The 57,671-nt window shown below is 48.3% G+C and carries 44 protein-coding genes and 1 riboswitch (1 of these 45 running past the window's edge); of the genes, 15 read left to right on the top strand and 29 right to left on the bottom strand.

Annotated features, from left to right (window positions below; all coding sequences use genetic code 11):
* The 6 genes from FJD32_RS00980 to FJD32_RS00955 form a co-directional block, all read right to left on the bottom strand.
* A protein-coding gene (locus FJD32_RS00980; RefSeq protein ID WP_069453812.1) for an MFS transporter crosses the window boundary here: on the bottom strand, nucleotides 1–1,758 show its 5' portion. Its footprint begins 105 nt before the window's first position; only the first 1,758 of its 1,863 coding nucleotides appear in the window; the start codon lies at nucleotides 1,756–1,758; the stop codon falls past the left edge of the window.
* Nucleotides 1,749–2,360, bottom strand: a complete 612-nt coding sequence (locus FJD32_RS00975; protein WP_088586504.1) for a TetR/AcrR family transcriptional regulator — start codon at nucleotides 2,358–2,360, stop codon at nucleotides 1,749–1,751. The genes FJD32_RS00980 and FJD32_RS00975 overlap by 10 nt, the downstream gene beginning before the upstream one ends.
* Nucleotides 2,361–2,588: 228 nt before the next feature.
* The gene (locus FJD32_RS00970) at nucleotides 2,589–3,032 is read right to left on the bottom strand and encodes an N-acetyltransferase (RefSeq protein WP_088586503.1); all 444 of its coding nucleotides are present in this window, start codon (nucleotides 3,030–3,032) and stop codon (nucleotides 2,589–2,591) included.
* A 6-nt stretch (nucleotides 3,033–3,038) separates the two neighbouring features.
* On the bottom strand, nucleotides 3,039–3,851 hold the full coding sequence (gene cysQ / locus FJD32_RS00965; protein ID WP_037430525.1) for a 3'(2'),5'-bisphosphate nucleotidase CysQ: 813 nt from the start codon (nucleotides 3,849–3,851) through the stop codon (nucleotides 3,039–3,041).
* 70 nt (nucleotides 3,852–3,921) lie between these two features.
* Nucleotides 3,922–4,473: an ADP compounds hydrolase NudE gene (nudE, locus tag FJD32_RS00960; protein WP_037430523.1), complete on the bottom strand. Its 552-nt coding sequence runs from the start codon at nucleotides 4,471–4,473 to the stop codon at nucleotides 3,922–3,924.
* 238 nt (nucleotides 4,474–4,711) lie between these two features.
* On the bottom strand, nucleotides 4,712–14,098 hold the full coding sequence (locus FJD32_RS00955; protein ID WP_240199979.1) for a putative Ig domain-containing protein: 9,387 nt from the start codon (nucleotides 14,096–14,098) through the stop codon (nucleotides 4,712–4,714).
* 141 nt (nucleotides 14,099–14,239) lie between these two features.
* On the opposite strand from FJD32_RS00955, the gene FJD32_RS00950 reads away from it, so the two are divergent.
* Nucleotides 14,240–15,448 carry an IS4-like element IS10A family transposase gene (locus FJD32_RS00950; RefSeq protein ID WP_001206290.1) on the top strand — a complete coding sequence of 403 codons (1,209 nt, stop codon included), beginning with the start codon at nucleotides 14,240–14,242 and terminating at the stop codon, nucleotides 15,446–15,448.
* On the opposite strand, the gene FJD32_RS00945 is transcribed toward FJD32_RS00950, so the two are convergent.
* The 6 genes from FJD32_RS00945 to FJD32_RS00920 form a co-directional block, all read right to left on the bottom strand.
* A complete protein-coding gene (locus tag FJD32_RS00945; RefSeq protein ID WP_088586502.1) occupies nucleotides 15,427–16,392 on the bottom strand; it encodes a hypothetical protein in 966 nt (321 codons plus the stop codon). The genes FJD32_RS00950 and FJD32_RS00945 overlap by 22 nt on opposite strands.
* A gap of 122 nt (nucleotides 16,393–16,514) precedes the next feature.
* Nucleotides 16,515–17,150, bottom strand: coding sequence for a tail fiber protein (locus FJD32_RS00940; RefSeq protein WP_037427516.1), 636 nt, complete (start codon nucleotides 17,148–17,150; stop codon nucleotides 16,515–16,517).
* A gap of 233 nt (nucleotides 17,151–17,383) precedes the next feature.
* The gene (locus FJD32_RS00935) at nucleotides 17,384–17,872 is read right to left on the bottom strand and encodes a GNAT family N-acetyltransferase (protein ID WP_088586501.1); all 489 of its coding nucleotides are present in this window, start codon (nucleotides 17,870–17,872) and stop codon (nucleotides 17,384–17,386) included.
* The gene (locus FJD32_RS00930; RefSeq protein ID WP_088586500.1) at nucleotides 17,859–19,025 is read right to left on the bottom strand and encodes a hypothetical protein; all 1,167 of its coding nucleotides are present in this window, start codon (nucleotides 19,023–19,025) and stop codon (nucleotides 17,859–17,861) included. Before FJD32_RS00930 ends, FJD32_RS00935 begins: the two co-directional genes overlap by 14 nt.
* On the bottom strand, nucleotides 19,025–21,034 hold the full coding sequence (locus FJD32_RS00925; RefSeq protein WP_088586499.1) for a phytanoyl-CoA dioxygenase family protein: 2,010 nt from the start codon (nucleotides 21,032–21,034) through the stop codon (nucleotides 19,025–19,027). Before FJD32_RS00925 ends, FJD32_RS00930 begins: the two co-directional genes overlap by 1 nt.
* Complete coding sequence (locus FJD32_RS00920) at nucleotides 21,012–21,611, bottom strand: aspartyl/asparaginyl beta-hydroxylase domain-containing protein (protein WP_047535785.1); 600 nt, start codon at nucleotides 21,609–21,611, stop codon at nucleotides 21,012–21,014. The genes FJD32_RS00925 and FJD32_RS00920 overlap by 23 nt, the downstream gene beginning before the upstream one ends.
* Before the next feature lie 120 nt (nucleotides 21,612–21,731).
* On the opposite strand from FJD32_RS00920, the gene yrfG reads away from it, so the two are divergent.
* On the top strand, nucleotides 21,732–22,394 hold the full coding sequence (gene yrfG, locus FJD32_RS00915; RefSeq protein ID WP_037427521.1) for a GMP/IMP nucleotidase: 663 nt from the start codon (nucleotides 21,732–21,734) through the stop codon (nucleotides 22,392–22,394).
* A gap of 70 nt (nucleotides 22,395–22,464) precedes the next feature.
* Here the strand turns inward: yrfG and FJD32_RS00910 are convergent, their stop codons facing one another.
* The 12 genes from FJD32_RS00910 to gspC form a co-directional block, all read right to left on the bottom strand.
* A complete protein-coding gene (locus FJD32_RS00910) occupies nucleotides 22,465–23,226 on the bottom strand; it encodes a type II secretion system protein N (protein WP_037427523.1) in 762 nt (253 codons plus the stop codon).
* A gap of 14 nt (nucleotides 23,227–23,240) precedes the next feature.
* Nucleotides 23,241–23,717, bottom strand: coding sequence for a type II secretion system protein M (locus FJD32_RS00905; protein ID WP_037416438.1), 477 nt, complete (start codon nucleotides 23,715–23,717; stop codon nucleotides 23,241–23,243).
* Between the two features lies 1 nt (nucleotide 23,718).
* A complete protein-coding gene (gspL, locus tag FJD32_RS00900) occupies nucleotides 23,719–24,906 on the bottom strand; it encodes a type II secretion system protein GspL (RefSeq protein ID WP_088586496.1) in 1,188 nt (395 codons plus the stop codon).
* 48 nt (nucleotides 24,907–24,954) lie between these two features.
* Nucleotides 24,955–25,953, bottom strand: coding sequence for a type II secretion system minor pseudopilin GspK (gene gspK, locus FJD32_RS00895; protein ID WP_088586495.1), 999 nt, complete (start codon nucleotides 25,951–25,953; stop codon nucleotides 24,955–24,957).
* A complete protein-coding gene (gspJ, locus tag FJD32_RS00890; RefSeq protein WP_037416432.1) occupies nucleotides 25,950–26,717 on the bottom strand; it encodes a type II secretion system minor pseudopilin GspJ in 768 nt (255 codons plus the stop codon). The genes gspK and gspJ overlap by 4 nt, the downstream gene beginning before the upstream one ends.
* Nucleotides 26,698–27,066, bottom strand: coding sequence for a type II secretion system minor pseudopilin GspI (gspI, locus tag FJD32_RS00885; protein WP_037416429.1), 369 nt, complete (start codon nucleotides 27,064–27,066; stop codon nucleotides 26,698–26,700). The genes gspJ and gspI overlap by 20 nt, the downstream gene beginning before the upstream one ends.
* On the bottom strand, nucleotides 27,053–27,625 hold the full coding sequence (gene gspH / locus FJD32_RS00880) for a type II secretion system minor pseudopilin GspH (RefSeq protein ID WP_081990910.1): 573 nt from the start codon (nucleotides 27,623–27,625) through the stop codon (nucleotides 27,053–27,055). The genes gspI and gspH overlap by 14 nt, the downstream gene beginning before the upstream one ends.
* Nucleotide 27,626: 1 nt before the next feature.
* Nucleotides 27,627–28,061 (bottom strand): type II secretion system major pseudopilin GspG, encoded by a 435-nt coding sequence (gene gspG, locus FJD32_RS00875; RefSeq protein WP_011715426.1) that lies wholly within the window; start codon nucleotides 28,059–28,061, stop codon nucleotides 27,627–27,629.
* A gap of 74 nt (nucleotides 28,062–28,135) precedes the next feature.
* Nucleotides 28,136–29,359: a type II secretion system inner membrane protein GspF gene (gene gspF, locus FJD32_RS00870; protein ID WP_088586494.1), complete on the bottom strand. Its 1,224-nt coding sequence runs from the start codon at nucleotides 29,357–29,359 to the stop codon at nucleotides 28,136–28,138.
* Nucleotides 29,360–29,362: 3 nt separating this feature from the next.
* The gene (gspE, locus tag FJD32_RS00865) at nucleotides 29,363–30,928 is read right to left on the bottom strand and encodes a type II secretion system ATPase GspE (RefSeq protein ID WP_055647590.1); all 1,566 of its coding nucleotides are present in this window, start codon (nucleotides 30,926–30,928) and stop codon (nucleotides 29,363–29,365) included.
* The gene (gspD, locus tag FJD32_RS00860; protein WP_055647591.1) at nucleotides 30,925–33,039 is read right to left on the bottom strand and encodes a type II secretion system secretin GspD; all 2,115 of its coding nucleotides are present in this window, start codon (nucleotides 33,037–33,039) and stop codon (nucleotides 30,925–30,927) included. The genes gspE and gspD overlap by 4 nt, the downstream gene beginning before the upstream one ends.
* A 24-nt stretch (nucleotides 33,040–33,063) precedes the next feature.
* The gene (gspC, locus tag FJD32_RS00855) at nucleotides 33,064–33,990 is read right to left on the bottom strand and encodes a type II secretion system protein GspC (RefSeq protein WP_037427535.1); all 927 of its coding nucleotides are present in this window, start codon (nucleotides 33,988–33,990) and stop codon (nucleotides 33,064–33,066) included.
* Between the two features lie 251 nt (nucleotides 33,991–34,241).
* Here gspC and hslR point away from each other — a divergent pair, with 251 nt between their 5' ends.
* From hslR to FJD32_RS00835, 4 genes are all read left to right on the top strand, one after another.
* Nucleotides 34,242–34,640, top strand: coding sequence for a ribosome-associated heat shock protein Hsp15 (gene hslR / locus FJD32_RS00850; RefSeq protein WP_037416410.1), 399 nt, complete (start codon nucleotides 34,242–34,244; stop codon nucleotides 34,638–34,640).
* Between the two features lie 36 nt (nucleotides 34,641–34,676).
* Nucleotides 34,677–35,537, top strand: a complete 861-nt coding sequence (gene hslO, locus FJD32_RS00845; RefSeq protein WP_037416407.1) for an Hsp33 family molecular chaperone HslO — start codon at nucleotides 34,677–34,679, stop codon at nucleotides 35,535–35,537.
* A gap of 199 nt (nucleotides 35,538–35,736) precedes the next feature.
* On the top strand, nucleotides 35,737–37,278 hold the full coding sequence (locus tag FJD32_RS00840) for a phosphoenolpyruvate carboxykinase (protein ID WP_088586493.1): 1,542 nt from the start codon (nucleotides 35,737–35,739) through the stop codon (nucleotides 37,276–37,278).
* Between the two features lie 247 nt (nucleotides 37,279–37,525).
* Entirely contained in the window at nucleotides 37,526–39,085 is a 1,560-nt protein-coding gene (locus tag FJD32_RS00835; protein WP_055647593.1) for an AbgT family transporter, read from the top strand.
* A gap of 165 nt (nucleotides 39,086–39,250) precedes the next feature.
* On the opposite strand, the gene FJD32_RS00830 is transcribed toward FJD32_RS00835, so the two are convergent.
* Nucleotides 39,251–39,607 (bottom strand): hypothetical protein, encoded by a 357-nt coding sequence (locus tag FJD32_RS00830; RefSeq protein ID WP_055647594.1) that lies wholly within the window; start codon nucleotides 39,605–39,607, stop codon nucleotides 39,251–39,253.
* Between the two features lie 470 nt (nucleotides 39,608–40,077).
* Between FJD32_RS00830 and FJD32_RS00825 the strand changes: the two genes are divergently transcribed.
* The 3 genes from FJD32_RS00825 to FJD32_RS00815 all read left to right on the top strand — a co-directional run bounded on the left by FJD32_RS00825 (nucleotide 40,078) and on the right by FJD32_RS00815 (nucleotide 44,811).
* Nucleotides 40,078–41,313 carry a dicarboxylate/amino acid:cation symporter gene (locus FJD32_RS00825; RefSeq protein ID WP_140907358.1) on the top strand — a complete coding sequence of 412 codons (1,236 nt, stop codon included), beginning with the start codon at nucleotides 40,078–40,080 and terminating at the stop codon, nucleotides 41,311–41,313.
* A gap of 256 nt (nucleotides 41,314–41,569) precedes the next feature.
* Nucleotides 41,570–42,688: an FUSC family protein gene (locus FJD32_RS00820; RefSeq protein ID WP_055647596.1), complete on the top strand. Its 1,119-nt coding sequence runs from the start codon at nucleotides 41,570–41,572 to the stop codon at nucleotides 42,686–42,688.
* 131 nt (nucleotides 42,689–42,819) lie between these two features.
* A complete protein-coding gene (locus FJD32_RS00815; RefSeq protein WP_088586492.1) occupies nucleotides 42,820–44,811 on the top strand; it encodes a M14 family metallopeptidase in 1,992 nt (663 codons plus the stop codon).
* A gap of 25 nt (nucleotides 44,812–44,836) precedes the next feature.
* Here the strand turns inward: FJD32_RS00815 and FJD32_RS00810 are convergent, their stop codons facing one another.
* Complete coding sequence (locus FJD32_RS00810) at nucleotides 44,837–45,604, bottom strand: class I SAM-dependent methyltransferase (protein ID WP_088586491.1); 768 nt, start codon at nucleotides 45,602–45,604, stop codon at nucleotides 44,837–44,839.
* A 270-nt stretch (nucleotides 45,605–45,874) separates the two neighbouring features.
* Between FJD32_RS00810 and FJD32_RS00805 the strand changes: the two genes are divergently transcribed.
* From FJD32_RS00805 to FJD32_RS00790, 4 genes are all read left to right on the top strand, one after another.
* Nucleotides 45,875–46,651 carry a hypothetical protein gene (locus FJD32_RS00805; protein WP_088586490.1) on the top strand — a complete coding sequence of 259 codons (777 nt, stop codon included), beginning with the start codon at nucleotides 45,875–45,877 and terminating at the stop codon, nucleotides 46,649–46,651.
* A 764-nt stretch (nucleotides 46,652–47,415) separates the two neighbouring features.
* Nucleotides 47,416–48,108, top strand: a complete 693-nt coding sequence (locus FJD32_RS00800) for a hypothetical protein (RefSeq protein ID WP_055647600.1) — start codon at nucleotides 47,416–47,418, stop codon at nucleotides 48,106–48,108.
* A gap of 3 nt (nucleotides 48,109–48,111) precedes the next feature.
* Nucleotides 48,112–48,666 carry a hypothetical protein gene (locus tag FJD32_RS00795; RefSeq protein WP_055647601.1) on the top strand — a complete coding sequence of 185 codons (555 nt, stop codon included), beginning with the start codon at nucleotides 48,112–48,114 and terminating at the stop codon, nucleotides 48,664–48,666.
* A complete protein-coding gene (locus FJD32_RS00790; protein ID WP_055647602.1) occupies nucleotides 48,666–49,205 on the top strand; it encodes a hypothetical protein in 540 nt (179 codons plus the stop codon). Before FJD32_RS00795 ends, FJD32_RS00790 begins: the two co-directional genes overlap by 1 nt.
* Before the next feature lie 326 nt (nucleotides 49,206–49,531).
* Here FJD32_RS00790 and FJD32_RS00785 read toward each other — a convergent pair whose 3' ends face one another.
* Nucleotides 49,532–49,990: a GIY-YIG nuclease family protein gene (locus FJD32_RS00785; RefSeq protein ID WP_139122605.1), complete on the bottom strand. Its 459-nt coding sequence runs from the start codon at nucleotides 49,988–49,990 to the stop codon at nucleotides 49,532–49,534.
* Between the two features lie 10 nt (nucleotides 49,991–50,000).
* Nucleotides 50,001–52,136, bottom strand: coding sequence for a S9 family peptidase (locus tag FJD32_RS00780; RefSeq protein WP_069453833.1), 2,136 nt, complete (start codon nucleotides 52,134–52,136; stop codon nucleotides 50,001–50,003).
* Nucleotides 52,137–52,376: 240 nt separating this feature from the next.
* Nucleotides 52,377–52,606: riboswitch (FMN riboswitch) on the top strand.
* A 195-nt stretch (nucleotides 52,607–52,801) separates the two neighbouring features.
* On the opposite strand from FJD32_RS00780, the gene ribB reads away from it, so the two are divergent.
* Nucleotides 52,802–53,455: a 3,4-dihydroxy-2-butanone-4-phosphate synthase gene (gene ribB, locus FJD32_RS00775; RefSeq protein ID WP_037416362.1), complete on the top strand. Its 654-nt coding sequence runs from the start codon at nucleotides 52,802–52,804 to the stop codon at nucleotides 53,453–53,455.
* A 355-nt stretch (nucleotides 53,456–53,810) separates the two neighbouring features.
* Nucleotides 53,811–57,044 (top strand): EAL domain-containing protein, encoded by a 3,234-nt coding sequence (locus tag FJD32_RS00770; RefSeq protein ID WP_069453834.1) that lies wholly within the window; start codon nucleotides 53,811–53,813, stop codon nucleotides 57,042–57,044.
* A 75-nt stretch (nucleotides 57,045–57,119) separates the two neighbouring features.
* Here FJD32_RS00770 and ftnA read toward each other — a convergent pair whose 3' ends face one another.
* Nucleotides 57,120–57,656, bottom strand: a complete 537-nt coding sequence (gene ftnA, locus FJD32_RS00765) for a non-heme ferritin (protein ID WP_037416358.1) — start codon at nucleotides 57,654–57,656, stop codon at nucleotides 57,120–57,122.
* Nucleotides 57,657–57,671: the final 15 nt, after the last annotated feature.

The raw sequence follows: 57,671 nt of genomic DNA, 5'->3' as shown, positions 1-57,671 counted from the left end.
GCGTTTAGGCATTGTAGTCAATGCATGGCCATCTTTATGACTAAAGTAAGAGCCCCACAGACCATTGAGCGCCATAGGGATTACGGGCACGGGATCGCGGGCCAAGATTTTATCGATACCAGGGCGAAACTCACCGAGTTCACCATCCGGCGTTAAACGACCTTCAGGGAAGATACACACCAACTCGCCATTCGCTAACGCTTCATGAATTGATTCAAAGGCTTGATTGTAAGTCGTCTCACTCTGGCGCGGCGAACAAATCGGAATCACTCCTGCATGGCGGAACAGGTATTTCAGCACCGGAATTTCACTGATCGATTTATCCATCACAAAGCGAATCGGCCGGGTCGACGCCCCCATAATGATCAACGCATCCACATAGCTCACATGGTTACAGACTATGATACCCGCGCCTTCTTTGGGGATCTTTTCCCGCCCAGTCACAGTCACTCGATACATCACATGGCTGAGTAAGTAACTGATAAATCGTTGGGTAAACTCAGGCACTTGTGAATACACATAGAGAGCAACAACGAAATTCATCACGGCTAGCAGTAAGAACAACTGTGGAATACTCCAGCCAGCCACACCGAGTAACAGCATAGACAACAACGCTGACGCCACCATAAAGAGCGAGTTCATAATGTTATTCGCGGCAATCGCTTGCGCACATTCTCCCTTCGCAGAACGCGCTTGAATAAAGGCGTACAGAGGCACGATAAACAGACCACCGCTGACCCCAATCATAAAGAAGTCCAACATCACTCGATAATGCTTCTGCTCAGCAATAAAGCTTTGTAAGCCATAAACAAAACTAGCATCCGCAGGTGCAGGCGGAATCGCCCACAGCAAGTCCACACCAAACACGGTTAACCCGAGCACCCCAAAGGGCAACAAGCCTAACTCCACATGGCCAAAGGAAAAACGCTCACAGACAAAGGAGCCCACCGCAATCCCAATAGAGAACATTCCCAGTAGCAGCGACACCACTGTCGCACCAGAGTGCAAATGCAGCTTGGCAAAGTTAGGGAATTGGGTCAGATATGTCGCCCCCAAAAACCAGAACCAGCTAATGGCGAGGATGGCCATCCAAATCGAAGGCGTTTGGCGTGCCTTCTTAATGGTGCGCCAAGTGCCTGATAATGGCCGAAATTGGATTTTCTGTACCGTGCCCTGCGGCGGTAAAGCAGGGATCGCACGGCTAGACAAATACCCCGCCAAGGCAAGGGCTGCGACCGTGATGGCCGACCACAAGGTGGCGTTGTTTTCAGACACTAAGATCCCGGCACTCAAGGTACCGATCAAGATAGACAAAAACGTCCCCATCTCAACCCAGGCATTGCCCGTCACTAACTCATCCTCTTTTAAGGCTTGAGGCAAGAGGGAATATTTGACCGGTCCAAAATAGGCTGACTGGCTACCGGTTAAAAACAGCAGTAATAACATCATCATATAATTCTCACTCACAATGGCGAGTGCGGCGCTGAACATAATGATGACTTCGAGCAATTTTAATCGACGGATAAGTTTGGCTTTATCCATATTGTCGGCCACGACGCCAGCATGGGCAGAGAACAGGAAAAACGGCAGGATAAAGACCCCCGCAGCCAAATTAACAAACATGTCGACGCTAATGGGTAAATCATTGACTTGGCTGAAGGTGACGAGCAACAGCAACACATTTTTATAGATATTGTCGTTAAGTGCGCCCAGACATTGGGTTGCGAAATACGGTAAAAAACGTTTTGTTAGCAGCATGATGCTTCCCTCTGATAACCCATTCCCTGTAAATACCCTGTCACATGACTCTCTAGTAAAGCGGGTAAAGATGCCGTATCGGCAAACAATTTATTATCCAGTGATAAGGCGGTGAGTCCGTGGATGCCGCCCCAAAGCACTCGGCTCATTTGAAGTTGCTGCTCAGCAGTCTTATTGGGGAACAATAGGGCTAACTCACGCTCAATTAAACTGAATAAACCCGCAATAAGTTGGCCTTGGGATTCGGGCAAAGGTTCGGAGTCGAGTAGCTGCAGTTCAAATACCAACTTAAAACATTGGCGCTGCGCATGGGCAAACTCAGCGTATTTTTGCGCCATACTGATGATCTGATTGCGACTATTATCTGCATTTACCTCGGAGAGCTCATGCATCAGCGCCTGCAGCGTTGCCTCAGAAACGGCTAACAAAAGGTAGTTATAGCTACCAAAGATATTGATTAAGGTACTCGGCACATAGCCAATCTGGCTTGCAATCTTGCGTAAACTCAGTTCTTGTGTCCCTTGCTGTTGCAGCAGTGCCATTGCTGCTTCTATTGCCATAGCACGAATCTCATCATGACTATGTTCTTTGCGTCTCGCCATAGGTCTCACTCCCTGTTGAATGGTGTGAGATTAACAGCCTAAAAAATAAAAAACAACGTTCAAAATAAGTTTATTTTGCGTACAGCATGAAGTAAAAGGCATAAAAATGAGGGAAGAAAGTCTAACTCTGGGCAATCGCTCGATGCGAACCTTGGAGGGAATTTAACTTTTAACGCATAAAAAATGACGCCCTCAATTGAGGGCACCATTTCGAGATTGAACTTTTACCTAGCGGCAGTGATAACTCATCACGACTCTGTCGGCCCCAGCGCCAAAATAGTCCGCTTCGAAGGCAGTATCGACAAACCCTAAACGCTGATATAAACCATGGGCAGGATTATGGGGATCGACAGTTAAATCCACCCGCTTAACCAGAGGTGGTATTTGGCTTAAACATTGTTGTATTAATTGTTTACCAATGCCTCGTCCGCGGGCTTGCTCACTCACCGCCACGGACAGGATCCACATACAGGTAGGGTCGCCACTTTGAGCGCAGAGCACATAACCTAACAGCTTACCGCCATCATCTATGGCAACAAGAAAATACTCAGGCCAACAATCAAACCCTTGGCGGAAGAAAAAATCGGGATAACAATGATCGCCAAAGATAACCTGTTCAAGTTGAAAAACGTCGGCTAACTCTGACTTTAATACTGGACGAATCGACTGCATGTAAACCTATTCACCAATTAAAATTTTATCCCACTCTAAATTTGGCGCACCAACAACAATAAAGTTAGGATTCTCAAGCGTCTCACGCTCGTTATAAGTCAAAGGTTGCAGCTCGGTATCCATGAGCTGACCACCCGCTTCCTCAATAATGATCTGCGCGGCGCCGGTATCCCATTCACCTGTCGGCCCTACTCGCACATAACAATCGGCGCGTCCTTCGGCGACCAGACAACTCTTCAAGGCCGCACCGCCCATGACCACAAGCTCACAATGCTTAGGATGATTGAAGAGGGTCAACACGGATTGAGGATCCTGACGACGACTCACCGCTAACCTAAGGGAAACTTGCTCACGGTGCTGAATTTGCCGACTACTGATGCGCACTTCCTGCTTATCGGTGCGTTTATAGGCACCTAATCCCGCGATGGCGTAGTAACACACCTGCGTCATCGGCACATAGACCACACCCATTACTGGACGATTGTGCTCCACCAACGCAATGATCACCGAAAAATCACCACTACCGGCAATAAACTCTCCCGTGCCATCGAGAGGGTCGACTAACCAATAACGTTTCCAGCCTTCACGCTCACTCAGGGGAATATCGGCAGCCTCTTCAGACAGGATAGGAATATCGGGCGTCAATGCGGCCAAACGTTCACATATCAGCTTATTCGCCGCTAAGTCCGCCGAGGTGACAGGGGTATTATCAGACTTAGTCTCTCGCTCAAAATTACCCTTGAGGTAAATCTCACGAATAGTGCGACCCGCATCCGTTGCTATCGCAATCACCTCGTCGATTAACTCTTCTGGCTTCATAACTACTCCAATCGCTAACATCGCGAATGATCCACAAGCACTCAATTGCTGAATGCTATAACAAAAAAGATTATTTAAGTTGTAGATGTTTCTGCGCTAAAAACAATGCGCTTACACTACGGGATTCTGAAAAATCGCTATTTTCGAGTAACGCTTCCCACTCGGCCAACGCCCAAGGCACCACATCTATGGGTTCAGGCTCATCGCCTTCGAGGCGGCTTTCATATAAATCTTCTGCTATGAAAATTTGCATCTTGCTAGAGAAATAACCCGGCGCAAGGCTAAGTTCTTTCAACAGGGTCAGCTTACGGGCCCCAAAACCGATTTCTTCCTGCAATTCTCGATTGGCCGCTTCGATAGCTTGCTCACCAGGGTCTATTAATCCCTTAGGAAAACCTAGCTCGTAATTGTCAGTACCAGCGGCATATTCACGGGCTAACAGCATGTTACCTTGATGAATGGGTACAACCATCACAGCGCCACGGCTTCCGCCCTTCATCCGCTCATACTGGCGCTCGACACCGTTAGAGAATTTAAGATGGACTTGTTCAATTTGAAACAAACGGCTCTTAGCGACAACTTCAGTATGCAAGATTTCCGGCTTGTGGTGCCGCTGTGACATAACTGCCCCTGGATAAAAATAGCAACAAACTAACTAGGATAAGTGACAATCTTACTATCCTGTCTTTAATCTACAACCTGAATTTAGTGCGGCTATTCCAAAGAACACGACCCAAGTAATGGGATTTAAGTCACGCACTAAGCAATAACAAAGGAGAAGCGGCTAAAACTATCCCGCTTTTTATCGCGAAAATTCACCCACAAAAAAGGGGCTAAGCCCCTTTTGATGTCAATATCATCTAAAACTGATAACGCAGATTGAGTTGATAACTCAATAGGTCATTCGGCTCGATAGCTAGGTATTGATAACCTAAACCCACAGACCAAGCATCACTAAATTGGTAACTAAAACGCACTCCCGCATACCAATCTGTGCCATCTAAATCAGTCGTTATCGTGGTATTGCCCATGGTACTACTAATATCCGCTTGCCAATGGAACAAGCCAACGGGTACTTCAAAGCGCCAACCCTCATGTTCAAGCAAGGTAAGCCTCAGGCCAAGCATAACCCCATCGGCAAGCACTGGGGTGACGGTTTTCACCAACTCATGGTATTGTTCCGGCGTTAACGTCGCGCCCTTAATCCTCGCTGTTCCTTCACCAAAATCGGCATAGCCCAGTTCCAACGCTACAATCGGTGTCCATTGATAACCTAGGCTCACCCCAAATGCGGTATCCGAGTCATCGACGTTGAGGAGTTGTCCCTCTCCGACTTGGGCGTTTAACTCAGGCAGGGTTTTATCGGCCTGCGCTTGGCCGATAAAACCCTCAACATACCAGTCTGTTGCCTGTGCCTGTTGCATCACACTGAGCAATAACAGGCAGCCTAAGGCCAATCGCTGTAATTCTCGGCGACGCAATATCGCGCATGCCAAGATAAATGCCAACGCCCATAAGGTCATACTGCCTCCTCCTGACTTATTATCGATAATCACCTCTTGATAGGCTTTCACTGTGATAAGCACTTGCCCCGTCGCTTCACCACCTTGGCCATCGCTAATCCTATAGGTCACGGTATCCACACCATCGAATCCTGTTTTAGGGATATAGCGCAGTTTATTGGCTTCGATAGCCACAGTGCCCTGTTGAGCCGTCGCACTTAACAAGGTTAACGTATTACCATCCACATCGGTGTCATTACTCAGCACATCGATAAGCAAGCTGGTGCGGTCATCGGTAGCGGCGCTGTCATCGACAGTCACAGGTGCCGTGTTGCCATTTACCACGATCGTCAGCTCACTACTTGCCGTACCGCCTTTGCCATCGGTAATGCTATACACCAACACATCGGTGCCGATAAAGTCTGCCGCCGACGTGTAGCTGAGCTGCTGATTGGCCAGCACGGTGACTGTGCCAAACTCACTAATCACTTGCGTGACGCTCAAACTATCGCCATCGCTATCCGTATCGTTGGCAAGCACATTGACATCGATACTTTGGTTCCAAGCAATCGCAGCAGAGTCGGGATTGGCGACAGGCAAGTGGTTACCATTGAGCATCACCGCCACGCCACTTGGGTCGACGATAGTACGGTTAGCCACACCATCATCATCGTTAGGACCGCCGTCTTCGATAGTCAACTGCACACACCAATGGCCTTCGGTTAATCCCGGCGTCCAACGGCTATCCCCGGGTGGCGGGCAGAAACCACGTTCCCCCTCAGTACTGGCAACAGTGTTGTTTGCATCAATCACAAAGTCTCGCCAGCCCGCTTGCGCATTAAACTTGCGGTAGACGGCATTCGCTGGAACGGGCGAGCGTTGTGGCAATACCAAGCTATAGCTTTGGCCCTGTTGTGGCAGACCCGTCGCGATAAAGTCGAAAATACCACCCACATTGGCGGCTAAAGCATCTTCAGCCACGGCTTCAGGCTGTAGTTGCACGCCGCTCTGTCCACGGCTTAGGGCAATATTTCCCAAACGTAAACAGACGCCCGCTTGCCCTTCGGCCAAGAAGTACACTGGCTGCAATTCACCTTCAGGCATCACATTACAGTCATTGTTCGCATCCAAATAATCTGGGATGCCATCACTATCGCTGTCGCTATAGCCTTCTTGAACATCAGGGATTAAATCGCCATCCGTATCAGCACTCGTCAATGCGGCTAAACTTGGACGCACTACGATGTACACCGTTTCGGTACTCGACAGCACAGGCGAACCATCATCGGTCGCTGTTAAGCTCACGGGATAAATCCCCGGCGTTACCGCGGCTGGAGAGAACATCATCCCCGTCGCATCCGCTTGCAAGCTTAACGCGCCGCTTGCCCACGTCAACGTCAATGTATCTTGCTCATTGGCATCGGAGGCGGTGGCACGAATATGCACGTCGCCGCCATTTTGCGCGACTATCACCTGCTGTTGGCCAGCTTGAGTCACCGCCAAACTAACCTGTGGTGCAATATTGGCTTCGGTAATCACCACTTGGGTCTGCTGCTTACTACCAAGATTCAGGCTTGGGTCAAGGCTGATTAGCACCTCTTCATTCCCTTCACTCACACCATCGTTCAAGGTAGTAAAGTGGATTTCTGCCATTTGTCCTGAGGCGATCTCCACTACGCCATCAACCAAATCATGGTCGCTGCTGTCTGCCGTTCCTGACACTGTGTAAGGAATGCTCAGCGGATAACTCGGCGCCTCACCATTGAGGTGAACACTCACGGTCACTTGATTCCCTTCAGCAACAACTTGATCTTTGCTCAGCGAAATCAATGGATTGACTTTGACCTTCTGCGCTTTAATCGCCTTATTGCCCTCGCTGTCTACAGCCTGCCAATAGGCTAAGTAGTTGCCAGGAGCGAAGAACAAGCTCTTATTCACCAGCGACACGGGTAATGGATGTCCATTACGGTCAACCGCCTTGGCAAAACCGAGTTTCACCCGCGTAAACAGGCCAGTCGCATTCACTTCCACATCATCAGGGAGGGTGATCACGGGTTGACTCGCTGAGTCAGCGCCTTCAATCAGCACATTCACTTTAGCGGTTGCTCGGCCTTTGTTGCCATCGCTAATGGTATAACGCAGTGCAACAGGCCCCACATAAGCCTTGGGCGCGGTAAAGCTGAGTCCATCAGCAGTGATTTGTACACTGCCAATATCCGCAGCAGCACCATCAATGCTTAAGGTGTTGCCATCGACATCCACATCGTTTGCCAGCACCGCCAGCGAATAGGTGTCATTTGCAGTACTGGTTAAGGTATAGCTGTCATCGATAGCTTGAGGATCGTCGTTCACTGGCGTAACCGTAACAGTGACTGTGGCAGGCTCTGAGCTCAGCTCTGCATCTTTAGCGATAAAGCCAATAGAGTCAGTACCATTAAAATCCTTCTCAGGCGTGTAGAGCCAGACACTACCGTGCTGCTCTAAGGTACCAGAGGCAGGTTGGGCGCTGATCTCATAGGTCAGAGGATCATTATCGGCATCCTCACCCGCAAGCGTGATCATCACCGAACTGTCTTCCTCAAGAGTTACAGACTGATTGGAAGCGACAGGCGCATCGTTGACGTTTGCCACCACAATCGTAAAGCTCTGGTCAATCGTCAGACCATCCACATCCGTAGCACGTAGCACCACCGCATGACTGCCGACATTAGCATTAGTTGGGGTACCGCTTAACACGCCCGTGGCCGCATTAAAGCTCAGCCAACTTGGCAGTGTCACGGCGCTTAAGGTGACACTGTCGCCCACATCGCTGTCGGTCGCCACCACGGTATAGCTATAGGCCGCATCTTGGGTGGCGCTGGTTAACGCCGTTGAACTGATGGTTGGTGCATCGTTGACGTTTGCCACCACAATGCTGAAGCTTTGCTCTGCGGTTAAGCCATCTACATCGGTGGCGCGAAGCACCACGGCATGACTGCCAACGTTAGCATTAGTTGGGGTACCGCTTAACACGCCAGTCGCGGCATTAAAGCTCAACCAACTTGGCAGAGTGACTGCGCTTAAGGTGAGGCTATCGCCGACATCGCTGTCGGTCGCCACCAAGGTATAGCTATAGGCCGCATCTTGGGTGGCGCTAGTCTGTGCACTAGAGGTGATGGTCGGCGCATCGTTAACGTTCGCTACCACAATGCTGAAGCTCTGCTCTGCGGTTAAGCCATCGACATCGGTGGCGCGTAGCACCACGGCATGACTGCCAACATTGGCGTTAGTTGGGGTACCGCTTAACACGCCCGTCGCGGCATTAAAGCTCAGCCAGCTTGGCAGTGTAACCGCGCTTAAGGTGACACTGTCGCCCACATCGCTATCGGTCGCCACCAAGGTGTAGCTATAGGCTGCATCTTGGGTAGCACTGGTTAACGCCGTTGAACTGATGGTCGGTGCGTCGTTGACGTTTGCCACTGCAATGCTGAAGCTCTGCTCTGCGGTTAAACCATCCACATCGGTGGCGCGAAGCACCACCGCATGACTGCCGACATTAGCGTTAGCTGGGGTACCACTCAGCACGCCCGTGGCTGCATTAAAGCTCAGCCAGCTTGGCAGTGTCACGGCGCTTAAGGTGACACTGTCGCCCACATCGCTGTCGGTCGCCACCAAGGTGTAGCTATAGGCTGCATCTTGGGTGGCACTGGTTAACGCCGTCGAACTGATAGTCGGTGCATCATTAACGTTTGCCACCACAATCGTAAAGCTTTGCTCTGCCGTCAGACCATCCACATCGGTAGCGCGAAGCACCACGGCATGACTGCCCACGTTAGCATTAGTTGGGGTACCACTTAACACGCCCGTGGCGGCATTAAAGCTCAACCAACTTGGCAGAGTGACTGCGCTTAAGGTGAGGCTGTCGCCGACATCGCTATCCGTCGCCACCAAGGTATAGCTATAGGCTGCATCTTGGGTAGCACTGGTTAACGCCGTTGAACTGATAGTCGGTGCATCATTAACGTTTGCCACCACAATCGTAAAGCTCTGGTCTGCGGTTAAACCATCCACATCGGTGGCGCGAAGCACCACCGCATGGCTGCCGACATTGGCATTAGTTGGGGTACCACTCAGTACGCCTGTCGCCGGATTGAAGTTCAGCCAGCTTGGTAAGGTCTCTGCGCTTAAGGTGACACTGTCGCCGACATCGCTGTCGGTCGCCACCAAGGTGTAGCTATAGGCCGCATCTTGGGTGGCACTGGTTAACGCCGTTGAACTGATGGTCGGTGCATCGTTGACGTTTGCCACCACAATCGTAAAGCTCTGGTCAATCGTCAGACCATCCACATCCGTAGCACGTAGCACCACCGCATGGCTGCCCACGTTAGCATTAGTTGGGGTACCACTTAACACGCCACTGGCTGCATTAAAGCTCAGCCAACTTGGCAGTGTCACGGCACTTAAGGTGACACTGTCGCCCACGTCGCTGTCGGTCGCCACCAAGGTGTAGCTATAGGCCGCATCTTGGGTAGCACTGGTTAACGCCATTGAACTGATGGTTGGTGCATCGTTGACGTTTGCCACCACAATGCTGAAGCTCTGCTCTGCGGTTAAGCCATCGACATCCGTAGCACGTAGCACCACCGCATGGCTGCCCACGTTAGCATTAGTTGGGGTACCACTCAGCACGCCCGTGGCTGCATTAAAGCTCAGCCAACTTGGCAGTGTAACCGCGCTTAAGGTGAGACTGTCGCCCACGTCGCTGTCGGTCGCCACCACGGTGTAGCTATAGGCCGCATCTTGGGTGGCGCTGGTTAACGCCATTGAACTGATGGTCGGTGCGTCGTTGACGTTCGCCACCACAATCGTAAAGCTCTGGTCAATCGTCAGGCCATCCACATCGGTAGCGCGAAGCACCACGGCATGACTGCCCACGTTAGCATTAGTTGGGGTACCACTGAGCACGCCCGTCGCCGGATTGAAGCTCAGCCAGCTTGGCAGTGTGACGGCGCTTAAGGTGACACTGTCGCCCACATCGCTGTCGCTTGCGACCAAGGTGTAGCTATAGGCTGCATCTTGAGTGGCACTGGTCACAGCAGTTGAACTGATGGTCGGTGCGTCGTTGACGTTTGCCACCACAATGCTGAAGCTTTGCTCTGCGGTTAAGCCATCCACATCGGTGGCGCGTAGCACCACCGCATGGCTGCCGACATTGGCATTAGTTGGGGTACCACTCAGCACGCCCGTGGCTGCATTAAAGCTCAGCCAGCTTGGCAGTGTAACCGCGCTTAAGGTGAGACTGTCGCCCACGTCGCTGTCGGTCGCCACCACGGTGTAGCTATAGGCTGCATCTTGGGTAGCACTGGTTAACGCCGTCGAGCTGATGGTCGGTGCATCGTTGACGTTTGCCACCACAATGGTAAAGCTCTGGTCAATCGTTAGACCATCCACATCGGTGGCGCGTAGCACCACCGCATGACTGCCGACATTGGCATTAGTTGGGGTACCACTCAGCACGCCCGTGGCTGCATTAAAGCTCAGCCAACTTGGCAGAGTGACTGCACTTAAGGTGACACTGTCGCCCACGTCGCTGTCGGTCGCCACCAAGGTGTAGCTATAGGCCGCATCTTGGGTAGCACTGGTTAACGCCATTGAACTGATGGTTGGTGCATCGTTGACGTTTGCCACCACAATGCTGAAGCTCTGCTCTGCGGTTAAGCCATCGACATCCGTAGCACGTAGCACCACCGCATGGCTGCCCACGTTAGCATTAGTTGGGGTACCACTCAGCACGCCCGTGGCTGCATTAAAGCTCAGCCAGCTTGGCAGTGTCACGGTACTTAAGGTGACACTGTCGCCCACATCGCTATCCGTCGCTACCAAGGTGTAGCTATAGGCCGCATCTTGGGTGGCGCTGGTTAACGCCATTGAACTGATGGTCGGTGCGTCGTTGACGTTCGCCACCACAATCGTAAAGCTCTGGTCAATCGTCAGGCCATCCACATCGGTAGCGCGAAGCACCACGGCATGACTGCCCACGTTAGCATTAGTTGGGGTACCACTGAGCACGCCCGTCGCCGGATTGAAGCTCAGCCAGCTTGGCAGTGTGACGGCGCTTAAGGTGACACTGTCGCCCACATCGCTGTCGCTTGCGACCAAGGTGTAGCTATAGGCTGCATCTTGAGTGGCACTGGTTAACGCCGTCGAACTGATAACGGGAGCACCATTAGGCTTCACTGCGTTACTCGCCGTGGAAGCGCTACCGGTTCCGGCTGAGTTTATAGCTGCAACCGTAAATGAATAGGAAGTCCCATTGGTTAATCCCATTATCGTGATGGGTGAAGAAGTGCCCGATGCCGTAATACCGCCTGGAGTCGATACTAAGGAATAGCCCGTAATGGCATCACCACCAGTGAATGCCGGAGCACTAAAACTCACCGTTGCTTGAGCATTCCCCGCAGTGGCAGTGCCGATTGTTGGCGCGCCGGGTACAACGGCATTGACACTGAATGAACGACTAACTTGGGTCGCCGCCAAATAACTCGCATTGCCCACCTGGTCTGCGTTGATGGTACAAGTGCCTACAGTGACAAAGCTCAATAAGCCCCCACTGGTGATGGTACAGACACTCGGAGTGGATGAGGTAAAGGTTGGCGCCAAACCTGAATCAGACGTTGCAGTCAAAGTCGGTGAAGTACCAAAGTTTTGCGATCCCGGATTGAGGAAGGTAAGCGTTTGGATCGCTTTGGGCGTAATTGGGTTAGATGCGCTGGAGGCAGGGCTGAAACCCACGGCATTCTCAGCTTCCACCGTAAAGGTATAGGTCACACCATTAGTTAGACCACTCACCACAATCGGTGAGCCTGCTCCACTGACAGGTAAAACGTCATTTGGCGTCACCGATACAACATAGCCGAGGATATTCGAACCCCCGTTATTGGCAGGAGGTGCAAACGCCACGCTCGCCTGGGTATCGCCTGCCGTCGCAACAATAGTGGTGGGCGCGCCGGGAACAATCGCACTTACCGCAAACGAGCGGCTGACTTGGGGAGCGGCCAAGTAGGATGAATCGCCCGCTTGATTCGCATTAATAGTACAGGTGCCAGCGGTCACGAATGTTAGCGTAGTGCCGCTCACCGTACAGACACCAGGGGTGGACGAGGTGAAAGTGACAACATAACCACCGCCTGCAGACGAACTGGCTGTCAGCGTTGGTGTAGTCCCAAAGGTCTGTGCTCCAGGGTTGTTAAAGGTGATGGTTTGTGGTGATGCCGGGGTAATGGAATTCGATGCTGCCGAAGCCGCCCCCGTGCCCGCCGAGTTAGTCGCTGTCACCGTGAAGGTGTAGGAAACACCATTGGTCAAGCCGGTCACTGTAACCGGCGAACCGGAGCCAGTACCAGTTGCACCACCTGGGCTAGCAGTGACGGTGTAACCACCAGCAAGGATCGATGCACCACCGGTACTGGCAGGTGCAGTAAATGTTACCGTTGCCTCGGCATCGCCTGCGGTTGCCGTACCGATGGTTGGCGCATCAGGAACTACCGCATTCACCGTAAAGCTTTGGGTTACTGTAGTCGCCGCATTGGTTGCGCTATTACCAGCCTGATCGGCATCAATCGTACAGGTACCTGCGCTTACAAAGGTCAGAGCAACGCCACTCACCGTACATACACCAGTGGTAGACGACGAGAAGGTGACTGTGAGACCGGAGTCTGAAGTTGCAGACAAGTTCGGTGTGGTACCAAAGTTATAGTTGCTCGGCTGGGCAAAGGTAATTGTCTGGTCGGCTTTAGGGGTTGCCGAGTTGGATGCGGCCGAGGCAGTGCCTGTACCTATACCGTTGGTCGCCGTCACAGTAAAGGTATAGGCAGTGCCGTTGGTGAGACCGGTGATGAGAATCGGTGAACTGGCACCCGTATTTGTAAAACCTCCGGGGTTAGAGGTCACGGTATAACCAGTGATAGCAGAACCACCGTTATTGCCGGGAGCGCTGAAAGCAACTGATACCTGGCCATCACCTGCAGTTGCAGTGCCTATGGTTGGCGCATCAGGCACTGTCGGAATGGCCACAGTATGGGCGGAACCACTCGTATAGGCGGCTGGACCTACGTTGCCAGCAGCATCGCTGATATTCGTTGCGCCATTCAGGTTCAGCTTGATAGTACCGTTGCCGGTGATACCACTGACGGTCACCGTCACACTTGAGCCAGAGGTCGCGGAGACACTGGCGACAGTGCCGGTCGCGCCACCGGTAGTACCAAGCGCAAAGTCATCGGTAGAAATGTTGTTGACGGATTCGCTGAAGTTAACCGTGAAATCGACGCTGGTATCAGTCGATACTGCGCCACCAACAGGAGCAGTGCTAGTTACAGACGGTGTAACGCCATCCACAACCAGCGCTTTATTGGCGCCCAATGAGTTGGCAGCACCCGGTGTTGCCAATGTCAGCGTTGCGTTGTTGCTAGCGGCGTCACGAATGGTGCCACTGTTTAACGCCAGTGCACTGGTTGATACGTAGTCCAAATCGCTGCTATTGTCACCCGCCTGAACCGTATAGCTGAAGGTCAAGCTACTGGTTCCACTGCCACTGGTATAATTAACTGCACGATCTGTTGTGCCTGTTTCAAGGGTTAATTGCGGCGTACCAGTGACATTGACCACTTCGCTAAAGTTAACTTGGATACTGATGCTATCGCCCACTTTATAAGTGCCATTGGCTGTACTGGCTGTCACAGAAGAAACGGTGGGTGCTGTACTATCCACAAGAACACTGCTTGTGGAGCCGACAGAATTTAGCGCTGAAGAATCCCCTGATGATTTACAAATAAATCATCAAATTAGAGTGGAAGCGCATCTTGTTGCATGATCAAATGGTTTCGCTAAAAACTACACTTGGACAACAAGATGCGCGAAGCCAATATCCTACAACATTCTTTACACCAATACTGCCCAGAACTTCACCTAAAACGATTAAACAGCTTGATGCTGGCCTCTAAGGCACTGATTGAATGTAAGACACTGACCTTGACTGAGTTAGGTCGAAATTTACCAACCACGGCCCGAACCAAGCACAACATCAAGCGCATTGATCGTTTGCTCGGCAACACGCATCTGCATCAAGAACGGTTAGCTGTCTACCAATGGCATGCCAGCCTCATCTGTTCTGGTAACCCTATGCCGATTGTGCTCGTCGATTGGTCAGACATCCGAGAGCATAAACGCATCATGGCTCTGCGCGCCTCAATAGCCTTCAATGGCCGCTCTATTACCCTGTATGAGAAGTCCTATCCCCTATCAGAACAATGCTCTAAGGCCTCCCACAACGGTTTTTTAGCGGACTTAGCCAAGATTTTACCTTTGCATGTTACCCCTCTCATCGTGACTGACGCGGGGTTCAAAGTGCCTTGGTACAAAGAGGTTGAGGCGCATGGTTGGTTTTGGCTAAGCCGTATTCGCGGTACAGTTCAATTTGCAGATATTGGCGCTGAAAATTGGCGTGCAGTTCGCAGTACACATGACTTGGCCAACGGTCAAGCGAAGAGCCTGGGTTGTAAGACCTTGACCAAAACTAACCCTATCAATTGCCATCTCACGCTTTATCGTAGCAAACCTAAGGGGCGTACAAATCAGCGTTCAACGAGGACTAATTGCCACCATCCATCGGCAAAAACGTACTCAACATCGGCGAAAGAGCCTTGGGTGTTAGCCAGCAATTTACCACCAGAATCTCGGAGCCCAAAGCAGCTGGTAAACCTGTACGCCAAACGTATGCAAATAGAGGAAACCTTTCGTGACCTCAAAAGCCCGGCATACGGCTTTGGCTTACGCCAAAGTCGTACCAACAGTCCAGAGCGATTCGACATCATCCTACTGATAGCGTTGATGGTTCAATGCCTGTTGTGGCTAGTTGGTTTACACGCACAGCAACAGGGCTGGGATAAGCATTTTCAGGCCAATACCATTGGGCATCGAACGGTACTCTCAACGATTCGCTTGGGATTGGAGGTGCTCAGGCGGCCTGATTATCAAATCACGGAGAAAGAATTGCTGGCGGCCTGGGTATTATTCGCCAATCAGTTGCTCAAATATGGCTATGCTATGGCTGATTTATGAGGGGATCCTTCAGAATTTAGCGTCAGCGTCATGTCATTATTGGCAGCATCTTTCAAGGTTCCGCCGTTCAAACCAAGCGCACCTACGGTAATACCATCAGAATCAACCAAACCACTCTCAACCGTGTAACTGAAGACAAGCGCAGAGGTTCCAGATCCCGACGAGTAGGTTGCGTATTTGGTTGTGCCACCAATAGTCAATGCAATGCGAGGGGTACCTCCACTAATATTCACGATCACGTTTTCGCTGGTGTTAACCGTGAAACTCAGTGATTGCCCAGTGATATAAGTTGCGCTGAAAGGAACGCTTACACTGGTGACTGTTGGAGGGGTGACATCAGGAACCGTATTAAATACAAAGCTATCAAATACATCAAAATAACCGCCGCCATTTGAAGTAATAACTACCTTGTCAACATTATCAAAGGGATTGTTGTTTAACGTTACAGTAAATGAGCCATTAGCCTGACCAAAGCCAGACCCAGTACTTTGAGTCCCCACAGATGATCCGTCTCTAAAGCCCTCAACCGAGGCAAAACCACCACCAAATGCATTGATGTAAAAACTAACGAAGTCAAATTCATTGCCCGAGGTGGTTTCGACAGTAATTGTTTCAACTCCAGAATACATACCTGCAAATAACCCGGCAGAATTACTCTGACCATCATCCGTATCCTGAAACCAGTTAGCGGCGCTGTAAGTTATTTTAAAGTCACCCTGTGTAAAAACATTTGATCCATGGTCTGCACTCTCAACAAAACCAGAAGCATTGAAATCGACAATGACATTAGAAGGAATTGAAGCCGCATTGACACTCATACTTAGCAACACTACTGCTGCAAAACCCAGTTGAACGATCCACTTAATGCCTGTATTTATATTTACGAATCCACAAGCCGGAGTTTGATATCGCTCATCGGGATGATCTGTTTTGCAGCATGACATATTAAGCCCCTTAATAGCTGTGTACGAAAATTTTTGATTTAGCTAAAGTAGCTAAAACCAGCAATCCAGAAGATTTAACTCCCTCTGGATTACTGAATTAATTTAATAGCAATTATCCAACGTTAATTACGCGACGGATAAATACCCTCTAACGCGATAATAAAATTCATCCCCAGATAGGGATTGCGAATTCCGACAGGCTGTCCTCCACCAACAGGATTGACGGTTACGGTGCCAGCAGGTGTAACGCTACCATGCACTCCACCGAGGCTGCTCTTGGTAGAATCTGGCGCCGTACTGGTAAACAATCCATTAAACGCAACACTGGTAGGCCCCGCCTTAGCTGTCGTAGCAGAGAGGTAGGTAGTCGCGCCTGCTGCCGGAGGAACCATTGCAGTGGCCGTGGTGGTAGCAACATCAACCGTTGCTGTTACGCTACTTGCATTACCAATGAAAGTAGCTGTTGGTGCATGAATGGGTAGCTGATTGGTAGTGAGGTTAACGTTTTCAACACCGGCAACTTGTCCCAAAACAACATTACTTAACCCTGCACCAGTTCCGGTACCCACAGGAGTACGACTTTGCAAGTTAGGCAACCCAAAGGTTGTGGTGCCATTGCCACCATAGGTTGTACCCAGAAGAGAGAAAAGCGCGCTGTTGGTGGAAATGGCCAATAACTGTCCATTGCAAAGCGCCCAGCCACGCGGAGCGAAAGTACCAGCGAACATGCGGATTTCTCCAATAAATGGATCTGACATTGTATTTCTCCTTAAATAACGATTTTGTCTATGTAACGTCTTGCAATGACTTAATTACTCACGACAATTAATCGACAGCGAGTCCTTTTGCTGATGACAACATCATTCACATCACACAATCGAAGGCCTATTGTGAAACATAATGAAAACAATTTAGCTACAACTAAACATATCTGAAAAATCGGCAAACACAATTAAGCAGAAATAATTTTGTGTAAATTATCAGCCGACGTTTAAGGCCACAGCATTGACTCATAGGTTTCGGAACGGCTTTGAAACTGAAATCCATGCCGTAAATAAAGTGATTTAGCTTGAGTATTTTCACTCTCTACTGATAAATGAACAGGCAACTGACGTTGCCTCGCCTCAAACTTGACCGCCTCTAATACCGCTGAACCTAAACCGCGACCTCGCATACTTGGCGCAATAATAAAATCAACAAGATGAACCCTATGCTCATTGGTATCGAGCATCAGTTTGCCGACCGCTTGTTGCTGATAAAACAATATATAGGTAATGGCATGTGGATATTGCTCCCGATAGGAGACTTGTTGCAGCCGATATTGTTGCTCCAACATGTTCTGTACGACATCAAGGGGTAAACCAAGCTCATAGAAGAAGGTTTTAGTTGAATAAAAAAGTTCTGCCATAAATAGGTTATCGCTTGCATTGGCAGGCTTAATACTCAAGCCAGTGAATGGATTTAACTCAGCTAGCATCATGGTTTTTATCTCGAACTAAAGGTTGCAACAGTTGCTCATAAGCATTCAATAACAGTTGCCATGAGAGAGTTTTTGATTCATTTAATGGGGTAGATTGGGCGGGTACCATGGGTACAAACAATTGCCCTTGTCGCTTTACATCAAAGCGCCAGTGGCCTTGCCAATGCTCAATATCTTCTGCGGCTAACGGCCATTCTAAAATGGCCGAAAGTGCACTGGGTTTAAGCGCATTTAATTGTTGATAATCCATTAAGATGCAACGACTTGATTGATAAAGTGCAGCAGTTTGCTGGGCAAAACCATGTAACACGCCCATTCGAAATGCATCTACACTAGGCTCAGCATGTGTGTTTTCACTAAGCGGCAATGTATGGCGAAATACAGCCTTCACCCGCCCCGCCATATGCATCCCAGCCTCTCGTTGATGCGAAGCCAAAATATCTCTGGGATGGCGCATCAGACATAGCACTCGACTATTAGGGTAGAGTTCTAGCAACATGGGCCAACAAGCTAAATCCCACGCATTCCACTTGATCACTAGCTCACGCTCATCAGGCCTCAACCGCCCTTGTAGCCTTAAACATAAATCCACCAGCAGTGGTGTTAAGGCCGAAGGCCAAGCATCATGGTGCATCACATCGCTGCAGAGCATAGATTCGGATAACACTCGGCAAGTTTTGAGTAGAGAAAAACTACTAGAAACGAGTGTTGACCCACAACGAGACCAATGGAAAATCATCAAGTTAGGATTGATAGCGGGCAAACTTTCGCGTTGGGATAATAAGGGTTCGAGCAAGGTTTGAGGCTGGATAAAACTGGCCAGTAAGCCACGACGAGCATCGCTGATATCGTCCTCCAAAAAAGGTTTTGATAACCGCTTAAAAACCGGAACCCAACTGATTGTTTTGGTTTGAGCATGATAACGAGCAGGAAACCACACTTGGCTGAAGCGTGCTAAATCCGGAATGAACCCTTGTTGCTGTAAGGCAATAAATGCCAGCATCTGCTCTAAATTTAGCTCGGGCCAATTGAGGAAGTCGGCCATCAGAACAATAAAATGCTCAACATCCTGCGCTTGATGCAGTAAAAACAATGATTCAGGCTGATGCAGCAATTGCCAATAGTGTTGCTGCTGTTCATGAATATCAATCATTAGCTGGCCATTGGATAGAAGTTAATGTACTGCACCATGCGTGGTAACACGCCTCGATTTGGCGTCGGTCCATGGAGCAAGGCATGGTGCCAAATAATTAAATCCCCTGCGTTTGCGGCAATGGGGTTAATAGGCCACTCTTCCCAACGCTGTTGCTGCAACTCAATATCAGTCTTGTTTTGTTCCTGTAGCCAAGCTTCTATTTTGAGGTGAAAACCGGGAACACAGCAAAATGCCCCTTGCTCGGCAGGGGTATCCGTAAGATAAATCAATCCTTGAGTTCCAAATGGCACGGGTAGTTGCAGTGGCATATCCCAATGCATATTTGGGCCAGGAAACTGCCAAGTGGGCGTTTCAGGGGGATTAAAACTCACTCTATCAGTCGTCATCACTAAATCGGTTCGCTGCCATAATTGTTCAAAGGCTTGACGGATTAGAGGTGCTTGCCGATTGGCATCGAGGATAGGATGACGAAATAACTGCAGCATGATTTTCTGCATCAACTCATGGGACTGATACCAAGTTGATGGATCATTTTCATTCGCGCCAAGCTGTTGCCAAATCACGGCTCGACTGGCCGCGCATTGGGCTTTTGACAACACTTGCGGGATGACTAAATAACCTTCCCGTTGCCAAAAGGCGAGTTGGGCATCGGTAAGCACTTGAGGTAAAGCGTTACCATAAGCTAACTCGGTATTGCCGCTTTCTGGCTCAGCTTGGGATAAGGCACGCAATCGCTGATTAATACCGACAATATCCGCGGTGGTCAGTTTAGTTTGTCTTTGAACGAAGGCGATAAAATCAGTTTGTTTATCAAATTGATAGAGCGCCTTGATCCCAGGTTCTAATCCAATACCGCACAGATCCAGCAGCGCTTTATCTAGGCTCCATTCTCCCTCTGCCACCTCATTGGTTTGTCCACGCTTTTGCAACTGAATTTTTTGCCATAGTCGCTGCAAGTGATAAATGCCCAAACAACTCAAATCCTCACTGCCAACAAGCGCCAATTTATGCTGCTGATATTGGAAGATAAAATCGGGATATGCTCCCAGCTCGTAACGGAAGTCCACTCTGCTAAGAGGTTTAAGCCACAAGGATTTTTTATATTGGGAGAGGGTTAATTGTGATTGGTTTTCAAGTAATTGATGTTCGCCATAAACCCTGATTTTTGTCGTCAGTTTTAGGCTTATGGGTTGGGGTTCATAATCGGGTAACAATAAGCTCCCCACTAGCCCACTTCTGTCATCTTGAGCGAGCAAGCGGGCATGAGCTAAATCGAGACAGAATAAAGGACCCAAATAAATTGGCAGCCGATCTTTTAGCTCGAGCCATGCATCCAACTCAATCGACTCAGGGATTAAACATCCATCCTCTGCTAAAAAATGCTGTAGATGGCTAAAAATCTGTACCTGCGGTTCCTGTTGCAGCAGGTGTTTCATGGTTTCAGAAATTATCAGATCAAAGGTTTGTGTTGATGCTGGCCGCCAAAGCGTAGCGTCAGCACAAATAATCGCATCGACACGATCCGCTACATCGAAATATGCCAGCAGCTTTTCAACACTCTCCAATGACGCTCGATGAATGTCGAGTAAGGTTACTCGCACTTGCTTCGCCGTAAATAGCGGTAATAAGGCTAAGATTAACCAAGCAAAAGGCCCGGTTCCGGCATAGAGTATGTGCACAGGATGGTTCGAGTTAGCTTTAAGTTTGTCCTGTATCGCTTGATAAATTCCTTGAATAAACACTCTGCTACGTTCGGGATCTTCTGCACATTGCGCCGCAGTTGTCGGTGATACCGCCTTGCCAAAAGCCGTAATACTCGCCTCTGTATCGAGAAACAACGCCGGGTGCAGTTCCAACCCAGTCAATTGGCATAACTGCGCCAGCATTGGATCGATAAGCCGCTTTGCCTCCCCCGCTGAATGGGATTGCAACAGCGCCTGAGCAAACAGCTTTAATCTTAGAAACGCCTCGCGCTGCCCTGCATTAGGCTTTGATCTTGGCATCATGGATAAGCTCCTTTAACCACGAGTTGACTTCACAATCGATCACCAAATTAATTCTGGCATCCACGCCTTTATTCGCGACCCAATGGGTTTGGTCAGCATTGATATACCAAAGCTCTCCGGCCCGCATAGGTACACGTTTCTCATCCACATAAAAATAAAGCTGATCATGGGTTTGTAGGGGCAAATGTAATCTAGCCTCACCCTGTTCAAGTGATAATCCTTGATCCCTATGGGGCTTGATTTCAGCACCAGCGTGTAAGCGCATTAAGCGCACCGATTTAACTGGGCAAGCAAGGGATTGAATAAACTGCAGCAGCGCGGGGCTCGATTCCAGTGAAGGCAAATTATCCCAATCTGTCGCGGCACTAATGGAAAAGGCTTGTAAAATGGGGTGCGCGACTCGATATTCCTCGGCGCAGCGTAGAGCCAACACATCCCAACCGCCCTGAGAGCCCGCGTGATAATCACGTTGGTTAATGTGTGGCAACCACTCATGCTGCAACAAAGTCGTGAGTTCTTGCTGTAAACTAGTGATATTCGGAGCTTGGGTGAGTAAGGCGAATGAGCAGATATCCATATCCAAGTGTCTCATTTTTAGACAAAAACGAATTAATCAAGCCTAGCACAAAGTGTCATGCTGGCAAGATAGGCTACTGTAAACCTCACGCTGAGCTGAGTTAACCACACAGGATATCCCATGTTTGACTGGAAGAAGATTGATACTGTACTGCTCGATATGGATGGCACCCTGCTCGATTTGCACTTTGATAACCATTTTTGGCTGAGTCTGGTGCCACAGGAGCTGAGCAAGCAGCGGGGATTAAGCCAGAGCCAGGCACAACAACTGGTGGAAGAAGCCTACGGCAGAGTCGCAGGCACGTTAGATTGGTATTGCCTCGATTATTGGCAGTCCGAGCTGCAGCTCGACATTATGGGGCTTCACCGCGACTTAGTTGACCGTATTCAACTGCGCCAAGACAGTATGCCTTTTCTCGATGCCCTCGCCGCCGCGGGCAAAAAACGCATCTTAGTCACCAATGCCCACCCTAAGAGTCTTGCTCTTAAGCTGGAGCATACTGAACTGGGGAGTGGTTTAGATGCGATGATCTCAAGCCATGAAACGGGTTATCCCAAGGAACACCCACAATTTTGGCAAACGCTATTCGAAAAATTCGCCCTAGTGCCTGAGCGCTGCCTGTTTATCGATGATAGTGAACCTATTTTAAATGCAGCGCGCTTAGCGGGCGTGGGGCATCAGCTCGGGATCAGCAATCCCGATAGCCAGAAACCTGCCAAAACCTTCAATGATTTTCCGGCCATTAGCGACTATCGTTTATTGCTTAACGATCTCGCGAGTTAACCCCTCGAAATAGAAAAGGCACCCAAGGTGCCTTTATCAAATCATGCATTAGGTTACATTACTGGCTAGATTAAAGCCCAGGAATACGCCCCTGATAAACAATAGGGAAGTAACCGTCATCTCCACGCTTGCCGAGGATATTAAGAGATTTACGCATATCTTCCGGCTGTTCGTTGGTCTCTTTGATCTTAGCGGCAACCTTGACCATATTCCCCTCGTCTAACTGTAAGGTACCGATAATTCCCAACTGGTTTTTACTCTCATCGGTAGCAAGCTGGGCTTTCCCCTCAACACAGCTAAGGCCCAACTCGATATTACCCAGTGGATAATCGCCGAATTGATTCTTCACATTGGTTTGGTTTAAGAATAATTTACCCGATAACTGCTCGCACCAAGGTTTACCTTGTTCTAGGGTTTCAACCAGCAGGCTGACTTCACCATTAATTTCGGTTCTAAAGGGCAGCTTAGTATTACCAATTAAGAAGCTATCGGGCGCTTCAAAGCGTAATCCCTGCGCACTAATGCCAGCCATTGACCAAGTGATTAACCCTTTAGCACTTACGGGTGTTGCTCGGCTACCTACTTGAAAATCCAGCTTCACTTTGCCTAAAAACAAAGACCAAGGGCTGAGTTCCCAACGCACTTGCTCCAATTGGCGCTGCTGAATATTCAAAGTTTCAATGCTACCCGCCCAAATACTGCCACTCACTCCAGAAATTCCCACATTCGCTGGGAGTGGTGCGAGGCGCACGGCCACACTGGCAGGAAACAACGCCACTAAAAACACGATATAAATTAGTACACCAATAATAATCTTTTTTATCAGACTCACAGCTACACCTTAACCTATTGCGCTAGTTGGATCCGTCTTACTTTGACATAGCCAGGCGCGTCAGCCTCCGCCAAATCAACACTCTCAAGGGATAAGCCCTTTTGCTGCACTAAATCATTCAAATAACTGAGTAAGGCATCGAATGGCACATCATCCATCCACACTTGGATTTTATCGCCCTGGGGCTGCATGCGAGTAATCACTAAGCCATAACTACCCGCTGTTTGGTTGACGACTGAACTTAAACTGCCGCTCATCGTCGGCTTAGCGCCGCTTTGTTTTAAGCCAGCGATTTTATTCGCCGTCTGCTTTACATAGGTCAAGGTTTGCTGCTGAGCCGTTAAGTTGCGCAGTGCATTGGCCTCAGCATTGGCGATTGGCGTCCAAATCCCCCAGTAAAATAGACCGATCACTAAAAATACGGCGCCAAAACCTACGATCTGCTGCTCGCGCGACGCAAGCCCTTGCCACCAAGTCCGCAAATTATCCATCTTATTTGCTCCTCAAGGTTAAGGTGCTGGTGACCTGATCTTCACCGCTATTCATAGTGCCACCATCCATTTGGAAACGACGGCCGACAATCTCTTTAAACTTCTCAATTTGCGCGTAATTTTTAGCAGTGACCTGCATGCGGATTTCATTACGGGCACTTTCAAATCTCAAGCTATTGGGTTTTAGCTCAGGTACTTGTTTAAAGGCGTCTTGTAACCCCGCCAGCATAGCAAAAAACTCTGCACCACTGCCTTGGCCTTGGAGTGCGCGCAGTTGGCTCTCCATCTGCGAGCGTAAATTCACGATGCGTGAATTGCCTGGTATCACTTGTTGATAAATGGCTTCACTTTGCGCCTTCAAATCGGCGATTTGGCCATTTACCTGATGAATGGTTAAGCCTTTATTTACCAGAGACAACACAATAGCAATGGCTAGTACAATTGCCGCATTTTTCCATTGCAACAGATGCTTACTGTATTCGCGCTTAGGCGTATAGACACCCGTCAGTAAGTTAATCGGCGCATGTAAAATGCCGCGCGCCAGCACCAACATAGGTAAGTCGAGTGGCTGTGGCTTAAGCTCGACACCGTCCAACTCCATCTCGGTGTAACTGGCGACCGACACCTCGTCTGTCTGAGCCGTCAGTTGCTTCATAGCTACTGGCAGCCAAGGTAAAGGCAGGCTATGGCCGGTTCCTAATCCTGTACGCAGTAATAACTCGTTACCGAAACGCATGGCCGCCCATTGGCATTCCTGTAATGGCAAGGCGAGGCAATCGGGCACGATACGCTTCACTTTTAAACCCGCTTCAGCCAAGCAGCTAAGCCAAGTTTGCATTTGCTCATGGGCAACGGCTACCACGCTGAGGGCATCGCCATTGCGTGGGCCAACGGTAAAGTGCATCGCATCCACATCATCGGCGATGGTTTCTTCCAGCATAAAAGGCAGGGCTTTTAAGGCTTGGCGTTGGCCTTTTTCGGGCAGATTCACGCTGGTGAGCGTCATGGCGGAGGCTGGCACCAATACATCGATAGGCCGATTTCCCGCGCGCTCGGTTAAGGTTGATAAACCTTGGGCGTTGGCAAGTTCACCAGAGGCGATAATTTCTTGTTCTTGTTCGGACCAAACCAGCCAAGAGCATGCCTGCTCTGCGGTTCTGCCTAAGCGAATAAATAGCCGTTCACTCACAGTTTTTCTCCACCAGCTTCCATCTTAAAAGATTGAGCTTGTTTGCTATTATTTTTGTCCACCAAACTGACGGGTGAGCACATCCATTTTGTTACCGCTGCTCTTTTTGAGCACGCTCTCCATTCTAAAAATGGCGTTATCGACCTTAGCGCCCGAGGCGAGGAGGAAGTACTGACTGTCCACCACAAAACTGGACTTCATCGCATCTTCCCACTTAATCGACCCCATTGAGGAGGATTCATAAAAATCATCGATCTTGGCAAAACCATCGCCAGGGCGTTGGTTGATAATGCTTTCGGCCTCACCGACGGAAATCTGATTATCGAGCATGGCCGCCAGCAGCGCTGCTTGTTCGACATCAATGGTATTCACATTCAACAATTGCCTGTCATTCCCCGGGATAACACAAATATAAGGCAATAATTTCAAATAAATATCCTGTGTGTATCCCATCACTGCCCGCAGCTCACTCCGATGATTCATCAGAGTGTTGGCGGCACGGTATGGCACATGGCGAGCTTCATACTCGGCATCTTCAGCGCCATAGGGGCTGGTGATCGTGTCTTCGTCGATATAATCCTTTAGGGTTTGAGTGAGATGATCAGCGGTAAAATCATCCATACCTAAACTCACTAATAACGCCTTGTATTGCTTAGCCGCCAAGGGCAATTTAGGTTGACCGTTTTCCACATCTTTTGTGGTGACAGACAAGGCATTTAAGTTAAAACACGAACGCATATCGGTGATCTTGCCTGCAATCTCGCCATATTCTGCCGGAAATACCACATCGCTCATGGCCCAATATTGTTGCTTATGGACACGCCCCTCTGAATCGTCTAAGTCCTGCTTGAGGATCTTCTTCGCCAGCTCTTCGGCGGAAATCGCATACCAATAGGCCTGATCGTACTGAGCTAAGTTTAAGGTGCGGCGCATCGACAACTGATTACGACTGGTAATATTGGTGGCAATAATCACCACCATGGCCACGATCAGTAATACGACGATCAGCGCGACACCACGCTGTTTAGTAGGAGTTCGCCTTATCATGCGCCATCCTCATTTTCTGGCTCACCGGTGCCGGGATCTTCTTCCCCGTTACCGGAACCATCGCCGTTATTATCTTTGTCACCGTTGTCTTCTTTATTGTCTTCGGTGTTTTCGTCTTTGTTGTCTTCATCACTAGACTTTTCTGGCGCCGCCGCGCCCAGAGGCAGCATAAACTTACGCTGAATCTTACCTAGACCTTCAATCTCAATTTCGATTGCAATGGCTTTGGGTAACTTAGTCGCCTCAACCTTGCGCTCCCACTTATCCTCCATAAAGAAGGAATACTCGACCGAAAGCACCTTATCGATAATCACCGTCTTGATTGGCTCGGCGCCAAATTCCGGCTCAGGGTAAGGAAAATACCAGCGTTCTAATTTTCCTTCTCGTACAACATAGGCGACTGACTGCAAACTGCCACGGGGCAATAAGCCGTCTGGATTGAGCCAGCCCAAGCGGTAAAAGACTAAAGCCTCGGACTCCGAATCTAAAAGGTCATTCCCCGTCTGAAATACCGTTGTTCCGCGGCCACCTTCGAGGAGTCTAGGTGTGCGGGCAACCATCTGTCCCAAGTCGCGCTCAATCGCCCCAAAGCCCTGTTGCAACGCTTTTAAACGGGTTGAGAAATTCTTTGTCACTTCATCATTGGTCAGAACTGTGCTGAGTACCGCATTGGCCGCTAAGCCCAACATGGCAAAAATCGCAATCGCGATCAGCATTTCCAGCAGGGTAAACCCCCGATGAGCATTAGTTTGTTTTAAGGACATAACTGCTCACTTGTGCTGCAATACGCTGATAACGCTCATCTTCACTGACACTAATACGGATCATGCGAAAATTATCATCGGTGGTTTTCACCACTTCTTTTCGCCAGTACCAATCCTTACCCGCCAGTTCTACTTGGCCCTCTTTTTTACCGATTTCCGGAAATTGAGGCTCGAGTCTGGCATCGACCATTTGATTGTCGGCAACCCACTGAGCAAGGGTGCGCGACTCCAAAATCGGCATATTCGCCATTTGCTCACCCAAGCTTTTGGTGATTGAAACGGCGGCAATCGCAAACACCGCCAAGGCGACGATCACTTCGAGTAACGTCATGCCCTTAGCGTATTTCATCGGGGCGCCCTAGGGTTAAACGGCCAAGGGCATCGCCCACCACCAATACGTCGAGGGGGCCTTTATCTGTCTTGGTAATAAAACTCAACTCAAAGGCGCTCATTTCGCCGCTGGGAAATAGCAAAATCTGTGGTTCAGGGTGCTTTTTCTTATCTTCCGCAGAGGGCTCGATTAAAGGTTCTTTAAACCAAGAGTCATCTTGTTCGTCCTCTTGTGCGAGCGGTAAACCATCGAGCACCAAATTAATCACCACACCAGGTTCCATTTGTTTTTCAGACAGAATTCTGTCCTTTTCCAATGGATTCCATTTACCATCTTTATAAAAAACAAACTGATAACTGGTTTTTTCCACCACAATACCGATAAATTGGCCGCTTAATACGGTTTCATCCAGCACTAACTCTGTAGCGGCTATAAATTGCTGCGCGGTTTTTTCCAGCGCCTGTTGTGGCCCCGAATTGCCAATAGACATGGTCACCGCCGCGGCGGTGAGTCCCATTAGCAAAATCACCAGCATCACCTCCATCAAGGTGAAGCCAGCGTGGCGCAGCGTTAACATCTTATTGGAAATTCTGTAAGTTCCAGTTACCGATATCATCTTCGGTACCTGGTTGACCGTCTGGGCCTGCACTAAAGATATCTAACTTGCTGTTTTCGCCAGGGCTTAACAGTAAGTAGTTATTACGCCATGGGTCCTGTGGTAAACGCTTTACATAACCTTCTTCGCGGTAGTTACGAGGCTCAGGTGAAATCGTTGGTTTTTGCACTAAGGCTTCTAAACCTTGCTCAGTCGTTGGATAAACACCGTTATCTAACTTGTACATATCTAAAGCGTTTTCGAGCGCGACTATGTCAGATACCGCTTTTTGTTGGTCGGCTTTATCTTTGTTGCCCATCAGATTTGGCACCACCATAGACGCCAAAATACCGAGGATAACGATTACCACCATCACTTCAAGTAAGGTAAAACCCTTGTGCTTTTTATTCATTTGCATCGATTACATCTCCTAAAAAACCTGTGCCATTCTCAGCACTATGACTGAAAGGCAATATTCCATAATGTCAAAAACTAGCCACTAATCAAATTGTTCAGCGCCAATATCGGTTGCAGAATGGCCATCACGATAAAGAGTACAACCCCCGCCATACTCACCACTAACATGGGTTCGAATACGCCGAGGGCGAGCGTCACATTACTCTCAAACTCGCGATCTTGGTTATCCGCAGCACGCTCAAGCATATCTTCGAGCAGACCACTCTTCTCCCCCGAGGCGATCATATATAGCATCATCGCCGGGAATAGCTTAGTGTTAGTCAACGCGGTACTGAGGCTAGTTCCTTCCCGTACGCGCGCCGTTGCATCATCCACCGCCGCCCGTACCCGCATATTTTGCAATACCTCGCTGGCAATGCGCATCCCGTCCAACAAAGGCACCGAACTGGCGGATAAAATACTCAAGGTACGCGCAAAACGCGCAGTATTAAGCCCTTTACTCACTCGGCCAATCACCGGCATTTTCAGCAAAAATGTATGGTATTTCATCTTGAAAATCGGTGATTTGAGTAGACGCTGGAACACTACCAACAGAATACCAATCGCTAAAACAACAAACAGACCATAGTGTTGGACAAAATCCGAGGCAGCAATTAAGAAACGGGTCGTCGCCGGTAACTCGGCGCCCATATGCTCAAACTGACCAACGACCTTTGGTACCACAGCCGCAAGTAACACTGAGACCACCCCAATGGCGACAATCGTCAGCATGATGGGATAAATCATCGCCTGTTGCAGTTTAGATTTAAGCTGCTGGCGACGTTCGGTGTAATCGGCTAAGCGATTTAGCACCACTTCCAAGTGGCCTGATTTTTCCCCCGAGGCCACCATAGCGCGGTATAAGTCATCGAAAATATGCGGAAATTCAGCCAAGGAATCGGCCAGACTATAACCCTCAACGACCCGGGAGCGCACCGCCATGATCATACTGGCAAGTCGCGCCTTCTCACATTGCTGGCCTACCGCCTTAAGACATTCCTCGATCGGTAAGCCCGCCGCCACCAGTGTCGCGATTTGACGGGTGATCAGCGCTAATTCCGCCACTGAAATCCCGCGCTTAAAGGGCGAAAATCCCGCACCTTTCGCCTTGGCTTCTTTTTCAGTGACCGGCAGAATATCCAGCGGCATCAAGCGTTGATCGCGCAATTGGCTACGTGCGTGTCTGGCGGTATCCGCTTCGATCACGCCCTTAAGCTGCTTCCCCTTGGCGTCCAGCGCCTTATATTCAAATGCAGGCATAGCTTACTCCTCGCGGGTCACCCTTAGGACTTCTTCCAGAGTGGTGATACCTGAGAGCACCTTGCTCATGCCATCGTGGCGAATGCTTGGTACCGACTGGCGGATATATTTCTCAATCGCCAGTTCGCCACGTCCACCGTGAATAAGCTCGCGCACATTATCGTCGACCAACAATAGTTCGTGAATGCCCGTACGACCACGGTAGCCACTGTTACCACAGGCCTTACAGCCGTTAGCACGATAAATATGGCGTGGATCATCGGCAGTAATACCCAACAGCTCACGTTCACGCTCATCGGGCACATGCTCTGTCTTACATTTTGGACAGAGGGTACGGATCAAGCGCTGAGCCAATACCCCGAGCAAACTTGATGAGACTAAGAAAGGCTCTACGCCCATATCCTGCAAACGGGTAATCGCGCCCGAAGCGGTGTTGGTGTGGAGAGTCGAAATCACTAAGTGACCCGTCAAGGATGCCTGCACCGCAATTTGGGCGGTTTCAAGGTCACGGATTTCCCCGATCATCACTACATCGGGGTCTTGACGCAGAATCGCCCGTAGACCACGGGCAAAGGTCATGTCCGCCTTAGTGTTAACTTGAGTTTGGCCTATGCCTTCTAATTCGTATTCGATGGGGTCTTCAACGGTTAAGATATTGGTATCTTTAGAGTTAATCTCAGTAAGTCCAGCATACAGCGTGGTACTCTTACCCGAACCCGTAGGACCCGTTACCAAGATAATGCCGTGGGGACGACGAATAAGCTCATCGAACTTGGCTCGGATGCTGTCCGTCATACCCAGCTGTTTTAAATCCAGATTACCAGCGTTCTTATCCAGCAAACGCAGCACCACACGCTCACCGTGGCTCGATGGCATGGTCGATACCCGCACGTCCACCGCGCGGCCCGCAATCCGCAGCGAAATACGGCCATCTTGTGGTACACGTTTCTCGGCGATATCGAGGCGCGCCATAACCTTAATCCGCGACACCAATAAAGATGACAGTTTACGGTTTGGCTTGAGCACTTCTTTGAGTACACCGTCGATACGGAAACGCACGACCAATTGCTTCTCGTAGGTTTCGATATGGATATCCGAGGCTTCTTCTTTAATCGCTTCTGATAACAGGGCGTTAATGAGCTTAATGATCGGCGCATCATCATCGCCTTCGAGCAAATCTTCGGTTTGTGGCAACTCTTCTGCAAGAGTAAATAAATCCATTTCGTTACCAATGTCTTCCATCAGCTGCTGCGCTTCGGAGGAATTGGCTTGATAGGCCTGAGTCAGTTTGACCTCAAACTTACTCGGCTCGAGCTGTACCAAAGGTAAATCCACGCCCGAGTAGCGACGCGCTTCAAGCATCGCCGCTAACGGGGTTTTGGCGGTATAAAACAGGTTCAAGGCGCCATCATCGCCATAGGCTAAAATCACCTCATGGCGGTGGGCAAAGGCAAAGGGTAAACGCTCTTTGCTGCTGGAGCGAAATACCTCATCACCTTCGGCTTCAATACCTAGTTCATTGGAAACTAAGCTTAAATCCTCGACTTGGGATACTTGTATTTCACTCATTGTGTTTTATCTTTGTTTTTGTTTTCATCCAGCGACTTGAGAGTCGGGTCAGTTTTACGCATCTGAGTCTCTAGCCCTTTGCCTTCTTTATAACGATCTAAAATATCGTTCACTTCTGGCGGCACATACTCAGACTGGTTCCACTCATCTAATACCGGCACTTTAGTCTCAGGCATTAGATTGACACCACGCTCCTGCTGTTCAAGCTGCAATGCTCTGAAATAGTTGTATTTACGACCTGCGATACCTTCCATCGTCACACCATCACGGATAATGGTGGGTTTGATAAAGATCATCAGGTTCTTCTTGGTCTTCTTACTGGAAGAAGATTTGAATAGATGGCCAAGTACTGGAATATCGCCGAGGAATGGCACTTTCTGCACGCTTTCTTGCACTTCTTCGTTAATCAAACCACCGAGTACCACGATTTGGCCTGAATCAGCCATAACAGTAGTGGTTAAACGGCGAGTCGCGAAGGAAATATCCACACCCGTGTTACCGTTTACGCCGGAGACTTCTTGCTCAATCGCAAGCTTAACCGCGTTACCTTCGTTGATCTGAGGCACCACTTTTAACTTCACCCCAACCTCTTTACGTTCAACGGTTTGGAATGGGTTGCTGTTGTTTGAGCTGGCGGTAGAACCAGTCAGAATAGGCACTTCATCACCGACGATGAAAGATGCTTCTTGGTTATCTAAGGTAGTAATAGAAGGTGTTGCCAGTACGTTTGAGTTAGTGTCACTCGATACGGCTTGTACTAGGGCACCAAAGTCACCCATGGCAACGCCCCATGCCATGCCATTCACTTTACCTAAGGCTTGAGCAAGTAAGGTAACATCGCCCTTTGTATCTGGGTTTTTACCAATCACGTCACCTGTGTTTGGATTGGTAATATAGGTTCCTTCTTTATCCTGCGCCTGCCATACACCCGCGCCAATCTCACCTATGGTTGGGCCTAAGTTATTGAACTGAGTGCCACCATCCGCTTTCGCGGCCCATTGCACCCCAAAGCCGACGTTATCGCCTTCGGCAACTTCCACGATAATGGCTTCGACTAATACTTGGGCGCGGCGAATATCGAGTTGGTTGATCACGCTTTCAATAGTGCGCATTTGATCTGGCTCAGCGCTGATCACTAATGCGTTAGTATCAGTGTGGGCCATAATATTGATTTCATTACGACGTTTGCCACCACCCGCTGCCTGAGCGCTAGGATCTTTTTCACCTTCCAACTTTTGGGCAAAACCAGTTAGCACTTCAACTAAGTCTTCGGCCTTGGCATACCGTAAATAACGTACTTTCGTATTGCCCGTGCTGGCTTGCTCGGCATCGAGACGGTGGATCAGCTCCACCACCCGTTGACGACTCTTTTCATCACCACTAACCACTACGGCGTTAATCCGCTCGTCGGCCACCACTTTGGGTGCTTGTCCGGGAAGCTGCGCTTGGTTAGCTGTCGCGCGGTACAGGGTATCGATAATTCGCACCATTTCGCCAGCAGAAGCATATTCAAGTGGCACGACTTGAACAGAGGTATCACCCTGTTTATCTACACGGCGAATGATTTCAACTAACTTATTAACCACCGCAGCGCGGCCAGAGAGCATCAGCACGTTTGATGGATCGTAGTTCACTACGTTACCACCACCAGCGTTATCGTTTAACTGACGTAATAATGGTGCTAATTGCTTGGCTTCGGTGTTATACAACGCCACGATGCGGGTAACCATTTCATCGCCTAGGCCAGGATCGTTGTCATTAGCAACACGAATCGCCGCGGTTTTCGCATCTTTGTCTTTGATCACTTTGATAACGTTATTTTCCATCTCGACGATGGCATAACCGTATACTTGCAGCACGTTGAGGAAGAACTGGTAATACTGCTCGTCATTGAGCAGATCATAGCTGCGAACGTTGATCTTGCCGCGAATCGTCGGGTCAACAATGATGGTTTTGTTCAAGTTTTTACCAACAATATTGATAAACTCTTGAATATCAGTGCCTTTAAAGTTGGCCGCATATTGTTCAGACCAAACAAATTGCGAGGTCAGCATAGTGGCGCCCGCCACAACTCCAGCAATCAGTTTGCGTCGAATCCGTTTGTTATTCATTATTTTACTTTCCCCTAACGCGTGTTATTGCGGCAAACTAAACATGATTTCAACCAACTGCCCTTCCCGTTCAACCATAACAGAAACTTCAGTTAATTCAGACAATTGGCTCATCATTTCTAACGCCTGACTCATTACGGTCAGGTCGTATCCATTAATCGATTTAGCAAGGTCATTGGGTTTAAAGCCTGCTTGCTTAAATAGGTTCACATCTTTGCCAGGATTGAGGCGATAGCCAACAACGTTTTCTCCCTGTCTCACGGGCGAAATCGCAATATAGTCAGTAATTTTACTGGGATCGGCTAAGAGTTCACTGCGAGATTCGGCCAGCTCTTGAGAGATTTCAGCATTCTTGCGCTGATCCACTCGGCTAACGACTTCAGCTTTTCCGCTCTTGGCCTTTTGTAATTGTTGATTCGCTGGGCTTTGACTGGTGTAAACCAAACCATCAAGCATCAAGGTTTCATAGCGACCCGCATTGGTAATGATAATCCGGTCTGCATAGACTTCTTTTAACGAAGCGGATGTACCCTTAATTTTATCACCCAAGCTGTAGGTTTCTTGGCTACCACTGGATTCAATAATCGCTAGACCTTTTTGGTCAGCGGTGGATGCCACCACCCCCGTCAGTTGAATAGAAAGGGAAGTCTTTGGCGCATCGGTTACGGTTTCGACCACTTCGACTTTAGGTTTATCCGCCTTGGCGTCGGCTTTGCCGAAAAGTGCGAGTTGCTGTAATCCTGCCAGATCAATTTGCCCAGCCCCTTTACCCGCCGTGGTCACCGCAGTGGGAGACCATGCTGTAGGAGAAGAGGTGGTAGGCACGAGTTTCCATGTAATTTGCGCGGCTAAGAGTAAACTCAGAATAAAACCAAGCCAGAAAACAACCTGACTCAACGGCTTATGCGGAATACCTGCAGCTTTTGCGATAACGTTATCTAATAAATCCATATTTATGTGGACCCTCAATACAGGTCTCTGTTCTGATTATAAAAATTATCATGTTCGCCACATGCTAACCTAGGCCGCATTTGGCAACAACCCCATAACAGTATTGCAATTGGCGAAAATTGGCCATTTATGCTAACTTTGCCCGCCTAAAAAGGGTGTGAAGCGCACCACTCTTTAACATAATAGCAATGCGACTTAGGCATTTTATTACTCAGCATGTGAACTCATCGATCTTTTATCTTGGAGACACTATGACACAAAGTTCAGGCGACAGTGGCAGCGTTCGACTCGATAAATGGTTATGGGCCGCACGTTTTTATAAAACCCGAGCCATAGCCAAAGAAATGATCAACGGCGGCAAAGTACATTACAACGGTGCGCGCACCAAATCTAGTAAGAATGCTGAGATAGGTGCCGTCCTTAAGATACGACAAGGTTATGACGATAAAGAGATCGTCATAAAAAAATTATCAGAATCACGCCAAAGTGCATCAATTGCACAGGAATTGTACGAAGAAACCGCCGCCAGCATCGCTAAACGCGCGTTAAATGCCGAAGCAAGACGATTGAATATTCTTAATAATCCTGCACCCGACCATAAACCGGATAAAAAGCAACGACGCCAACTTATCCGATTTAAAGAATGCTAAGAATTACGTAAAAGTTACCTAATAGTGAGATACAAAATGACCCAAGATATTTTACACCGCTACCTATTCGATAATGCCGATGTGCGTGGTGAACTGGTGCAATTGCAAGATAGCTATCAGCAGGTAATAGGCTCACATGCCTATCCTCCTGTGCTGCAAACCCTGCTCGGCGAGTTGCTAGCGGCGACCTCTTTATTAACCGCCACCCTAAAATTTAGCGGTGATATTAGCGTGCAGTTGCAAGGGAATGGCCCAGTATCGCTGGCGGTGATCAATGGCAATAACCAGCAGCAATTACGCGGTATCGCACGCTGGGATGGCGAGTTAGCCGACGATGCCAGCCTAGCCGATCTGTTTGGCCAAGGTTATATGGTTATCACCCTCACACCGGACGAAGGCGAACGCTATCAAGGCGTGGTCGCCCTTGATAAACCCACCTTAGCCGCCTGTGTCGAAGACTACTTTAACCAGTCAGAGCAATTACCCACAGCAATGTGGTTATTTGCCGACGGTAAACAAGCTGCTGGCATGTTCCTGCAAATATTACCAAGCCAAGAAGATCATAATGCCGACTTCGAGCATTTATGTCAGCTGACAGCGACCATCAAGGCGGAAGAGTTATTCACCCTAGAAGCGCAGGACGTATTACACCGCTTGTATCATCAAGAAGAAGTACGTCTGTTCGATCCTATCGAAGTCAGCTTTAAATGCACTTGTTCACGCGAGCGCAGCGCGGCGGCGATTAAAACCATCGATCAAGCCGAAGTCGAAGCCATTCTGGCGGAAGACGGTAAGGTCGAAATGGGTTGTGAATACTGCAATGCGAAATACGTATTCGATGCTATTGATGTTGCAGCAATCTATGCCAATGGCACCACTTCAAATACCCAGCAGTAAGTTTTTACTTACTGTCAAAAGGGCACCTTGGGTGCCCTTTTTTGTACCACCTCAATGATCCAGCTCACACTTTAGCTACGGATAGGATACAATCGGCACACTTTGTCCCCTAGCACGCCTCGGGCGATAAATAAAAGCAAAATCGGCAGACGATCGATAAAAAATAACCTTACAAATACAAGTCAATGGAGACCTCACTATGGCGGATGGATTAAACCGCGTTCATTACAACCCCTCAACAGCACAACTGGTCGAATTTGCCCTGCTCCGCGGCGAAGGTGAATTAACCGCCAATGGTGCGCTGGTTGCCAAAACTGGTACACGCACAGGTCGCTCTCCTGGCGATCGTTTTATTGTTAAAGAACCTAGTTCAGCGGCTGATATCGAATGGGGACCCGTCAACCAAGCATTTGAACCCGGTGCTTTTGAAGGATTATGGGCGCGTGTAGAAGCATTCCTCGCCGATAAAGAGTTGTTTGTATCTGACCTCGAAGTCGGTGCAGACCCAGAACATTACCAGCCAGTGCGCGTGACGACTCAATACGCTTGGCACCAACTGTTCGCCCGCAACCTTTTTATCATCCCAGAAGAATTTAACCGTCAAGACAAGCCTGTATGGCAAATCATCAACGCACCAGACTTCGTCTGTGTTCCTGAGCGTGATGGCACCAATTCAGATGCGGCGGTGATCTTAAACTTTGCCGAGCGCAAAGTGTTGCTAGCGGGCCTGAAATACGCTGGCGAAATGAAGAAGTCGATGTTCTCTGTACAAAACTTCCTGCTGCCAGCCCAAGGCGTATTGCCAATGCACTGCTCGGCAAACGTAGGTAAAGACGGCGACACCACCCTATTCTTCGGTCTGTCGGGTACAGGTAAAACCACCCTGTCTGCGGATCCAAAACGCTTCCTGATCGGTGACGATGAGCACGGCTGGGCACCGGGCGGCGTATTCAACATCGAAGGCGGCTGCTACGCCAAATGTATCGACCTGAGCCAAAAGAACGAGCCTGTGATTTGGGATGCGATTCATTTCGGTACTGTGCTGGAAAACGTGATAATGGACGAGCACCGCGTACCTAACTACAAAGACAGCAGCCTGACGGAAAACACCCGTGCGGCTTACCCGCTCGAGCATATCGCCCAGCGTAAAGAAGACAACCGTGGCGCCGAGCCTCACGCAGTGGTGTTTTTAACCTGCGACGTGTCTGGCGTGTTGCCACCAGTTTCTATCCTGAGCAAAGAGCAAGCGGCTTACCACTTCCTCTCTGGCTACACGGCGAAAGTCGGTTCGACTGAAATCGGCTCAACCTCTGCGATTCAGTCAACCTTCTCTACCTGCTTCGGCGCGCCGTTCTTCCCACGTCCTGCGGGCGTGTATGCTGAGCTGCTGATGAAGCGTATCGAATCATTCGGTAGCCAAGTATACCTAGTTAACACTGGCTGGACTGGCGGCCCACACGGTATTGGTAAACGTTTCGACATCCCAACCACCCGCGCCATTGTCGATGCGATTGTCAGCGGCGAGCTGAAAAACGTTGAAACCGTTCATTTAGATACCTTAAACCTCGCGGTGCCTGTAGCGGTTAGCGGTGTCGACAGCAATCTACTCAACCCAGTGAACACTTGGAGCGATAAAGCACTGTACGCCGAATACGCCCAAAAACTGGCCGAAGCCTTCACTAAGAACTTCGCGAAGTATCAAGTGTCAGACGCCATCCGTAACGCTGGCCCAAAGGCATAAACGCGTAGCGGATTCATTTAGATAATGTAATCAAACACATTGTTGAGTAAAAAAGCGCGGATTCAGTGATGAACCCGCGCTTTTTATTTGTCGGTTAATTTTGTAACTAAAACCCACCCGCACTAACGTCGCTGCGTTAGATTTTTATGTGTTTTATTTCTTATCGATTAGTTAAACCAAGCTTAAATTAATGCTGCGTTTTTATAATCACCAATAACAATCATCATTTTTAGGAAGCGGCACCCAAATGGAAAATCATAAACCTGCCACAGGATTCCAGCGATTTCTCAATACTGTCGAAACAGTAGGGAATAAACTCCCCGACCCCGCAGTATTATTTGCACTATTTCTAGGCTTGGTCTGGCTGATCTCTTGGGGGTTATCGGGCGTCAGTTTTGATGAAATCGATCCCCGAACGGGTAACCCGATTCAAGTCGTCAATATGCTCGAAGGCGGTGCATTAACCGCCTTTACCTCAACACTCGTATCAACCTTTGTGACTTTTCCGCCGCTCGGTGTCGTGCTGGTTGCAATGCTTGGCTTAGGTGTTGCAGAACATACAGGCTTTATTAATGCGGGGCTGCGCTCAATTTTATCCGTGACACCCAAGATTTTACTCACTCCGGTACTGATCGCAGTGGGTATCCTGAGCCATGTCGCGGTTGACGCAGGTTATGTACTCGTTATCCCACTGGGCGCGGTGATCTTCTATGCTGCGGGTCGTCATCCCCTAGCCGGTATTGCCGCCGCTTTTGCTGGCGTATCCGGTGGTTTTTCTGCAACAGTGGGCGTGCCATCGAGTCTTGATCCTATGTTAGCGGGCTTAACTCAGGCGGCCGCAAGATTATCGGCCGACCCAGCTGCCGCAACATTAACAATTAACCCACTGAATAATATTTTCTTTACGTCAGCTTCAGCCGTGTTAATTATCTTAGTTGGCTGGTTTATTACCGATAAGATCATCGAACCGCGCCTAAAAAACACTGCGGTAAATGGCGATCCAGCAACACTCCCCACACTTGATGAGCTGCAACCCCATGAGCGCCGCGGACTCAGATTTGCGATGCTATCCATGTTATTGTGTGCATTAGGATTAGTATTCACCGCCTATGGTGACAACTCTGCTTGGCGCGCTACTGACGGCGCCTTAACCAGTGCCTCCGCACCATTAATGCGCTCCATTGTGGCGATTATTTTTGTGTTCTTCCTTATCCCCGGCATTGTCTATGGCTATGCCGCTGGCACGGCAAACAACCACAGAGCGATTATTCAGGGCATGAGTAAATCCATGAGCGGTATGGGTTATTACATCGTCATGGCCTTTTTCTGTGCTCAGTTTATTTATGCCTTTGGCCAATCCAATTTAGGCGCATTAATGGCCATTAAAGGCGCGTTGGCGTTAAAGGAATTGGCCCTTCCGATGGGGGTGACTTTGGTGGGGATTGTGTTTCTCACCGCGTTCGTCAATCTATTAGTCGGCTCGGCGTCGGCTAAATGGGCGTTGATTGGTGCCATTATGGTGCCCATGTTAATGGAGCTGGGCGTATCGCCCGATTTGACTCAAGCCGCTTACCGCGTAGGCGACTCGTCGACCAATATCATTACCCCGCTGATGCCTTACTTTCCGCTGATAGTGGTGTTTTGCCAAAAATACGTTAAGGAGTCAGGTATTGGCACCCTAGTGGCGCTGATGCTGCCGTTTTCAATCAGTTTTCTCCTGCTTTGGAGCGGTTTCTTATTGGCATATTGGGCATTAGGTCTGCCATTAGGTATCGGTAGCTCATTCACTTTCCCAGCAATGCCTTAGGGCGAAAAGAGTATCGAGTGCTAGCAACATTGAATTTATAATAAACAGGGCACTCGATCCTCAATAACCACTAAACACTGCACCACTTACCACCTCGCTTTAAACGCCGATGCCGACGTAAAACGTCGGCATTTTATCTGATTAAAAACATATAAATACAAATACTTAAATATCGATAAACGCATCTCGCTCATAGTAAAAGATAATAGCTTCAAGCAGTTCCTGTTCACTGGGCTGAGCTTTTTGCAGCTTAAGATTAGCAATGACATCCTCGATTTGATCCGTATTTAGCAGATAACCATAGTCACTCCGGCCTAAGCCATCCTCAAAGGCATCGATTTCGGCATCCGATAGATCCCTAGTATCAGCCACTATCGGGAACAACAATGTTGTCAGTTGAAGGGATTCACCTTGATCAAGATCTTGATAGACCAGCCAATAACTTAGTCCCGGTTGTTCGATGCATTTTCTTATCCAGCACTGTAACGACTCAGGTTTACCAAAGAATGAAGTGATATTCATAATGTCCTCGAAATGGTGTTGTCATAGGAAAAACCGAGTAAGTCAAAGAGTTGAATAGTCATGGAGGCTATTTGGCTATTCACCACTCTCAAGATTCATACAAGTAAAAGATGGGAATTATCGCGACTCAACCGGTGCCAAGAATACGAGAGGATATCTGCGCCCATCAAAGCCTAAATCACAATTCATCAATTCGATGGACAAAAAACAAGTCTAAATTAAATAAAAACCATTTTAATATGATAATTTTTAAACATTCTTTATTTATAGGTTATGTTATTTAGGTTTTGGTTATTTTCATACCAAGGTTGATGATGTTTCACAAAACCCGTTACAGCAACTGTGATACCTTAGGCGCCCAAAAAACCTGTCGGGGCTTAGCTTTTTACGCTAAAAGCAAAGGCTGACCTGTAAATAGATAACGAGTCTTAAGACACAAAATGCTGCGGCAACCGGGGAGTTTCGCAAGAATGAAGAGCAAGAGTTTATTAGGCAACATTGGTGTTCAAGTGGTTATCGCCATGATTATTGGCGCACTGGTGGGTTTTATGATGGGTGAAAGTGCGAGTATCTTCGCACCGCTTGGTACCATTTTTATCCATTTAATCAAAATGCTAGTGATCCCACTGGTACTGGTTTCTATCATCAGCGGTGCCGCCAGCTTAGGTGATAGCCCCTCGGCAGGTAAGATTGGTGTGGGCACTTTTGGCTTCTTTATTGTCACCTCAGGCCTTGCCGTCGCTTTGGCATTAGTGATGGGTAAGATGTTTACACCCGGCGCAGGTGTTGACTTTACCGCCCACAGTGGCAGTGGCTTGATGGAAGTGACCGCCGAACATGGCGCACTCCCCGGAGTGATCGACACCTTTATCGGCATGATCCCAACCAACGTGTTCGAATCGCTAAACGGCGGAAATATCCTTCAAATACTGGTATTTAGTATTTTCTTTGGTATCGCACTGACGAAGGTCAAAGGTGATGGCGCTAAGCCCATCATGGCGGCGTTAAATACCGTCGTCGACGCCTTTGTGTGGATGATCAACTGCGTGATGGTGATTGCCCCTATCGGTGTGTTTGGTTTGATGGCCGATTCCGTCGGCACTTTTGGTTTTGATGCCTTAGAAGTCGTATTTAAGCTGTTTGCCGTGTTTGTGGCCGCGATTCTGCTCTATGGTTTTGTGTTCTTCCCCATAGTGGTGCAACTGTTTTCTAAGGTCTCGGCACGCCAATTTATTTCGGCGATGAAAAAGCCGCAGGTGATGGCACTGTCTACCGCGTCATCAATGGCAACGCTGCCAGTAAATATGGAAACCTGCGAAGAAGATCTTAAGGTCTCTAAGGCAACCACCGCCTTTGTGCTGCCCTTAGGTGCCACTATCAATATGAGCGGCAATGCGATTTATTATGGTCTGGTCGCGATGTTTTTCGCGCAAATGTACAACATTGACCTCTCAATGACCGCCTATGCTGCGATTATCTTTACCTCCACCTTAGGCGCCATTGGCCAAGCGGGTGTGCCAGGTCCGTCATTTTTAGTGGTCGCAGTGCTATTGGCTGCGGGTATTCCCATTGATGGTTTACCGCTGTTATTCGCCCTCGACCGAGTGTTTGACATGATCCGCACCGCGCTTAACATCACAGGTGACGCCTGTGCCGTGATTATGGATAAGTACACTGCGGAGCAACCGACTCAAGAACCGAGTTAGCACGCACGCGCATCCTAAGGCTTGAATAGGCTTGCTTATTCAAGCCTTTTTTATGACTGAGCCTTGTACAGACCGCATGCTATCTTACTGATTTAATATCAATTACCTAGCTTTAATGTGATCTTGGCGGTGCCTTGGACTAAGCTCAAACAGCGCCGCCTCGCAATTTGCATTTCTTTATCAGCCAAGCCACACGGGCGAAGTGCCTTTCTGCGATAATGGCTTGGCTACCATCAGTCCAAAGGAGTGTTGCATTATGTCCGTCTTTGCCCCTGCAAGCCCTTTTGCCGACTTTATATATCGCCATTTCCGCGCCATTCACGCCCTCAAACTCGGCCTCGCCCTGCTGATTGCCGTCACCATTAATGCCATTTGGTCACCGCCGCATTTTATTTGGAGCATGGTGACGATTGTGATCATTATGATGAGTCTGCCACAGGTGGGTGGTGCGATTGAAAAGTCACTGCAACGGGCGGTAGGCACTTGTTTAGGCTCGGCTTATGGCGTGATGTTAGTGGCCACACTCGACAGCTATTGGGTAATTATGGGGCTGTTAATTTTAGGGGTGACGCTGATTTGTTTTATCTCGGCGGGACGCTACAGTTATGCCTATCTGGTGGCAGGATTCACCATTATTATCGTGGTGGGCGATGCTAATCATGATACCTCTGAGGCGCTATGGCGCACGGCAAATATTCTGCTGGGTTGTGTTATCGCAATTCTGGTGTCGCTGTTTATCTTCCCGATTAAAGCCAAGCAGGACTGGCGTAGTCAGCTCGCCAATGCCATCGATAATATGGCCAAGGTGCTGACCCAACATTTACAGGCCCCCGCCAACCATGATTTAGATTTTCGCGCCGAACTCGAAGCGGCGATGAAGGCGGTATTAACTCAGAAGAAACTGTTTTTCTCCCTCGAGTGGGAAAGCCAAACCCTAAAAAAACATAAAGTGCTGCTGGCGGAATTAATCAATAAACAGGTGCGGCTGATCACCCTGCTCGAATTATTACCTTTGAGCCGCTGGCAGGAGGCCGACAAAGAGGCTTACCACCAAATCAACAAAGTCGCCGCCGAGCTTACGGCTTATCTGCAACGCCTTAGTGAATTTGTTGCGGGTAAAACCGCGGCTTTACCGACGCTGCCCACCGCCCTAGAGCAAGAGTTGCAACACAGATTACAACTTAGCTTGGCCAGCTCGGCACCGAATTCGCCCCCTTTGGCGAATGAAGTCGCACAGGGATTTGCCCTCACGGGATACGGCTGGCTTATCTATCAACTCGCCATCGCCGTCGAAGCGCTCTACGCCGATATCGAGATTATCGAAGTCGCCTATCGCGGACAAACCGTGTTACATAAAACTACCAAGCGCGCATAGGCCGTCACCACGGGAATAGCAGCGAAAAATCACTCCCTCAGACCAAGATAAACCCTTGGCAGCCCTTGCACTTGTAGGGGCTTAATGAAAAGATACCGCCCTAATAAAAATTCGATGTGTGGACTGTTTTCATGCGCTTGTTTTCCCCTTCCGTTATCGCCATTGCCTGCTTATCGGCGGGCTCATTATTCACAGCCCAATTAGCCGTTGCCGCGAATACCGAAGTCGCACAACCCGAAGTGACTAATTCTGGAGCTGCCAACGCTGAAGTTGCCAGCACTGAGGCCGCTAAAACCGACGCGGTTGAAACAAATTCCAGCGGTAGCGCTTTGAGCGCGACAGAAACCGCTCCCGAAGTCGCAGCAACACCAACTCGTGCTAATACCTTTGTCAATGACGCCATTCTCCCGCCGAGTATTACTTGGCATGGTGGCAGCGAAGCCCTGTTACTCAGCGCCGATAACGAATGGGCGACGCCCTTCGAGCAAAGCAACGGCACCGAAAGCCCAAGCTATGACGACACCATCGCATGGCTCGACCGATTGGCGGCCGAAACCACTAAATTGCAAAAAGTCAGCCTAGGTCAGAGCCCTCAAGGCCGCGACATTTGGATGTATGTCGCCAGCAGTGAAGGCATTAACGAATCGGCACGGCTAAAGCAAAACACTAAGCCGACGATTCTGGTGCAAGCCGGTATCCATGCCGGTGAAATCGACGGTAAAGATGCAGGCATGATGCTACTGCGAGATATAGTCAAAGGCGACAAAAGCGAGCTACTCGAAAAAGCCAACCTGCTGTTTGTGCCTATGTTTAGCGTTGATGCCCATGAGCGCAGCGGCGAATTTAATCGCGTTAACCAACGTGGCCCGGTGAATATGGGCTGGCGCACCAATGCCAATAATCTCAACCTGAACCGTGACTATGCCAAGGCCGACACCTTAGAAATGCAGAATATGCTGCGGGCAATCAATGTGTGGCAACCGGATCTGTATATCGATGTGCATGTCACCGACGGCATCGATTACCAATACGACATCACCTTCGGCTACAACCTCGCCCAAGGCTTGAGTCCCGCCAGTTTCCGCTGGCTCGAAAATAGCTACCGCCCAGCGGTAGAAGCGGCCTTAACAGCCCAAGGCCATATCCCTGGTCCACTGATTTTTGCCATCGACAATACCGATATCACTAAAGGCATGTCACTGTGGAACCCAAGCCCACGCTTCTCTAATGGTTATGGTGATGCCCGCCATCTGCCGACTATTTTGATTGAGAACCACAGCTTAAAACCCTTTAAGCAGCGCGTACTTGGCACCTATGTGATGCTAGAGCAAACCCTTAAAACAGTGGGCGACCAAGCGACCAAGTTAAAGAGTGCGATTCAAGAGGATAAATACCGCGCCTCGCCACTGATCACGTTAACGTGGAAATCGGCGCCACTGGCTAAAGGCTGGGATTTTAAAGGCATCGACTACACTCTTGAGCAGAGTCCGATTAGCGGCACCGAGGTAGTGCGTTGGACAGGCGAGCCTAAGCTGTACCCGAATTTACCTGTGATGGCCGAAACCGTGCCCGATATTAAAGTCACTCGCCCGAGTGCTTACTATATTCCCGCCCAGTGGACACAAGTGATCGACCGCTTAACTCTACACGGCATCCGGATGACACGTTTAAGCAAACCGACTGAGCTTAAATTGCAACAATACAGCTTGAGCAATCCGGTGTTTAATACCAAAGCGTTCGAGGGGCGACTCACAGTGAAGGCCGACTCGACACTGGCGAAACTGACCACCACCTTGCCCGCAGGCACAGTGAAAATCAGTACAGATCAACCCTTAGGCGATCTGGCGATTTTACTGCTTGAGCCACAATCACCGGACTCGTTACTGCAATGGGGCTTCTTTAACCCTATCTTTACCCGTACCGAATACATTGAGGACTACGCAGTAGAGCCGCTGGCCGCCAAGATGCTTAAGGAAGACCCAAAGCTACAGGCGGAATTTAACAAAGCGCTAGAAAACCCAGCGTTTGCCGCCGATCCCGAGGCACGCCTACGCTGGTTCTATGAGCGCAGTCCTTACTACGATAATCAATATCTTAAGTATCCAGTCTACCGTAGCCGTTAATTCCCGCCGTTAAAAACGGCAAGGATTAAGCAGGCTTACGCGCGCTAATGCTATATACCAAGGGCACATGCTGCCCTTGGTGTTTTAGTACATAACGGCCATCGGCTTGCGCCTCTAGCCCTGCGAAACAGTTATAGGGGCTAAACGCAAATTCGTGGATGAACTCCAACACTAAGCCCGCCTGCAATAAGGCATTGATCACCTCAGACAAGCTATGGGACCAGCACATTAAGGTCTGCTGCTCATCACCGGCATTCTCGGTATAAGTCCCTTCCTGCTCAATATCTGGCTCACCGCGATTAAAATAACTATACCCATCGAATAGCTGCTGCGCCGGATGAAACTCGGCCATGTAAAACTGTCCGCCGGGCTTTAAACACGCCGCAATGGTCTGCGCCCAGAGTGCTAAATCCGGCAACCACACAATGGCACCATAGGAGGTAAAGACAATATCTTGCGGTTCAACCTTGCCCGCTACGCTGTAGACATCGCTACAGATAAACTCGGCGGACAACTGCGTCTGCAACGCCAGCTTGCGCGCCTCAGCAATCGCCACCTCGGATAAATCGACCCCAGTCACTTTTGCGCCCATTCGCGCCCACGACAGGGTATCTAAACCAAAATGACATTGCAGATGCAGTAGATTTTTGTCCGCCACCGCAAGCTCACTCAGCTCGATTTCCGTTAGAGATGTGTTGCCATTCAAAAAGCCTTCAACATCATAAAAATCCGAGGTTAAGTGCACCCGAGTGCGGGCATCCCAAGCGATTTTATTGGTCGTTAAGTAATCCATATGAGTCCTTTCTGGTTACGCTTTTTATCAAGCAGGGATGTTGGACACACGCTAACTGAATAAGTGAGTAATTTCACCACTCTTTGGGAAAAATCACTTATTCAGCGGACATGTCCGCCTACGGCCAAGCGGACACATTTAATTTATCTACATGATTATTAATACATTTTAAAATTGGCATAGGATGTGCAATCTCGACTGATATCAAGCTTATCGCTCATAGCTCAGCACTCAGTCGGTCGTCGAGTGTCGATAACAAGGAAGAAGAAAATGTCACTACGCCCTTTTATATTCACCCTCGGATTTATCGCCGTCTTTACGGTTGGCGTGTCACTCACTGGCTGCATTATCAATGTGAACGCCGCTGGCATGCCGGATTTAGACCACGAGCAACGTGAACTCAACCTCGATGCTCAAGACTTGCAAGAGCTCGTCGCCGAAACAGGTGCGGGCACTCTTGAAATTATCGGTGTCGAAGGCCTAACCCAAATTAAGTTAGTGGCTGATATCTATAGCAATGACGATAGCAAAGTGATTCTCACCCTAGAGAAAAAGGCTAACAAAGCCCAGCTTAAGGCCGACTTTGAATCCCATAGCAGCTTTAACAATTACTCACCCTATATCGACCTTAAGTTACAAGTCCCCGCCGGATTAGCGCTGGACATAGACGATGGTTCGGGTGCGATTTTGATCAACAAGATGACCGCGGATATCAAGGTCAAGGATGGCTCGGGCGAACTGGCAATCCATGGCGGCAATAATGTCAGCATCGACGATGGTTCTGGCGCGATTGAAGTCAGCCAAGTCAACGGTAATCTGGCGATTGTCGATGGTTCTGGCGGTATCCAAGTCAATGATATTAAAGGCAGCATCACCATTGATGATGGTTCAGGTGAAATCAACGTCGCCAATGTGCAAAACACAGTCACCATCAACGATGGCTCAGGCGATATCAATGTGGTGAACACTAAGGGCTTAACCATTCTCTCGGCAGGTTCAGGGGATGTGAGCTTCGATAAAATCGATGGCACAGTCAGTAAACACTAAACCCGTTAGATCAATAGCGTTCCACTCAACCAACTTCCCGGCGTAGAGACTGATGTTGCAGTACCCAACCAAATGTCAGTCTTCTACCCACCCCTTTTGCGTTACCGTTCCATGGACATTCTTATGCACTTTATGCCACTAACCCCTTGTAGTGGCATCTTTTTTTGTGTCTGAGACTTTCTCAGGCTCAATTCAGGTAAGCCTTTGGTAACGTTTTACCTATTTGTTTTTCGGAGCAAAATTTAGCAATGAGTATATAAATAAGGCTTTATTTTGTTTGTTGATATGTTTAAAAAAGTCAAAGTCGTGGGGCTTAACCCCACACCCGACCAAGAAGGACTGCTCGTCCTATCCTCCTTGCTAATGTTTTCACAAGCAGCCAAGACGCCCCTAGCGAAGTTACATGCATTAATTACTGGCTTCGTGCTTATTCGAAAATAGCTAACGCTTCCGATGGGGCATCCCTTCCCCCCGAAAGCTACGCAGACATCCTGTCTGCGTCACGCTATTTTCTTCAACGCCCTTCAGCAACTTCGCAGGGGAGATGAACTTCTGGACCATCTGGGCAAACTGTTAATTCTGAAAGAGTTTTTCCAGTCCTATCATTCCTGTAAGAAAATTTAACAGTGGGTGTCTCGATAAACTTTACTGCTTTGATAACATTACTTTTTATGATTTTTTGAGCAACTAACCTAACATTTCAACTAATTTTACTGTAAATTCTGTATGTCGATGACAGATAAACTTTTGATTTAGGTCTTATTATGAATCTTGTGCAAGAAATTCATCAAGCTCACTTCTTTACTGATAACCAAGATGTCACAGCAAGTCCACCAATTGTGACAGCATTAATGAATTCTATTGGTAAATTCAATTTGATTCCTAATATGGGGCAAGAAATAAACGCGATCACTGGAGAACGAAAACTAATCCCAATGATGGTAAGTCCTGACCAGTCTTTGCACGTTGAATTTCCTAGAAATGAAATTGTGATTATAGGAACAGTTGGATCTCAACATGAGTTTATGGGCAAATCTCTTGGAATTTTCGAAGCTCTCGCATCAGTATTCCCTGAGAAAAAAGGAAACCGACTGTCGATACTAAATAGCAGAATTTTCAAGGCTGAGGAGGATACTTATAGCTGCCTTTATAGACAACTTTTTACTCATCATAAAGCGCAACCCTTTGAGTGGGATAACCGTATAGTAGAAAGACGAACACTTCCTAAATGTGGTGAAACTATAAATAGTATAAGTTCAATTCGTAGATGCGAAATAATGGGACAAGCGCCTAGTCTAGCAGAGCCAATGGATTGTGTTATTTTTGACCTAGATAGCAACACTGTACAACACAACACAAAACTCCGCTTTAGCCTAGAGCAAGCTCATGTGGTTTTTAAAGAGTTACATGAGAATAACTTAGCATTATCTAAACAACTGAAAAGATATACAGAGTAAATTATGGCCATCAACGCAAATTTACGTTCTAGAAGCACCCAGATAATGAATCTAATGGAGCTACTATCAAGTAGTACCTCAAAACCAATAATTACGTCCTCAAGTTCAACATTAGGTATTAGCCAAGTTCGCGATGCAAAAGTTAACCAATGTGCTGAGCTTATTGTTGATTTTGTACTAGATGATGAATACATAGAAGGACAAACAAGTAAATCTCAGTTATATATTGAAAACTTATACTACCAAGATCCTCAAGTTCTCAAGGATAGCTTTCAGAAAGCTTGGTTAAATATTTACTCACATGGTGAACACGCAATGTTCACATTTATAAGTATTGCATCTTCAATTCGTTATGAGTGGTTAGAGGATCGTGCAGACACCTTGATTTTTGCTGGTTACTGTCATGCCAGTGGATTGGTCAATGAAGCAACTATTAGAGCAGTTGAATCTTGGGAGCAACCTGGGCACATAGCTTTATTAAAAGAAATGAAGCCCTTAAACATACTGTGGCTAGAAGAATATAAACAAAATGTAATCAGGTACTTAGAGACTTTGTGATGGCATATTTATTACGAAAATTCTCCCTTAGCAAATGGCAAAATAATCTCGAAAACAACCATGAAAATTATGAAGCAGACGCCATTACAGGCTGCACAAGAACAAAAGGAAATACACTTTCAGTTTGGCAATCTGCCACTACAAACTTTGATGATGATGAGGTAAAAGATCTCATCGTTGCTTTGGCTATTTCAATGGATGAGCCAGCGACTATAGATGTACTTTGGTTAGAAGAAAATTGGCTAGCTGAAAGTGGACTCGAAATTGAGTCCAAGCTTGCAAATACTAAATTTTCACGTATTAATGACAGACATAAAGATTTAGTTAATCTTGATCACAGCAAGCTAGGTATTATGGCTCATCATATTGTGAATCAGGCTAAAGATACTAATAAGCGTAAAAAATTTTTGAAATCAGAAGTTATAGAACTTGTTGCCACATGGTCAATGAAAGAAGATACCTTTCATTTAGAACAACTTAAACCTAAATGGCAAGAAGCAGTAACAGAAAAGATAAAAAGAATGAACGATAAAAAGTAGTATCATATTCTTCGCCCACTACCTTAAGTGATTAATATAAATTGGGTTCTGCTTTGCTCCAGTCAAAATTATATTTGACTACCGTATACTATATCTCATACCACATCATCTGGACGCATAGACAAATTTATCAAGAAACCCACGGTTAAATTCTGCGGTGAAACAACAGAATTGGGGCAGGTAGGGCAAAAAATACTCCGAGGTTAACGGGATTAAGCACTGACATGGAAGTGACCGTCCGTGACATGGATGTCACGGTCGAGCATACAAGGACGTACTTGCTGCGTGTCACTGAAATGATAGTGCTTAATCATTTTACAAGTACATCAAGGATGTGAGTACGGCTCTAGGGAGCTATGCTCGACAGATTCAATCAACGCCAACTTCTGAGCGCGGCTTAACTTTTTAACTGCGATTTCACGCCTTAGCGCATCCCCGTGACTGCCGACGACTTCTTGATACATCAAAGTTAATGGCCCTTTGCCGCGCAGGTACTTTGCCGCTTTGGGGCTGCTTGATTGATGTTCGTTAAAGCGGCGTGCGACATCTGTGGTGATGCCAGTGTATAGGTGGCCATTGGCGCAGCGGATAAGGTACAGATACCATGTCGAGACTTGTTCTATCTCTAACGTCGCACCTTGCTCCGAAGTCACAGCTTGCTCAGCTCCTAGCGCTTCTGACTTACTATAAAGCTGAGTTTGGTTAACAGCTGGCGCTTGGCTAGCCCCTTTTTGGGGGCTAGCCGAGGGAGTTGAATTAGCGGCTTCAATCACTAAATCGGTCACCCGTTGGCGCCTACTTAGTCATGCCTAGCAGACTTAAGAAGAAGGCATATTCCTGCGCTGTGTCTTGGTACTGGCGATAACGACCACTCTTGCCACCGTGTCCTGCATCCATATCGACGTGGAATAACAATACCTTATCGTCGAGTTTGTACCATTTATTTTGCACTTCGCGCAGTTTTGCTACCCATTTAGCAGGCTCGAAATACTGCACCTGTGAATCATGCAAACCCGTGGTGACCAACAGGTGTGGGTACTCATGGTCGGCAACATTGTCATAGGGCGAGTAGCTGAGCATATAGTCGAAATAGGTCTTGTCGTTTGGATTACCCCATTCATCGTACTCGTTGGTAGTGAGCGGAATCGACTCATCGAGCATGGTCGTGACCACATCCACAAAGGGCACGTGTGCTGCAATGGCAAAGTACTTTTCAGGCGCCATATTGGCAATCGCGCCCATTAGCAGCCCACCAGCACTGCCGCCCGAGGCCACCACTTTATTTTTATCACCATAACCTTGCTCGGTTAAGGCCGTAGTGACATCGATAAAGTCATTAAAGGTATTCTTTTTATTCAGTAATTTGCCCGCATCGTACCAAGGGCGGCCTAACATTTCGCTGCCGCGCACATGGGCGATGGCATATACAAAGCCACGGTCGAGCAGACTAATAACCGACGACGAAAAGTCAGGCTCAACAGTGTAACCATATGAACCATAACCATATTGGTACAGAGGGTTGGTGCCGTCTTTCTTGAACTTATCCTTACGATACACCAAGGACACCGGCACCTTAGCGCCATCGCGGGCGGTGACAAATAACCGTTCGGCGCGGTATTGGCTGGCATCGAAGCCGCCGAGCACTTGTTCCTGCTTAAGCAGATCGCGTCTATCAGGATTACTTAAGTGGTACTCATAAATCGTCTCGGGCGTAGTCAGGCTGGAGTAGAAAACCCGTAACTTATTGCTATCTTGCTGGGCATTAACATCTAAACCCAGCACATAGGCGGGCTCATCAAAACTCAGCTCAAAGGGCTTTTGACCATTGAATGGCATCACTTTAATCCGTGTCAGGCCATTTTCACGGGTTTGAATAATCAGGTAATCCTTTAGCACCAGCTCATCTTCAAGCCGCGCATTGGGATTGTGAGCAACTACTTCCTGCCATTTGGATTTATCGGCGGCATCCTTAATCGCCACTTTCATCAAACGGAAGTTAGTCGCCTGCCAGTTGGTGAGAATGTAATAACTATCACCCAGTTTAGAAACGCTATATTCATGGCCTTCTTCCCGCGCAAGCACAGGTTTGAACAGGCTTAAAGGATCGTTTGCATCCAGCACTGACACTTCGCTGGTTGTGGTGCTCTCGTGGAACAGCACAATTTGCGACTCATCTAAACTCTTGCCGAGAGAGATGTAATAAGCATCGTCTTGCTCCTCATACACCAACACATCTCTCGATTGTGGCGTGCCGAGTTCGTGGCGATACACGCGATAGCCCAGCAGGGTTTGCAGATCTTTGGCGATATAAAACACATGGCGATTATCATTGCCCCAAACGATACGACCCTCTGTGTTTTCAAGCACATCGGTGATCATGGCGCCGGATTCAATATCTTTAAAGTAGATGTTATACACGCGGCGGCTTAACACATCTTCACCGAAGGCCAACATGGTTTCATCTGGGCTGACGCTAACGCCACCTAAACCATAAAACTCATGGCCCTTGGCGCGTTCATTCACATCGAGCATCATTTGCTCAACCCCGTCACTGCCTTTGCGGGCGATCAGCGGATATTCGCTGCCCTCTTGGTAGCGGCGGTAATAGCTATGCTGGTGCCATTGGTACGGCACACTCGACTCATCGGCCACTAAACGCCCAGTCAGCTCGTTAAACAACCCGTCTTGCAATGACTTAAGCGGCTTAAAGTAAGCTTGGGTATAACGATTCTCAGCCTTAAGGTGCGCTAATACCTTAGGATCTTGGCGTTTATCGTCGCGCATCCAATAGTAGTCATCGGTGCGTGTGACGCCGTGCAAGGTCATCACATGGGGGATTTTTTCCGCAACGGGCGCAGAGACTTGCCCTTTTGGAGTGGAGCAACCGGGTAATAACATAGCAAGACCTAAAGTAAGCAGCAGAGTGCGCATGTATACGTCCTTGTGACGTTCAAACACCATCGTAAGATACGACGGCAAGCCAATAAGTTGATGTGCCGGATATGATATACCCAAGCTAGCTCAAGTTGCGAGTTTCCTAAAGATTGCGCTTGCTTAAGGATCACAAGGCATTGTGCGCTTGCGCAAACATTGCCCAATTTCCGGCGCGATGTTGTTGCCATCACCAATAATTAGGCGCAACATAACCGCGTTTTTAGGCTAAAGCCTATCAACAATTCTCAGGGCGGGGTGAAACTCCCCACCGGCGGTAAATAGTGAGGTGAATAAATTTCCCCACACTAAAGCCCGCGAGCGCCCGAACGCAATTCGGGGTCAGCAGATCTGGTTCCCTAGCTTGTCTCGTTATGGTTAAGCCTATCGAGCGCTACTATTCCAGAGCCGACGGTAATGGACTGTTTGCCGCAAGCAACAGTACTGAGTCCGGATGGAAGAGAATGTAAGACAACACTTGGATAATTGGCATTAACTTGAGCTAAGTATCCCTGCTGTTAGCCTCATATTTTGCAATCACGTTTTTAAGCCTGCGCTTAAAGCGGGTCGATTGCTACAGCACAATCCCCTTTAGGGTAATGGCTGTATTTCTGCACGCCCTGATTCTGGATATTCCCATGTCGTATTTTTGAAGGATATTAACCATGAATCAGTCTTTACTTGCTCCTTTTGGTACTGCTATCGAACGCGTTGAAGCGGGTCTTGCTGCCCTGCGCCAAGGCCAAGGTGTGTTGGTGGTCGATGACGAAGATCGGGAAAACGAAGGCGACTTAATTTTTGCCGCCGAGTCACTAACCAATGCGCAAATGGCCATGCTCATTCGCGAATGCAGCGGTATCGTGTGTTTGTGTTTACCGGACGAAAAGGTCAAAGCCCTTGAGCTACCACCTATGGTCGAAAACAACTCGAGCCAATATGGCACAGCGTTTACCGTGAGTATCGAGGCCAAAGTGGGCGTCACTACAGGGGTTTCGGCCGCTGACCGTGTCACCACCATTAAAACCGCCATCGCCGACAATGCTAAGCCAAGCGATTTAGCTCGCCCAGGCCATGTGTATCCGCTGCGCGCTCAACCCGGCGGCGTGTTAACTCGCCGTGGCCACACCGAAGGCACTATTGATTTAATGCAACTGGCCGGACTCAAGCCCGCAGGCGTGTTATGTGAAGTCACGAACCCCGACGGTACTATGGCGCGTCTGCCTGAGATTATCGCCTTTGGTGCAGCGCATAAAATGCCTGTACTGACGATTGAAGATATCGTGGTTTACCGTAAGTCGTTATTAGCCAATGTAGGCTAAATTTGACCCCATAAACGGGATGCAATTTAAAGGACGCGTGCGAAGGCCCGCGTCCTTTTTTATTTAACTTCGATAAAACACTTTGGTTAAGCATCAAATCACGCTAGATATCACAGACAGCAAAACAATTTATCTGCTAGGAGAAAATTTCATCAATAAAAATATAATCTTAAGTGTATATAATAAATAGCTGAATTTCGTGAGCTAGATTAGATATCCATAAACCAAGGGTCGCGAGCGACAGACTTGTATGTTAAATATTCGCACCCAGTGCCTGACCTTCCGCTTTCACCCCATCAAGGAAATTCCTTGATTTTTTATGTCTCAAATCAGGCCAATTGAGGAGTAAGTTTGTATGCCATCCACGCTACAGCATCTCAGCTTGAAACAGAAACTGATTCTGTTTTCGCTGCTACCTTTGCTGATGATGAGTATTTTTGTGCTGTCGCGAATGTATGTACTTGTGAAAGAGTATCGCTTTGCCACTCAAAACCATTTGGCAATACAAACTACTTCAAAAATCAATGAATTACTCTATCAACTTCATAACGAATATGGATTAAGTACCCAATTACTCCCAGCCACTACGCCTCAAGATGAAACTCGTCTATTGCAACAGCAACAACTGACCTCTGATGCACTAGAAGCACTGCTTAAAAGTCCGGCTTTGCTTGCGTTGAATACTGCGTTAAGTGGCCAACTAGCATCGACCCAGTTACAGGAAAAACTGACGAGTTTAACGCTGCTAAGTCATAAATTGGCATCGAGCCGCCAAGAAGCGCTCGATCAACACCCATCTGCATTTATCGATTTATATCAACAATTTAATTCTGAATTAATGCAGTTAATCCAACAACTGCAATTACTCACCAATGATATTAATCAATCAAGAGCCTACGCAGATTTACTGAATCTACTGATGGTGCAAGAGTTGGCAGTGAAAGAACGCAGCGCCATCAATCGTATGTTGTTGTCAGAAAGCCTCAGCATTAATGACTACAAAGCCATCAATACCATTATGTATGAATATGGCCAAGCCATCTCCCATGCCAGCAATGCCTCAATATCAGACAGACATTCCCTCATCCGCCAGATACAAGCCTCACCGGAAAGCTTGCGAATACTTAAAATCAGTCAACAAATAGAGCAACAGATCCATATCAGCACGTTAGTACAAAGCATCAACGCCCATCTGGGTTACGATGGGTTAATCGATAGTTTTCAAGATTACTTATTAACGGGTAGCCTGATATCGCTTGAGAAGTTCAATCAATCCTTAGCCACGATTCAGCAAAAACTCGCAGAACTTAACCGCGAAACAATCAACCTGCCTTCACTTGCGCCTGCAGTACAGATTATCGAAGAGAGTATCAACCAGTATCAATTCTGCATGTCCAAGATCTTACAATTAAAAGATCAAAAACTATCGCTCGCTGAAATCACCGCCCTTGCCCATATCAACGATACCAACCTTGCTGGTGCCATCAATAAATTATTAATGCCTCCCCACCCAGTGAGCAGCAAACACTGGTGGACATTAACCACAGATAGAATCAATAAGCTGAACGCGCTCAGTAATGAAATCACGCGTACCATGGCTCGCCAGAGTAATGAACAACAACAGCATGCGCTAACCTTATTAGGTATTTATCTGCTCTCCGCCTTATTTACCGCCACCATCACCCTGTGGCTAGGGCGGAAAATCATTCGTAGCTTTATGGATAAAATCACCCAAATTGCTAATGATATGCAGCGAATGGCCGCCGACCCGGAGTTGAATATTCATATTGATGTGTCAGGCTCAGATGAACTTGCGCGGATGTCTCGGGCGATGAACCGTATGCTGAGCGAGCGCCAGAAAGCGAATCAAGCGCTTAATCGGGCCGCGGCGGTCTTTAACTATTCGGCCGAAGGCATTATGGTGACGGATGCCGATAACCATATCGAATTAGTTAACCCCGCCTTTAGCCAGATCACAGGCTATAGCTTAGAAGAGGTGAAAGGCCGAAGCCCTTCAATTTTAAGCTCAAAACGCCATCCAAGCCATTTCTATACCGCGATGTGGGAAGCATTAGAAAAAAACGGCAAATGGGAAGGCGAAATCTGGAATAAGCGCAAAGATGGCCAAGTGTATCCCGAGTATTTAGCCATTACTGTAGTGCGTAATGAACGGGGTGAAATAATCCAACATATTGGTTTATTTATGGATATCAGTAAACGTAAGCAATATGAACAGGATCTGTGGTACCAGGCACATTTCGATACGCTCACCGGATTACCGAATCGCAAACTCTTTAATGAGCGGCTGCAGCATGAAATCCAGCTCGCCCAACATGACTCCCGTAAACTGGCGATTCTGCTGATTGATTTAGACCAATTTAAATATATTAATGACGTACAAGGCCACGCCACAGGCGACTTATTATTACAAGATGTGGCCAAGCGACTGGAAAATATTGCTGGTAAAACCGACTTTGTCGCCCGCATCGGCGGGGACGAATTTGTGCTTATCCTTCCGCGTGTCACCAATGAATTTGCGATCGAGCATATGGCAAGCCATATCATCGAAACCCTGTCGACGCCTTTTAGCTTGAATGAACGGGAAATTCAAATTTCCGCCAGCTTTGGGATTGGAGTTTACCCAGAAGATGGGCTAGATGTCAGCTCGCTGACCCGCAACACCGAAATGGCCATGTATCAGGCAAAAGACGCCGGCCGCAATAACTTCAAATACTTCACCTCGGGAATGAACCAAGCCATGTTTGCCCGTATGGAGCTTGAACAGCGGCTACGCCGTGCCGTGGCACAGAATGAGTTTACGCTGCACTATCAACCGATTGTGGAGATGAAAACAGGTAAAGTCTGCAGTGTTGAAGCGCTGATCCGCTGGCAAGATCCGGATTTAGGCTTAATCCCTCCTGACCAGTTTATTGGCATCGCTGAAGAAACAGGACTTATCGAACCTATGGGGGAATGGGTGCTCAACCAAGCGATGCACGACCTCAGACAATGGCAACAACTTGGCTTACACCTTAACGTGGCTATCAATGTTTCAAGCCGCCAATGTGTAAATGCTCGAGGTTTAGGATTTGATCAAGTGCTGCAAGAATGCTTTAACCGCCACCATATCAACCCAAGAAACGTGCATATTGAGATCACTGAAAGCATGCTGATGGGCGATGCTAGCCACTGCTTAACCACCCTAGAATCCATCCGTCATTTAGGCTCGCAGATTTATATCGACGATTTTGGTACTGGCTATTCATCCTTGAGTTATTTGAAGAAATTCCCTATCTCTGTGATAAAAATCGATCGCAGCTTTGTGGAAAATGCCCTGAGCAATAGCTCAAATACCAATTTAGTGAAAGCCATCGTGATGATGGGGCAAAGCCTTGAAATGGAACTCGTGGCCGAAGGGATTGAAACCGAAGCCCAATGGAATCTACTGCGTGATTTAGGTTGCCACTACGCCCAAGGCTATTTGATCTCTAAGCCCCTGCCATTTGCAGCCATTACGCCGCTGCTAAGCCAAACACTACCGGCATTATTACAGCAGCAAGAACCGCGCGAAAAGTGCGTAAATGCTTGATAGATTGACGAAAATCCTGATTTTTGCCCATAAAAAAACAGCCTAGGCTGCTTTTTATGGGCAAAGGTGTTGCGCTTAAGCCTGCGGTTGGCTTTGGGCATTCATAATACTTTCGCCGCCCTTTGAGGCTAATTTGGCAAGATCTTTATCAATAAAGAACAACGCTTTGCCATCTTCACCCACTAAACGGATCTTATCGACAATCGACTTAAACAGCTTTTCTTCTTCATGCTGTTCAGCCACATACCATTGCAGAAAATTGAAGGTTGAATAATCTTGATTCGAAAATGCGGTGTGGGCTAACGCGTTAATCTGACGAGTAATTAACTGTTCATGCTCATAGGTCAGCTCGAATAACGCTAGCAGAGAATCGAACTGTGACTGAGGTGCTGCAATGGCGCCTAATAGAGGTAAACCACCGGTTTCACTCACATAGGTGAACAAACGGCGCATATGGCCCATTTCTTCATCTGCATGTTCGCGCATAAATTTTGCTGCGCCTTCAAAGCCTTGATCTTCACACCATGCACTCATTTGCAGGTATAAATTAGAGGAGAAAAACTCCATATTAATTTGTTCATTCAACTTTTCGATCATGGTTGCAGACAGCATAGTTAATCCTCTTGG

This window comes from Shewanella sp. LC6, assembly GCF_006385735.2.
In the GTDB taxonomy this organism is placed as follows: domain Bacteria; phylum Pseudomonadota; class Gammaproteobacteria; order Enterobacterales; family Shewanellaceae; genus Shewanella; species Shewanella xiamenensis.
The sequence above is the reverse complement of the archived record's forward strand: the minus strand, read 5'-3'. Positions and strand labels throughout refer to the sequence as shown.

Coding starts and splice junctions, on each gene's coding strand:
- FJD32_RS00975 (WP_088586504.1), bottom strand. CDS start 2,360: ATGGCGAGACGCAAAGAACATAGTCATGATGAGATTCGTGCTATGGCA.
- FJD32_RS00970 (WP_088586503.1), bottom strand. CDS start 3,032: ATGCAGTCGATTCGTCCAGTATTAAAGTCAGAGTTAGCCGACGTTTTT.
- cysQ (WP_037430525.1), bottom strand. CDS start 3,851: ATGAAGCCAGAAGAGTTAATCGACGAGGTGATTGCGATAGCAACGGAT.
- nudE (WP_037430523.1), bottom strand. CDS start 4,473: ATGTCACAGCGGCACCACAAGCCGGAAATCTTGCATACTGAAGTTGTC.
- FJD32_RS00950 (WP_001206290.1), top strand. CDS start 14,240: ATGCGCGAAGCCAATATCCTACAACATTCTTTACACCAATACTGCCCA.
- FJD32_RS00945 (WP_088586502.1), bottom strand. CDS start 16,392: ATGTCATGCTGCAAAACAGATCATCCCGATGAGCGATATCAAACTCCG.
- FJD32_RS00940 (WP_037427516.1), bottom strand. CDS start 17,150: ATGTCAGATCCATTTATTGGAGAAATCCGCATGTTCGCTGGTACTTTC.
- FJD32_RS00935 (WP_088586501.1), bottom strand. CDS start 17,872: ATGATGCTAGCTGAGTTAAATCCATTCACTGGCTTGAGTATTAAGCCT.
- FJD32_RS00930 (WP_088586500.1), bottom strand. CDS start 19,025: ATGATTGATATTCATGAACAGCAGCAACACTATTGGCAATTGCTGCAT.
- FJD32_RS00925 (WP_088586499.1), bottom strand. CDS start 21,034: ATGATGCCAAGATCAAAGCCTAATGCAGGGCAGCGCGAGGCGTTTCTA.
- FJD32_RS00920 (WP_047535785.1), bottom strand. CDS start 21,611: ATGGATATCTGCTCATTCGCCTTACTCACCCAAGCTCCGAATATCACT.
- yrfG (WP_037427521.1), top strand. CDS start 21,732: ATGTTTGACTGGAAGAAGATTGATACTGTACTGCTCGATATGGATGGC.
- FJD32_RS00905 (WP_037416438.1), bottom strand. CDS start 23,717: ATGGATAATTTGCGGACTTGGTGGCAAGGGCTTGCGTCGCGCGAGCAG.
- gspK (WP_088586495.1), bottom strand. CDS start 25,953: ATGATAAGGCGAACTCCTACTAAACAGCGTGGTGTCGCGCTGATCGTC.
- gspJ (WP_037416432.1), bottom strand. CDS start 26,717: ATGTCCTTAAAACAAACTAATGCTCATCGGGGGTTTACCCTGCTGGAA.
- gspI (WP_037416429.1), bottom strand. CDS start 27,066: ATGAAATACGCTAAGGGCATGACGTTACTCGAAGTGATCGTCGCCTTG.
- gspH (WP_081990910.1), bottom strand. CDS start 27,625: ATGTTAACGCTGCGCCACGCTGGCTTCACCTTGATGGAGGTGATGCTG.
- gspG (WP_011715426.1), bottom strand. CDS start 28,061: ATGCAAATGAATAAAAAGCACAAGGGTTTTACCTTACTTGAAGTGATG.
- gspF (WP_088586494.1), bottom strand. CDS start 29,359: ATGCCTGCATTTGAATATAAGGCGCTGGACGCCAAGGGGAAGCAGCTT.
- gspE (WP_055647590.1), bottom strand. CDS start 30,928: ATGAGTGAAATACAAGTATCCCAAGTCGAGGATTTAAGCTTAGTTTCC.
- gspD (WP_055647591.1), bottom strand. CDS start 33,039: ATGAATAACAAACGGATTCGACGCAAACTGATTGCTGGAGTTGTGGCG.
- gspC (WP_037427535.1), bottom strand. CDS start 33,990: ATGGATTTATTAGATAACGTTATCGCAAAAGCTGCAGGTATTCCGCAT.
- hslR (WP_037416410.1), top strand. CDS start 34,242: ATGACACAAAGTTCAGGCGACAGTGGCAGCGTTCGACTCGATAAATGG.
- hslO (WP_037416407.1), top strand. CDS start 34,677: ATGACCCAAGATATTTTACACCGCTACCTATTCGATAATGCCGATGTG.
- FJD32_RS00840 (WP_088586493.1), top strand. CDS start 35,737: ATGGCGGATGGATTAAACCGCGTTCATTACAACCCCTCAACAGCACAA.
- FJD32_RS00835 (WP_055647593.1), top strand. CDS start 37,526: ATGGAAAATCATAAACCTGCCACAGGATTCCAGCGATTTCTCAATACT.
- FJD32_RS00830 (WP_055647594.1), bottom strand. CDS start 39,607: ATGAATATCACTTCATTCTTTGGTAAACCTGAGTCGTTACAGTGCTGG.
- FJD32_RS00825 (WP_140907358.1), top strand. CDS start 40,078: ATGAAGAGCAAGAGTTTATTAGGCAACATTGGTGTTCAAGTGGTTATC.
- FJD32_RS00820 (WP_055647596.1), top strand. CDS start 41,570: ATGTCCGTCTTTGCCCCTGCAAGCCCTTTTGCCGACTTTATATATCGC.
- FJD32_RS00815 (WP_088586492.1), top strand. CDS start 42,820: ATGCGCTTGTTTTCCCCTTCCGTTATCGCCATTGCCTGCTTATCGGCG.
- FJD32_RS00810 (WP_088586491.1), bottom strand. CDS start 45,604: ATGGATTACTTAACGACCAATAAAATCGCTTGGGATGCCCGCACTCGG.
- FJD32_RS00805 (WP_088586490.1), top strand. CDS start 45,875: ATGTCACTACGCCCTTTTATATTCACCCTCGGATTTATCGCCGTCTTT.
- FJD32_RS00800 (WP_055647600.1), top strand. CDS start 47,416: ATGAATCTTGTGCAAGAAATTCATCAAGCTCACTTCTTTACTGATAAC.
- FJD32_RS00795 (WP_055647601.1), top strand. CDS start 48,112: ATGGCCATCAACGCAAATTTACGTTCTAGAAGCACCCAGATAATGAAT.
- FJD32_RS00790 (WP_055647602.1), top strand. CDS start 48,666: ATGGCATATTTATTACGAAAATTCTCCCTTAGCAAATGGCAAAATAAT.
- FJD32_RS00780 (WP_069453833.1), bottom strand. CDS start 52,136: ATGCGCACTCTGCTGCTTACTTTAGGTCTTGCTATGTTATTACCCGGT.
- ribB (WP_037416362.1), top strand. CDS start 52,802: ATGAATCAGTCTTTACTTGCTCCTTTTGGTACTGCTATCGAACGCGTT.
- FJD32_RS00770 (WP_069453834.1), top strand. CDS start 53,811: ATGCCATCCACGCTACAGCATCTCAGCTTGAAACAGAAACTGATTCTG.
- ftnA (WP_037416358.1), bottom strand. CDS start 57,656: ATGCTGTCTGCAACCATGATCGAAAAGTTGAATGAACAAATTAATATG.